The 56398-nt window shown below is 60.9% G+C and carries 58 protein-coding genes and 1 pseudogene (1 of these 59 cut by a window edge); 49 read left to right on the top strand and 10 right to left on the bottom strand.

From position 1 onward, the window contains the following. The 35 genes and pseudogenes from FBY02_RS13340 to FBY02_RS13170 all read left to right on the top strand — a co-directional run. Nucleotides 1-352: the final stretch of a sigma-54 dependent transcriptional regulator gene (locus FBY02_RS13340; RefSeq protein WP_047701651.1), read on the top strand. Its footprint begins 1124 nt before the window's first position; only the last 352 of its 1476 coding nucleotides appear in the window; the start codon falls outside the window, past its left edge; the stop codon is at nt 350-352. Nucleotides 353-541: 189 nt separating this feature from the next. Continuing rightward, nucleotides 542-1732, top strand: coding sequence for a PAS domain-containing sensor histidine kinase (locus FBY02_RS13335; RefSeq protein ID WP_178111894.1), 1191 nt, complete (start codon nt 542-544; stop codon nt 1730-1732). A 5-nt stretch (nt 1733-1737) separates the two neighbouring features. Then, nucleotides 1738-3117: a sigma-54 dependent transcriptional regulator gene (locus tag FBY02_RS13330; RefSeq protein ID WP_144928259.1), complete on the top strand. Its 1380-nt coding sequence runs from the start codon at nt 1738-1740 to the stop codon at nt 3115-3117. Between the two features lie 225 nt (nt 3118-3342). Next, entirely contained in the window at nt 3343-3669 is a 327-nt protein-coding gene (gene fliE, locus FBY02_RS13325; protein WP_041020343.1) for a flagellar hook-basal body complex protein FliE, read from the top strand. Nucleotides 3670-3684: 15 nt separating this feature from the next. After that, complete coding sequence (gene fliF / locus FBY02_RS13320; protein WP_144928257.1) at nt 3685-5469, top strand: flagellar basal-body MS-ring/collar protein FliF; 1785 nt, start codon at nt 3685-3687, stop codon at nt 5467-5469. Next, nucleotides 5462-6481, top strand: coding sequence for a flagellar motor switch protein FliG (fliG, locus tag FBY02_RS13315; RefSeq protein WP_053154943.1), 1020 nt, complete (start codon nt 5462-5464; stop codon nt 6479-6481). The genes fliF and fliG overlap by 8 nt, the downstream gene beginning before the upstream one ends. 7 nt (nt 6482-6488) lie before the next feature. Next, nucleotides 6489-7319 carry a flagellar assembly protein FliH gene (fliH, locus tag FBY02_RS13310; RefSeq protein ID WP_144928255.1) on the top strand — a complete coding sequence of 277 codons (831 nt, stop codon included), beginning with the start codon at nt 6489-6491 and terminating at the stop codon, nt 7317-7319. Next, a complete protein-coding gene (fliI, locus tag FBY02_RS13305) occupies nt 7309-8667 on the top strand; it encodes a flagellar protein export ATPase FliI (RefSeq protein WP_144928253.1) in 1359 nt (452 codons plus the stop codon). Before fliH ends, fliI begins: the two co-directional genes overlap by 11 nt. Nucleotides 8668-8673: 6 nt before the next feature. Continuing rightward, the gene (gene fliJ, locus FBY02_RS13300; protein ID WP_144928251.1) at nt 8674-9123 is read left to right on the top strand and encodes a flagellar export protein FliJ; all 450 of its coding nucleotides are present in this window, start codon (nt 8674-8676) and stop codon (nt 9121-9123) included. A 103-nt stretch (nt 9124-9226) separates the two neighbouring features. Further along, nucleotides 9227-9526: pseudogene (locus FBY02_RS13295) on the top strand (STAS domain-containing protein); the annotation flags it as partial. A gap of 96 nt (nt 9527-9622) precedes the next feature. Further along, on the top strand, nt 9623-11329 hold the full coding sequence (locus FBY02_RS13290; RefSeq protein WP_144928247.1) for a fused response regulator/phosphatase: 1707 nt from the start codon (nt 9623-9625) through the stop codon (nt 11327-11329). Nucleotides 11330-11360: 31 nt separating this feature from the next. Beyond that, nucleotides 11361-11705, top strand: coding sequence for an Hpt domain-containing protein (locus tag FBY02_RS13285; protein WP_144928245.1), 345 nt, complete (start codon nt 11361-11363; stop codon nt 11703-11705). Nucleotides 11706-11807: 102 nt separating this feature from the next. After that, complete coding sequence (locus tag FBY02_RS13280; RefSeq protein ID WP_144928243.1) at nt 11808-13190, top strand: flagellar hook-length control protein FliK; 1383 nt, start codon at nt 11808-11810, stop codon at nt 13188-13190. A 202-nt stretch (nt 13191-13392) separates the two neighbouring features. Next, entirely contained in the window at nt 13393-13896 is a 504-nt protein-coding gene (gene fliL / locus FBY02_RS13275; RefSeq protein ID WP_144928241.1) for a flagellar basal body-associated protein FliL, read from the top strand. Nucleotides 13897-13905: 9 nt separating this feature from the next. Beyond that, nucleotides 13906-14874 (top strand): flagellar motor switch protein FliM, encoded by a 969-nt coding sequence (fliM, locus tag FBY02_RS13270; protein WP_003184019.1) that lies wholly within the window; start codon nt 13906-13908, stop codon nt 14872-14874. A 73-nt stretch (nt 14875-14947) separates the two neighbouring features. Further along, nucleotides 14948-15406 (top strand): flagellar motor switch protein FliN, encoded by a 459-nt coding sequence (gene fliN, locus FBY02_RS13265; RefSeq protein ID WP_144928367.1) that lies wholly within the window; start codon nt 14948-14950, stop codon nt 15404-15406. A gap of 27 nt (nt 15407-15433) precedes the next feature. Continuing rightward, nucleotides 15434-15844 carry a flagellar biosynthetic protein FliO gene (gene fliO, locus FBY02_RS13260; RefSeq protein ID WP_144928369.1) on the top strand — a complete coding sequence of 137 codons (411 nt, stop codon included), beginning with the start codon at nt 15434-15436 and terminating at the stop codon, nt 15842-15844. Then, on the top strand, nt 15844-16593 hold the full coding sequence (gene fliP / locus FBY02_RS13255) for a flagellar type III secretion system pore protein FliP (RefSeq protein WP_144928239.1): 750 nt from the start codon (nt 15844-15846) through the stop codon (nt 16591-16593). Before fliO ends, fliP begins: the two co-directional genes overlap by 1 nt. Before the next feature lie 21 nt (nt 16594-16614). Continuing rightward, nucleotides 16615-16884, top strand: coding sequence for a flagellar biosynthesis protein FliQ (gene fliQ / locus FBY02_RS13250; RefSeq protein ID WP_144928237.1), 270 nt, complete (start codon nt 16615-16617; stop codon nt 16882-16884). A gap of 3 nt (nt 16885-16887) precedes the next feature. Further along, on the top strand, nt 16888-17670 hold the full coding sequence (gene fliR, locus FBY02_RS13245; RefSeq protein ID WP_144928235.1) for a flagellar biosynthetic protein FliR: 783 nt from the start codon (nt 16888-16890) through the stop codon (nt 17668-17670). Between the two features lie 3 nt (nt 17671-17673). Further along, the gene (flhB, locus tag FBY02_RS13240; protein ID WP_144928233.1) at nt 17674-18813 is read left to right on the top strand and encodes a flagellar biosynthesis protein FlhB; all 1140 of its coding nucleotides are present in this window, start codon (nt 17674-17676) and stop codon (nt 18811-18813) included. 247 nt (nt 18814-19060) lie between these two features. After that, a complete protein-coding gene (gene flhA / locus FBY02_RS13235; RefSeq protein ID WP_144928231.1) occupies nt 19061-21190 on the top strand; it encodes a flagellar biosynthesis protein FlhA in 2130 nt (709 codons plus the stop codon). A gap of 11 nt (nt 21191-21201) precedes the next feature. Continuing rightward, nucleotides 21202-22551, top strand: a complete 1350-nt coding sequence (gene flhF, locus FBY02_RS13230; RefSeq protein ID WP_144928229.1) for a flagellar biosynthesis protein FlhF — start codon at nt 21202-21204, stop codon at nt 22549-22551. 115 nt (nt 22552-22666) lie between these two features. Beyond that, nucleotides 22667-23497, top strand: a complete 831-nt coding sequence (gene fleN / locus FBY02_RS13225; protein WP_003184001.1) for a flagellar synthesis regulator FleN — start codon at nt 22667-22669, stop codon at nt 23495-23497. Next, nucleotides 23494-24237 (top strand): RNA polymerase sigma factor FliA, encoded by a 744-nt coding sequence (gene fliA / locus FBY02_RS13220; protein ID WP_144928227.1) that lies wholly within the window; start codon nt 23494-23496, stop codon nt 24235-24237. The genes fleN and fliA overlap by 4 nt, the downstream gene beginning before the upstream one ends. A gap of 114 nt (nt 24238-24351) precedes the next feature. Beyond that, nucleotides 24352-24723, top strand: coding sequence for a chemotaxis response regulator CheY (locus FBY02_RS13215; RefSeq protein WP_003183998.1), 372 nt, complete (start codon nt 24352-24354; stop codon nt 24721-24723). A gap of 18 nt (nt 24724-24741) precedes the next feature. Next, complete coding sequence (locus FBY02_RS13210; RefSeq protein ID WP_144928225.1) at nt 24742-25530, top strand: protein phosphatase CheZ; 789 nt, start codon at nt 24742-24744, stop codon at nt 25528-25530. A gap of 24 nt (nt 25531-25554) precedes the next feature. Then, nucleotides 25555-27828 carry a chemotaxis protein CheA gene (locus FBY02_RS13205; protein WP_144928223.1) on the top strand — a complete coding sequence of 758 codons (2274 nt, stop codon included), beginning with the start codon at nt 25555-25557 and terminating at the stop codon, nt 27826-27828. A gap of 48 nt (nt 27829-27876) precedes the next feature. Beyond that, on the top strand, nt 27877-29013 hold the full coding sequence (locus tag FBY02_RS13200; RefSeq protein WP_144928221.1) for a chemotaxis response regulator protein-glutamate methylesterase: 1137 nt from the start codon (nt 27877-27879) through the stop codon (nt 29011-29013). Beyond that, on the top strand, nt 29013-29753 hold the full coding sequence (locus tag FBY02_RS13195; RefSeq protein ID WP_144928219.1) for a flagellar motor protein: 741 nt from the start codon (nt 29013-29015) through the stop codon (nt 29751-29753). Before FBY02_RS13200 ends, FBY02_RS13195 begins: the two co-directional genes overlap by 1 nt. Before the next feature lie 15 nt (nt 29754-29768). Beyond that, nucleotides 29769-30653 (top strand): flagellar motor protein MotD, encoded by an 885-nt coding sequence (gene motD / locus FBY02_RS13190; protein WP_047701632.1) that lies wholly within the window; start codon nt 29769-29771, stop codon nt 30651-30653. A gap of 49 nt (nt 30654-30702) precedes the next feature. Next, on the top strand, nt 30703-31494 hold the full coding sequence (locus FBY02_RS13185; protein ID WP_144928217.1) for a ParA family protein: 792 nt from the start codon (nt 30703-30705) through the stop codon (nt 31492-31494). Nucleotides 31495-31574: 80 nt separating this feature from the next. Then, nucleotides 31575-32447 carry a CheW domain-containing protein gene (locus FBY02_RS13180; RefSeq protein WP_144928215.1) on the top strand — a complete coding sequence of 291 codons (873 nt, stop codon included), beginning with the start codon at nt 31575-31577 and terminating at the stop codon, nt 32445-32447. Nucleotides 32448-32517: 70 nt separating this feature from the next. Beyond that, nucleotides 32518-33003, top strand: a complete 486-nt coding sequence (locus tag FBY02_RS13175; RefSeq protein WP_024778681.1) for a chemotaxis protein CheW — start codon at nt 32518-32520, stop codon at nt 33001-33003. After that, complete coding sequence (locus FBY02_RS13170) at nt 33004-33399, top strand: DUF2802 domain-containing protein (RefSeq protein ID WP_144928213.1); 396 nt, start codon at nt 33004-33006, stop codon at nt 33397-33399. 60 nt (nt 33400-33459) lie between these two features. Here FBY02_RS13170 and FBY02_RS13165 read toward each other — a convergent pair whose 3' ends face one another. The 5 genes from FBY02_RS13165 to FBY02_RS13145 form a co-directional block, all read right to left on the bottom strand. Then, nucleotides 33460-34035 carry a DUF4276 family protein gene (locus FBY02_RS13165; RefSeq protein ID WP_144928211.1) on the bottom strand — a complete coding sequence of 192 codons (576 nt, stop codon included), beginning with the start codon at nt 34033-34035 and terminating at the stop codon, nt 33460-33462. Beyond that, complete coding sequence (locus FBY02_RS13160; RefSeq protein WP_144928209.1) at nt 34029-35144, bottom strand: AAA family ATPase; 1116 nt, start codon at nt 35142-35144, stop codon at nt 34029-34031. The genes FBY02_RS13165 and FBY02_RS13160 overlap by 7 nt, the downstream gene beginning before the upstream one ends. Nucleotides 35145-35438: 294 nt before the next feature. Beyond that, entirely contained in the window at nt 35439-35729 is a 291-nt protein-coding gene (locus FBY02_RS13155; RefSeq protein ID WP_144928207.1) for a fructose-bisphosphate aldolase, read from the bottom strand. A gap of 543 nt (nt 35730-36272) precedes the next feature. Then, entirely contained in the window at nt 36273-36602 is a 330-nt protein-coding gene (locus tag FBY02_RS13150) for an EscU/YscU/HrcU family type III secretion system export apparatus switch protein (RefSeq protein WP_144928205.1), read from the bottom strand. Continuing rightward, nucleotides 36599-38170, bottom strand: coding sequence for a flagellar hook-length control protein FliK (locus tag FBY02_RS13145; RefSeq protein WP_144928203.1), 1572 nt, complete (start codon nt 38168-38170; stop codon nt 36599-36601). Before FBY02_RS13145 ends, FBY02_RS13150 begins: the two co-directional genes overlap by 4 nt. 198 nt (nt 38171-38368) lie before the next feature. Here FBY02_RS13145 and ccmA point away from each other — a divergent pair, with 198 nt between their 5' ends. From ccmA to FBY02_RS13085, 12 genes are all read left to right on the top strand, one after another. Beyond that, nucleotides 38369-39004, top strand: coding sequence for a cytochrome c biogenesis heme-transporting ATPase CcmA (gene ccmA / locus FBY02_RS13140; RefSeq protein WP_144928201.1), 636 nt, complete (start codon nt 38369-38371; stop codon nt 39002-39004). After that, nucleotides 39001-39669: a heme exporter protein CcmB gene (gene ccmB / locus FBY02_RS13135; protein WP_003183957.1), complete on the top strand. Its 669-nt coding sequence runs from the start codon at nt 39001-39003 to the stop codon at nt 39667-39669. The genes ccmA and ccmB overlap by 4 nt, the downstream gene beginning before the upstream one ends. Nucleotides 39670-39762: 93 nt before the next feature. Next, entirely contained in the window at nt 39763-40518 is a 756-nt protein-coding gene (locus FBY02_RS13130; protein ID WP_144928199.1) for a heme ABC transporter permease, read from the top strand. Continuing rightward, a complete protein-coding gene (gene ccmD / locus FBY02_RS13125) occupies nt 40515-40691 on the top strand; it encodes a heme exporter protein CcmD (RefSeq protein WP_042729135.1) in 177 nt (58 codons plus the stop codon). The genes FBY02_RS13130 and ccmD overlap by 4 nt, the downstream gene beginning before the upstream one ends. Next, nucleotides 40688-41143, top strand: a complete 456-nt coding sequence (ccmE, locus tag FBY02_RS13120; RefSeq protein ID WP_144928197.1) for a cytochrome c maturation protein CcmE — start codon at nt 40688-40690, stop codon at nt 41141-41143. Before ccmD ends, ccmE begins: the two co-directional genes overlap by 4 nt. Before the next feature lie 3 nt (nt 41144-41146). Further along, nucleotides 41147-43135, top strand: coding sequence for a heme lyase CcmF/NrfE family subunit (locus FBY02_RS13115; RefSeq protein WP_144928195.1), 1989 nt, complete (start codon nt 41147-41149; stop codon nt 43133-43135). After that, on the top strand, nt 43132-43668 hold the full coding sequence (locus FBY02_RS13110; protein ID WP_144928193.1) for a DsbE family thiol:disulfide interchange protein: 537 nt from the start codon (nt 43132-43134) through the stop codon (nt 43666-43668). Before FBY02_RS13115 ends, FBY02_RS13110 begins: the two co-directional genes overlap by 4 nt. Next, nucleotides 43665-44138 (top strand): cytochrome c-type biogenesis protein, encoded by a 474-nt coding sequence (locus FBY02_RS13105; protein ID WP_144928191.1) that lies wholly within the window; start codon nt 43665-43667, stop codon nt 44136-44138. Before FBY02_RS13110 ends, FBY02_RS13105 begins: the two co-directional genes overlap by 4 nt. Continuing rightward, nucleotides 44131-45333, top strand: a complete 1203-nt coding sequence (gene ccmI, locus FBY02_RS13100; protein ID WP_144928189.1) for a c-type cytochrome biogenesis protein CcmI — start codon at nt 44131-44133, stop codon at nt 45331-45333. The genes FBY02_RS13105 and ccmI overlap by 8 nt, the downstream gene beginning before the upstream one ends. Before the next feature lie 14 nt (nt 45334-45347). Beyond that, nucleotides 45348-45755 (top strand): hypothetical protein, encoded by a 408-nt coding sequence (locus tag FBY02_RS13095; protein WP_144928187.1) that lies wholly within the window; start codon nt 45348-45350, stop codon nt 45753-45755. A 137-nt stretch (nt 45756-45892) separates the two neighbouring features. Next, a complete protein-coding gene (gene speE, locus FBY02_RS13090) occupies nt 45893-46768 on the top strand; it encodes a polyamine aminopropyltransferase (RefSeq protein ID WP_144928185.1) in 876 nt (291 codons plus the stop codon). 300 nt (nt 46769-47068) lie between these two features. After that, on the top strand, nt 47069-49162 hold the full coding sequence (locus tag FBY02_RS13085) for an LTA synthase family protein (RefSeq protein WP_144928183.1): 2094 nt from the start codon (nt 47069-47071) through the stop codon (nt 49160-49162). 56 nt (nt 49163-49218) lie between these two features. On the opposite strand, the gene FBY02_RS13080 is transcribed toward FBY02_RS13085, so the two are convergent. Beyond that, nucleotides 49219-49371, bottom strand: a complete 153-nt coding sequence (locus tag FBY02_RS13080; protein WP_018606531.1) for a DUF3309 family protein — start codon at nt 49369-49371, stop codon at nt 49219-49221. Nucleotides 49372-49642: 271 nt separating this feature from the next. Here FBY02_RS13080 and FBY02_RS13075 point away from each other — a divergent pair, with 271 nt between their 5' ends. Both FBY02_RS13075 and csrA read left to right on the top strand, forming a co-directional pair. Continuing rightward, complete coding sequence (locus tag FBY02_RS13075) at nt 49643-50458, top strand: SDR family oxidoreductase (RefSeq protein ID WP_144928181.1); 816 nt, start codon at nt 49643-49645, stop codon at nt 50456-50458. 212 nt (nt 50459-50670) lie between these two features. Then, entirely contained in the window at nt 50671-50859 is a 189-nt protein-coding gene (gene csrA / locus FBY02_RS13070; protein WP_055128366.1) for a carbon storage regulator CsrA, read from the top strand. Here the strand turns inward: csrA and FBY02_RS13065 are convergent, their stop codons facing one another. The 4 genes from FBY02_RS13065 to FBY02_RS13050 all read right to left on the bottom strand — a co-directional run bounded on the left by FBY02_RS13065 (nt 50860) and on the right by FBY02_RS13050 (nt 56135). Further along, the gene (locus FBY02_RS13065) at nt 50860-51087 is read right to left on the bottom strand and encodes a YheU family protein (protein ID WP_024778700.1); all 228 of its coding nucleotides are present in this window, start codon (nt 51085-51087) and stop codon (nt 50860-50862) included. A 187-nt stretch (nt 51088-51274) separates the two neighbouring features. Continuing rightward, nucleotides 51275-52465 (bottom strand): osmoprotectant NAGGN system M42 family peptidase, encoded by a 1191-nt coding sequence (locus FBY02_RS13060; RefSeq protein WP_144928179.1) that lies wholly within the window; start codon nt 52463-52465, stop codon nt 51275-51277. 148 nt (nt 52466-52613) lie between these two features. Further along, a complete protein-coding gene (gene ngg / locus FBY02_RS13055) occupies nt 52614-54359 on the bottom strand; it encodes an N-acetylglutaminylglutamine synthetase (protein ID WP_047701610.1) in 1746 nt (581 codons plus the stop codon). Between the two features lie 3 nt (nt 54360-54362). Beyond that, on the bottom strand, nt 54363-56135 hold the full coding sequence (locus FBY02_RS13050) for an N-acetylglutaminylglutamine amidotransferase (RefSeq protein ID WP_144928177.1): 1773 nt from the start codon (nt 56133-56135) through the stop codon (nt 54363-54365). Between the last annotated feature and the right edge of the window lie 263 nt (nt 56136-56398).

Genomic DNA, 56398 nt, shown 5'->3' with positions numbered 1-56398 from the left:
GCACCCCTATGGTGTGATCGGTGTGGCTGAACTGCCGAAGAAATTCCGCTACGTCGACGACGAAGACGAGCAAATGGTCGATACCCTGCGTAGCGATCTGGAAGAGCGCGTGGCGATCAACGGCCACACACCGGACTTCACCAGCAGTGCCTTGCTGCCGCCGGAAGGCCTTGATCTCAAGGATTACCTGGGTGGCCTGGAGCAGGGTCTTATCCAGCAGGCCCTGGACGACGCCAACGGTATCGTGGCTCGCGCAGCGGAACGCCTGCGCATCCGTCGCACCACCCTGGTGGAGAAGATGCGCAAGTACGGTATGAGTCGTCGTGAAGGCGATGAACAGGCGGATGATTGACGCCTGTCTCATGACCGCCTGATTTTTTGTGGCGAGGGGATAAATTCCCTCGCCACAAAGTCCCCCGCGACAGCTCGATTCATGTTTACCACCTTCCGGCACGGCTATTGCTAAAGCTCTCTCAACAGATCGTTTAACTGACGGTCAGCAAAGCGAGAGAGTTCGATGAGCCAAGCCGCCCACGTCCAGATGTCTCCTGTCCCTGAGTCGGGGCTCATGCCGTCCGCCGAGAAGGCAAGTCGCCCTGGGCTCGAGCAGGCGTTTTCGCTGTTCAACCAGATGTCCAGCCAGTTGACCGATTCCTACAGCCTGCTCGAAGCCCGGGTCACTGAGCTCAAGGGCGAGCTGGCGGTGGTCAGCGCTCAGCGCATGCAGGAGTTGGCGGAAAAAGAGCGCTTGGCCAACCGGCTACAGAACCTGCTCGACCTGTTGCCTGGTGGCGTCATTGTCATCGACGCCCATGGTTTTGTTCGCGAAGCCAACCCGGCGGCCTGCGAGCTGCTCGGGTTGCCGCTCGAGGGCGAGCTGTGGCGACACGTCATTGCGCGTTGCTTCGCCCCCCGTGAGGACGACGGTCATGAAGTGTCTCTCAAGGACGGCAGGCGCCTGTCTATCTCGACGCGTTCGCTGGACGCCGAACCCGGCCAGTTGGTGCTGCTCAACGACCTGACTGAAACCCGTCACCTGCAAGACCAGTTGGCCCGCCATGAACGCCTGTCGTCCCTGGGACGCATGGTGGCATCCCTGGCTCACCAGATCCGCACGCCGCTGTCCGCCGCGTTGCTGTACGCCAGTCACTTGACCGAGCAACAGTTGCCAATGGAAACCCAGCAGCGTTTCGCCGGGCGTCTGAAAGAGCGCCTGCATGAGCTCGAGCATCAAGTGCGGGACATGCTGGTGTTCGCCCGTGGCGAGCTGCCATTGACTGACCGGGTCACCCCGAAAGCCCTGTTGCAATCCCTGCAGGCCGCGGCATTGACTCATGTGCAGGGTCTGCCAATCCGTTGGCAGTGCGACAGCCATGCCGGGGAAGTCCTCTGCAACCGCGACACCTTGGTGGGGGCGGTGTTGAACCTCATCGAGAATGCCATCCAGGCCAGTGGCGAAGATGTGCGACTGAAGGTTCACCTGTATAGCCGAGACAACACCTTGCGCCTGTGTGTCAGCGACAATGGCGGCGGGATCGAGCCGGCAGTGCTGGCGCGTCTCGGCGAGCCGTTCTTTACCACCAAGACTACCGGGACCGGGCTCGGCCTGACCGTGGTCAAGGCTGTGGCCCGCGCTCATCAGGGAGAATTGCAACTGCGTTCAAGGCTGGGTCGTGGCACCTGTGCAATGGTGTTCCTGCCGCTGTTTTCCGGCGCGCCGGAGGTGGAGTGAAGTCGATGGCGATCAAGGTGTTGCTGGTTGAGGATGACCGGGCCCTGCGCGAAGCGTTGGCCGATACACTGGTGTTGGCCGGGCACGATTACACGGCGGTCGGTTCGGCGGAGGATGCACTGCTGGCCGTGGGCCAGGAAACCTTCAGCCTGGTGGTCAGCGATGTGAACATGCCCGGCATGGACGGCCATCAATTGCTGGGGCTGTTGCGTGCGCGCCAACCGCAGTTGCCGGTCTTGCTGATGACGGCCCATGGGGCGGTCGAGCGAGCGGTGGACGCCATGCGCCAGGGCGCTGCGGATTACCTGGTCAAGCCGTTCGAGCCCAAGGCGCTGCTCGATCTGGTGGCCCGCCATGCACTGGGCGTTCCTGCGGTCGAGGGGGAGGGGCCGGTGGCGCTCGAACCGGCCAGCGCCCAATTGCTCGAATTGGCCGCACGGGTGGCGCGCAGCGATTCCACGGTGTTGATTTCCGGTGAATCGGGCACCGGCAAGGAAGTGCTGGCGCGCTACATCCACCAGCAATCCCGTCGCGCCAATGAACCGTTCATTGCCATTAACTGCGCGGCGATTCCCGACAACATGCTCGAGGCGACGCTGTTCGGTCACGAAAAAGGCTCGTTTACCGGTGCCATTGCGGCCCAGGCGGGTAAGTTCGAGCAGGCCGACGGCGGCACCATCCTGCTCGATGAAATTTCCGAAATGCCCTTGGGCCTGCAAGCCAAGTTGTTGCGGGTCTTGCAGGAACGGGAAGTGGAGCGGGTGGGCGGGCGCAAGCCCATCAGCCTGGATATTCGCGTGGTGGCGACCACCAACCGGGATCTGGCCGGCGAGGTGGCGGCAGGCCGTTTTCGCGAGGACCTTTACTACCGCCTGTCGGTATTCCCTCTCGCCTGGCGTCCATTACGTGAGCGCACTGCCGATATCCTGCCACTGGCCGAGCGTCTGCTGGCCCGGCACGTCAATAAAATGAAGCATGCAGCGGCAAGGCTGTCGCCCGAGGCGAAGGCCTGTCTGATTGCCTATCCCTGGCCCGGAAACGTGCGGGAGCTGGATAACGCCATTCAGCGTGCATTGATCCTGCAGCAGGGTGGTTTGATCCAGCCGGAGGACTTCTGCCTGGCGGGCCCCGTGGCCTGCGCGCCACTGCCGACGCTGGTGCCGGTCCCGCCGAGGGTCGAGGTGGAAAGCGAGTCGGCCGGCGGGCTGGAAGACGACCTGCGTCGACGCGAATTCCAGATGATCATCGACACCCTGCGCGCCGAGCGCGGCCGTCGCAAGGAGGCGGCCGAGCGCCTGGGTATCAGCCCGCGCACCCTGCGCTACAAGCTGGCACAGATGCGTGACGCGGGGATGGATGTCGAGGCGTATCTGTTCGCCAGTTGAGTTGTTTGAACCGGAAATCCTTGTGGGGCGGGCTTGTTCGCGAAAGCGGCCTGTCAGTCGATATTGCGTCGTCTGAACCCCCTCCTTCGCGAGCAAGCCCGCTCCCACAAGAATCCGTGTGTGCATTTGTTTAACGTCGCCATGGAGCTGGCACCCTTGTTGCTAACACCTGTGTACCCATCGAGTAAGCGTCAAAAAAACGCGGGCCGCCAGAGAGAATAGACCATGAGCCAAGGTATTGAATTTAATCGGTTGATGCTGGACATGCGGGCCATGCAGATGGACGCCATGTCGCAGCCAAAATCGGTCGCGGTCCCCCAGGTGGGCGGCAGCAGTTTTTCCGACATGCTTGGCCAGGCCGTCAATAAAGTGAACGATACCCAGCAGGCGTCGAACCAATTAGCCAGTGCCTTTGAAATTGGCAAAAGTGGTGTCGACCTGACCGACGTAATGATTTCTTCGCAGAAAGCCACTGTCTCGTTCCAGGCGCTGACCCAGGTTCGCAACAAACTGGTCCAGGCCTATCAAGACATCATGCAGATGCCGGTCTAAGGAAACTATTGAGTCATGGCAGAAGCAGCCGTAGATAACGTTCCGGCCAAGGCCACCCCACCAGACGGCAAACCGCCGCTGTTCGGGTTGTCATTCCTGGAAAATCTCTCCGAGATGACCATGTTGCGTCAGGTGGGCCTGTTGGTCGGCCTGGCTGCCAGCGTGGCGATTGGTTTCGCCGTGGTGCTGTGGTCCCAGCAGCCAGACTACCGTCCCCTCTACGGCAGCCTGGCGGGTATGGACGCCAAGCAGGTCATGGAAACCCTGGCTTCCGCCGACATTCCCTATACCGTCGAACCGAATTCCGGCGCCTTGCTGGTCAAGGCCGACGACGTGGCCCGTGCGCGGCTGAAGCTGGCCGCCGCCGGCGTGACGCCGACCGATGGCAACATCGGTTTCGAAATCCTCGACAAGGACCAGGGCCTGGGTACCAGCCAGTTCATGGAAGCGACCCGTTATCGTCGCGGCCTGGAAGGCGAGCTGGCACGTACCATCTCCAGCCTGAATAACGTCAAGGGCGCCCGTGTGCACCTGGCGATTCCGAAAAGCTCGGTGTTCGTGCGCGACGAGCGCAAGCCAAGCGCGTCGGTCCTGGTTGAACTGTATCCGGGCCGCGCCCTGGAGCCAGGCCAGGTCGTTGCCATCGTCAATCTGGTGGCGACCAGCGTCCCCGAGTTGAGCAAGTCCCAGATCACCGTGGTCGACCAGAAAGGCACCTTGCTGTCCGATCAGGCGGAAAATTCCGAATTGACCATGGCCGGCAAGCAGTTCGATTACAGCCGCCGCATGGAAGGCATGCTGACCCAGCGTGTGCACAACATCCTGCAACCGATCCTGGGCAACGACCGCTACAAGGCCGAAGTTTCGGCAGACGTGGATTTCAGCGCGGTCGAGTCGACCTCCGAGCAGTTCAACCCCGATCAACCGGCGTTGCGCAGTGAGCAATCGGTGAACGAGCAGCGCACCGCCAGCAACGGCCCGCAAGGCGTGCCCGGCGCCCTGAGCAATCAGCCGCCGTCGCCGGCCAGCGCGCCGCAAACCACCGGGGGCGCTGCGGGCACCGCCGGCATGGTACAGCCAGGCCAGCCGCTGGTGGACGCCAACGGCCAGCAGATCATGGACCCGGCCACCGGCCAACCGATGCTGGCGCCATACCCGGCCGACAAGCGTCAACAATCGACCAAGAACTTCGAACTCGACCGCTCCATCAGCCACACCAAGCAGCAGCAGGGCCGCTTGACGCGCCTGTCGGTTGCGGTGGTGGTGGATGATCAGGTCAAGGTCAACCCGGCCAATGGTGAAACCAGCCGTGCGCCATGGAGCGCCGACGAATTGGCGCGCTTCACTCGCCTGGTCCAGGATGCCGTGGGTTTCGACGCCAGCCGTGGCGACAGCGTCAGCGTGATCAACGTGCCGTTCTCCTCGGAGCGTGGTGAAGTCATCGCCGATATTCCGTTTTATTCGCAACCCTGGTTCTGGGATGTGGTCAAGCAGGTATTGGGCGTAGTGTTCATCCTGGTGCTGGTATTCGGTGTGCTGCGTCCGGTGCTCAACAACATTACCAATGGTGGCAAGAACAAGCAGTTGGCTGGCTTGGGCGATGTAGAGCTGGGCGGCCTGGGCGGCCTGGATGGCGAATTGGCTAACGATCGCGTCAGCCTCGGCGGGCCGCAGAGCATTCTGCTGCCAAGCCCGAGCGAAGGCTATGACGCTCAGTTGAACGCCATCAAGAGTCTGGTGGCAGAAGATCCGGGTCGTGTGGCCCAGGTCGTGAAAGAGTGGATCAACGCAGATGAGTGATAATCGAGCCGCTGTTGCCAAATTGTCCCGGGTAGACAAAGCCGCGATTCTGCTGCTGTCCCTGGGCTCGACCGACGCTGCCCAGGTGCTGCGCCACATGGGACCCAAGGAGGTCCAGCGTGTGGGCGTGGCCATGGCCCAGATGGGGAATGTGCACCGCGAACAGGTCGAACAGGTGATGAGCGAGTTCGTCGACATCGTTGGCGATCAGACCAGCCTGGGCGTGGGTTCCGATGATTACGTGCGCAAGATGCTTACGCAGGCCCTGGGCGAGGACAAGGCCAATGGCCTGATCGACCGGATCCTGTTAGGTGGCAATACCAGCGGCCTGGACAGCCTCAAGTGGATGGAGCCGCGGGCGGTAGCCGACGTGATCCGTTACGAACACCCGCAGATCCAGGCAATCGTAGTGGCTTACCTCGACCCGGACCAGGCCGGTGAAGTGCTGGGCAACTTCGACCACAAGGCGCGCTTGGACATCATCTTGCGAGTGTCTTCGCTCAACACCGTGCAGCCGGCGGCCCTCAAAGAATTGAACCAGATTCTCGAGAAGCAGTTCTCGGGCAACTCCAATGCCTCGCGCACCACCCTGGGTGGTATCAAGCGCGCGGCGGACATCATGAACTTCCTCGACAGTTCGATCGAAGGTCAACTCATGGATTCGATCCGTGAGTTCGACGAAGACCTGTCCGGTCAGATCGAAGACCTCATGTTCGTGTTCAACAACCTGGCCGATGTCGACGACCGTGGCATTCAAGCCCTGTTGCGCGAAGTGTCCTCCGACGTGCTGGTCCTGGCTCTCAAGGGCTCGGACGAAGGCGTCAAGGAAAAGATCTTCAAGAACATGTCCAAACGGGCGGCCGAACTGTTGCGCGACGACCTCGAGGCCAAGGGCCCGGTACGTGTCAGCGACGTGGAAACCGCGCAGAAGGAAATCCTCACCATCGCCCGCCGCATGGCCGAAGCCGGAGAGATCGTGCTCGGTGGCAAGGGCGGCGAAGAGATGATCTAAGGTCGTTATGTCTGCCAAGAGTGATGATTCACCCAGCGACCTGATCCGCGCCCGGGACGTCGGTGGTTTCGACGTCTGGTCGTTGCCCAGCTTCGATCCCCACGTGCCCGAGCCTGAGCCGGAACCGGTGGAAGAACTGCCGGAGATGGAAGAGGTGCCGCTGGAGGAAGTCCAGCCACTGACCCTCGAGGAAGTCGAGGGCATTCGTCAGGAAGCCTATAACGAAGGCTTTGCCATCGGCGAAAAGGAAGGCTTCCACAGCACCTCGCTCAAGGTTCGTCAGGAAGCCGACGTGGCGCTGACGGCCAAGCTGCGAGCGCTGGAGTCGCTGATGCTCAACCTGTTCGATCCCATCGCCGAGCAGGACACCCAGATTGAAAAGTCCCTCGTGGGGCTGGTGCAACACATCGCCAGGCAGGTTATCCAGCGTGAGCTGGCCATCGATTCGAGTCAGATCGAACACGTCATGCGCGAGGCCCTGAAGCTTTTGCCGTTGGGCGTGGGCAACGTGCGGCTGTACATCAATCCTCAGGATTTCGAGCTGGTCAAAGCCTTGCGCGAGCGCCATGAGGAAACCTGGCGCATCGTCGAAGACGAAGCCCTGTTGCCGGGCGGTTGCCGCGTGGAAACAGAGCACAGCCGCATTGATGCGACCGTCGAAACCCGCATCAGCCAGATCATGGCCAAGCTCTTCGACCAACTGCACGAACAGGCCCTTCACCCGGCCGCTGCCGACCTGAGCCTGGAGTTGCCGGACGAACCTCCGGCCGTTTCGCCCATCGACCCGGACGGTGCCGAGTTGATTGCTGCTGAGCCGGACGGCCGCGATGCGTCTTGAGCGCACCAGTTTCGGCAAGCGCCTGGGCAGCTACGCCGAGGCCACCGAGCTGGCCGGCCAGCCGATTCTCGAAGGGCGCCTGTTGCGCATGGTCGGCCTGACCCTCGAAGCCGAGGGCCTGCGCGCCGCCATGGGCAGTCGCTGCCTGGTGATCAACGACGACAGTTATCACCCGGTACAGGTCGAGGCCGAGGTCATGGGCTTCGCCGGCAGCAAGGTATTCCTGATGCCGGTGGGCAGTGTGGCCGGGATTGCCCCCGGCGCGCGGGTGGTCCCCCTGGCCGATACCGGTCGCTTGCCCATGGGCATGAGCATGCTCGGCCGAGTGCTGGACGGGGCCGGTCGGGCCTTGGACGGCAAGGGCGGGATGAAGGCCGAAGACTGGGTGCCGATGGATGGTCCGACCATCAACCCCCTCAAGCGCGACCCCATCAGCGTACCGCTGGATGTGGGCATTCGTTGCATCAACGGTTTGTTGACGGTCGGGCGCGGTCAGCGGCTGGGCCTGTTCGCCGGTACCGGTGTGGGCAAGAGTGTGCTGTTGGGCATGATGACCCGCTTCACCGAAGCCGACATCATTGTGGTGGGGCTGATTGGCGAACGGGGTCGTGAGGTGAAAGAGTTCATCGAGCACATCCTCGGTGAAGAAGGCCTCAAGCGTTCTGTCGTGGTGGCATCGCCAGCGGATGACGCACCCTTGATGCGCCTGCGGGCCGCCATGTATTGCACCCGCATTGCCGAATATTTCCGCGACAAGGGCAAGAATGTCCTGCTGCTGATGGATTCGCTGACCCGGTTTGCCCAGGCCCAGCGGGAAATCGCCCTGGCCATCGGTGAGCCGCCGGCAACCAAGGGCTATCCGCCTTCCGTGTTCGCCAAGCTGCCGAAGCTGGTGGAGCGCGCCGGCAACGCCGAGAAGGGAGGTGGTTCGATCACCGCGTTCTATACCGTGCTGTCCGAAGGCGACGACCAGCAGGACCCTATCGCCGACTCGGCGCGAGGCGTGCTCGACGGCCACATCGTGTTGTCCCGGCGCCTGGCTGAAGAAGGCCATTACCCGGCCATCGACATCGAGGCGTCCATCAGTCGGGTCATGCCATCGGTCATCAGTGCCGAGCACATGAAGCGTGCCCAGCAGTTCAAGCAATACTGGTCGCGCTACCAGCAAAGCCGCGACCTGATCAGCGTGGGCGCCTATGTGCCCGGTGGCGATCGTGAAACCGATACCGCGATCAATCTCTATCCGGCGATGGCCGTGTACCTGCGCCAAAGCCTGAACGACAACATCGGCATGGGCGCGAGCGAAGCGCACCTGCAAACCATCTTCGCCCCGGTCGCCGGCGGGTAATCGGCCATGGCCACGAGTCGCGCGGCGCGCCTGGCGCCGGTGGTGGACATGGCCGAAAAGGCCGAAAAAACCGCCGTCCAGCGGCTGGCCTATTTCCAGGGGCAGGTGGCCGTCGCTGAAAGCAAGTTGGCAGACCTCGAGAATTTCCGCCTCGAATACCAGGAACAATGGATCGCTCGCGGCAGCCATGGCGTCTCCGGCCAGTGGCTGTTGGGTTATCAAGGCTTCCTGGCGCAGTTGGGTACCGCCATCGACCAGCAGCGCCAAAGCCTGGTCTGGCATCAGAACAACCTGGAGAAGGCACGCCAGAGCTGGCAAGAAGCCTTTGCCCGGGTAGAGGGGCTGCGCAAGCTGGTGCAACGCTACATCGATGAGGCGAGGCAACTGGAAGACAAGCGCGAGCAGAAATTGTTGGATGAGTTATCCCAGCGCCTGCCACGCCAGGATTCGTATTGATCATGAAGTCGAGATTTTATCGGTTGGATGGGCCAAAACCTTGCTCAGTCCTTTACCAGATGCTAAACCTTGTACACGTATGTCCATGACAGGGAAGCCAACTATGTCAGTCGTTACCGAAGTATCCGATGATGGGAAGAAGCTGACGATTTCGATCAAGGGTCGATTCGATTTCGGACGGCATCAGGAGTTTCGCGAGTCCTACGAAAAGCTCAACCGCAAGCCTGAAACCTACGTCGTGGACCTGAAGGACACAACCTACCTCGACAGCTCCGCGCTGGGCATGCTGCTCTTGCTCCGTGATCATGCCGGCGGCGAAGACGCTGACGTGAATGTCACCAACTGCGGCGCGGATGTACGCAAGATTCTCGCGATATCCAATTTCGACAAGCTGTTCGATATCGACGGCCCGAAAGACGACAAGTCGGAGAAAGACAAACCGCAGCCAGGACATGCCCATCAGGACAAGGTCCATCCGCGCAAAGCCTGATCGACAGCCATGTTGTCCGAGTTGGAGTCGCTGACGGTCCTGATTGCCGAAGACAGTGCCGCTGACCGACTGCTGTTGTCGACGATTGTCCGCCGCCAGGGCCATCATGTGCTCACCGCCGCCGATGGTGCCGAGGCGGTCGAAATCTATACGGAGCAACGTCCGCACTTGGTGCTGATGGATGCCATGATGCCGGTCATGGATGGATTCGAGGCGGCGCAGAAGATCAAGCAACTGGCCGGCGACCAGTTGGTGCCGATCATTTTCCTCACGTCATTGACCGAAAGCGAAGGCCTGGCCCGTTGCCTGGAAGCCGGCGGTGACGATTTCCTGGCCAAACCCTACAACCAGGTGATTTTGGCCGCCAAGATCAAGGCCATGGACCGTCTGCGCCGGTTGCAGGCCACGGTCGTTGAACAGCGTGACCAGATTGCCCGGCACCACGATTACCTGCTCAACGAGCAGCGGGTCGCCAAGGCCGTGTTCGACAAGATTGCCCATTCCGGCTGCCTGAGCGCACCGAATATCCGCTACCTGCAATCGCCTTATGCCCTGTTCAACGGTGACCTGCTGCTGGCTGCGTTCAATCCGGCCGGCGACATGCACGTCCTGCTGGGGGATTTCACCGGGCACGGCCTGCCAGCGGCGGTCGGTGCGATGCCGCTGGCGGAAGTGTTCTATGGGATGACTGCCAAAGGCTACGGCCTGGCGCAGATCCTGCGGGAAATGAACGCCAAGCTCAAACGCATCCTGCCGGTGGACATGTTCTGTTGCGCGACGCTGCTCTGCCTGGGCTTCCAGCGCTGCACGGTGGAAATCTGGAATGGCGGCATGCCCGATGGGTACTTGCATGACAGTCTCACTGGCGTGCGCACGCCATTGCCGGCGCGGCACTTGCCATTGGGGGTGCTCACGCCTCAACTGTTCGATGACCGGACCGAAGTGCATCCCATGGCGGTGGGCGACCGGGTGTTCCTGCTGTCCGACGGCGTGATCGATACCAGCGATGCCGATGACCAACTGTTCGGTGTGGAGCGGCTGCAGCAGGTGTTTGCCGCCAACCGTGAACCCGATTGCCTTTTCGAAGATATCCAGCAGGCCCTGCGGGACTTTCGCGGCGAGGCACGCGACGATTTCAGCATGGTCGAAGTGCGGATGGTCGCGCCGACGCAACTCAATCCGCCGCCGCCGGTCTATTCCGACAGCGGCCAATCCAGTCCGCTGGACTGGTCGGTGAGTTTCGAGTTTCGGGCGCAGACGCTCAAGCGCTTCAACCCGATGCCGTACTTGTTGCAGTTGCTGCTTGAAGTGCATGGGCTCAGAGCTCAGAGCGGCGCGCTTTACAGCGTTCTTTCAGAGCTCTATTCCAATGCCCTGGAGCATGGGGTGTTGGGGCTCGACTCGAGCATCAAGCGCGACGCGTCGGGTTTTGCGCACTATTACATGGAGCGCAGCACTCGTCTGGATGAACTGGACGCTGGTCACATCCGGGTACATTTGCATGTCACGCCCCACGGCGACGGAGGTCGCCTGGTGATCGAGGTTGAAGACAGTGGTGAGGGCTTCGATGTAGCCCGTGTGTTGGCTCGGCCGCTGGACAGCGACCGGTTGTCGGGACGAGGTGTCAGTCTGGTGCGTCAGTTGAGCCATCAGGCGTGTTGGTCAGACGATGGTCGTAGTGTCCGCGTGGAGTTTTTCTGGGAGGCTCTGGCATAATCCGCGCGACTCTTGATCAGGGAGCGAACAAGTGAACGAGATTCATCTGGACCGCGACGTGCTCAGCACGTTGAAGGAAGTCATGGAGGAAGGGTATCTGGAACTGCTGGATACGTTTCTCAACGACTCCGAGGCACGCTTGCGTGTGCTGCATGAAGCCCGCGACGCCGAAAAGCTGAGCGCCACCGCCCACAGTTTCAAGGGCAGCAGCAGCAACATGGGTGCCATCCGCCTGGCCGAACTGTGTGGTGAGCTGGAGCAGCGTGCCAAACAGCCTTCCTTGGGCGGCATCGAGAAGCTGGTCAGCGAAATCGACAGCGAATTTGCCCATGTCCGAAATCTTTACCGGGAAGAGCGCGAAGGCTTCCACTGCTGAGTGATGACCTGCCACCCATCACCACTGTCTGGGCGTTGGCCCGTCCCTTGCATTGTCCAGTCTCGACTGTACCTATGATTTCAGTGCAGCGGAGACCTTTTTATGCCCGTTACGCCCAATACACTGCTTCAGGCCTCAGCCCAGGCCAAGCCGCAGGCCGCCGTCAATCCGCCGGCAGCGGCTCCGGACCTCGGCAATAGAGCCTCCAGCTTCGCCCAGGTCTTCGCCCAGCAAGCCCCCGTCAAATCCTCGTCGGCCCCTGAGCCTGCGATGAAGCCGGTGCGCGACAAGACCCCCGACAGCAGCGTCAAAAAGGACACCGGCGATGAAACGGCTGCCGCCCCGGAACCGACCGTTGCCGATAGCGGCAAACCCTTGCCCGCCGACAAACCGGTCAAGGCCGATGACACGGCAGACAAGGACGCCGATGCCGACAGCAAAACCGAGACCGAGACTCCGGTAGCGAACGCGACCCCTGCCGATCCTGTCATCGACCCGATGTTGCCGTCGGATGTGGCTATACCTGTGGTTCAAGCCGACGTAGTACCCGCGCCCGTGGTGGACGCCTCGACTGTGCCGCAAGTAGCGGCTGCCGTGGCGACCCCGGTCGTTCCGTTGGTCCCGGCAGCCCCGGCAGTCCCGGCCGCGCCGGAAGATCCAAAATTCGATCCCGAGGCCGATCCGCTTGACGCTTTGCCGGCGTTGCGCTTGGCGATGGAGCAGGGCGGCCACGTTTCCGCGACCAGCCAATCCAAGACCGCCGCCCCGGCTCCACTCAACGGTGAGCCGACCTCGGCCCAGACGTTTGCCGCTGGCATGGCCAGCATGCTCACCGTGCAAGCGGACCAGAACAGTACCGGTCCTGGCAGCCAAGGCGGGGAAAAGGCGTTCAGTGGGCTGATCGGCGAGGGCCTCAAGGACCTGGGCGCGGCTTCCAGTGACACCCGCGTGGATGATTTCGCCAACCGCCTGGCGGCGTTGACCCAGGCCGCTACGCCCAAGACCGCCAATGCGGTGCCGGTCAACCAGCCCATCGCCATGAATCAGAGTGGCTGGACCGAAGAAGTGGTCAACCGGGTGATGTACCTGTCGAGCGCCAATCTCAAGGCTGCCGATATCCAGTTGCAGCCCGCCGAGCTTGGTCGTCTGGACATCCGGGTGAACATGGTGCCGGATCAACAGACCCAAGTGACCTTCATGAGTGCCCATTCCGGCGTTCGCGAAGCCCTCGAAGGCCAGTTGCATCGCCTGCGGGACAGTTTCGCCCAGCAGGGCATGGGCCAGGTCGATGTCAACGTGTCCGATCAGTCCCGTGGTTCTCAGAACCCGGATCAGCAGGCGCAGCAGCAGGCCCAGGCCGGTCGCATGTCATCCTCCGGCGGGCGAGTGGATTCGACGGATGAGCACCTGCCGGCCAACGTCGCTGAGGTGGCGGCTGCTACCACCAGCGTCATCGGTACCAGCGCGGTCGATTACTACGCCTGACCGGTGAGGTAACCCCTTGTGGGAGCGGGCTTGCTCGCGAAGACGGTGTGTCAGTTGATGACAATGTCATCTGGCACACTGCCTTTGCGAGCAAGCCCGCTCCCACAGTTGTTTTCGGATGTCGCAAATTGCTTCTGGCATAACACTTGCTCCTGCCTTGCCATGCAACCGTAAACCCCCCGATTAGTGACGGATTATTGGCATGGCGAAGAGCGAAGCAGCAGCTGTAAAAGACCCCGCAACCAAAGGCAAACTCAAGATGATCATCCTGATCGTCGTGGGTTTGCTCCTGGCGATCGGTGTGTCCGTGGGGGCAACCTGGTATTTCATGCACAGCGCTCAAAGCAAGCCTGCGCCGGTGGTCGAGGCCGCGCCGGTGGGCAAGCAGCCAGCGATCTTCGAATCCATGGCGCCTGCATTCGTCGCCAACTACACCCAGAATGGCCGTCAACGCTACATGCAGGTCAGCATCACCTTGTTGGGTCGCAACCAGGCTGACCTGGAAGCGCTGCGGGTGCACATGCCTCTGATCCGCAATAATCTGGTAATGCTGTTTTCCGGACAGAATTTCGACACCCTCGCCACTCCCGTTGGCCAAGAGATGCTCCGTCAGAAAGCCACGGCCAGCGTGCAGGAAGTGGCTCAGAAAGAGCTCGGCAAAGTGGTGATCGAACAGTTGCTCTTCACTAACTTCGTATTGCAGTAGGAACCCGCCATGGCCGTGCAGGACCTGTTGTCCCAGGACGAAATCGACGCGCTGTTGCATGGTGTCGACGATGGCCTGGTGCAGACCGAAAACGCTGCTGAACCGGGCAGCGTCAAAAGCTACGACCTGACCAGCCAGGATCGCATCGTTCGCGGACGCATGCCGACCCTGGAGATGATCAACGAACGTTTCGCCCGCTACACCCGCATCAGTATGTTCAACATGCTGCGTCGCTCCGCCGACGTAGCGGTCGGTGGCGTGCAGGTAATGAAGTTCGGGGAGTACGTGCACTCGTTGTATGTGCCCACCAGTCTCAATTTGGTGAAGATCAAACCGTTGCGCGGCACCGCGCTGTTCATCCTCGATGCCAAGCTGGTCTTCAAGTTGGTGGACAACTTCTTCGGCGGTGACGGTCGTCATGCCAAGATCGAGGGCCGTGAATTCACCCCGACCGAGCTGCGGGTCGTGCGCATGGTCCTGGAACAGGCCTTTGTCGACCTGAAGGAAGCCTGGCAGGCGATCATGGAAGTGAACTTCGAGTACATCAACTCGGAAGTGAACCCGGCCATGGCCAACATCGTCGGGCCGAGCGAAGCTATCGTGGTATCGACCTTCCACATTGAGCTCGATGGTGGTGGCGGCGACCTGCACGTGACCATGCCGTACTCGATGATCGAGCCGGTACGCGAAATGCTCGACGCCGGTTTCCAGTCCGACCTCGACGATCAGGACGAGCGCTGGATCAATGCGTTGCGCCAGGACGTACTGGATGTCGACGTGCCGATCGGTGCGACGGTTGCCCGGCGTCAGTTGCGCCTGCGGGACATCCTGCACATGCAGCCGGGGGACATCATTCCTGTCGAAATGCCGGAGGACATGATCATGCGCGCCAATGGCGTACCGGCCTTCAAGGTCAAGATGGGCTCTCATAAAGGCAACCTGGCGTTGCAAGTGATTGAGCCGATCGAACGCCGCTGAGCAATGTCGAACCTTGAGTTTTGTAGCTGAATTTTTACGTTTTTAACTGATTTTTGCCCGCCGAGGACAAATGATGGCTAATGATATGAACAACCAGGACGACCAGTCGCTGGCTGATGAGTGGGCAGCAGCCCTGGAAGAAGCCGGTGAAACCGGACAAGCCGACATCGACGCCTTGCTGGCCGCGGACACCGGCGCCAATGCGTCCAATCGCTTGCAGATGGAAGAGTTTGGCAGCGTGCCGAAAAGCAACGAACAGGTGACGCTGGACGGGCCGAATCTGGACGTGATTCTCGATATTCCTGTATCGATCTCCATGGAAGTGGGGAGCACCGACATCAACATCCGCAACCTGCTGCAACTCAACCAGGGCTCGGTGATCGAGCTGGATCGCCTGGCGGGTGAGCCGCTGGACGTGCTGGTCAACGGCACCCTGATTGCCCATGGTGAAGTGGTGGTGGTCAACGAGAAGTTCGGCATTCGCCTGACGGATGTGATCAGCCCGAGCGAACGCATCAAGAAGCTGCGCTGAGTGAAAGGTCTTTTCGCTACCACCCTGATGCTGCCATTCAGCGTCATGGCGGCCGAATCCGCGAGCACCGCGGCCGCAGCGTCGACGGCTGGCAGTGGCATGGCCGGACAATTGGTACAGCTGGTGCTCGGTCTGCTGCTGGTGCTGGGGGTGATCTTCTTGCTGGCCTGGCTGCTGCGACGCGTGCAGCAAGCGGGGCCCACCGGCAAGGGCCAGGTCATCGACATCGTCGGTTCGCGCGCGCTCGGTCCGCGGGATCGGTTGGTGCTGGTGCAGGTCGGCAACGAGCAAATCCTGCTGGGCTTGAGTCCGGGATCCATCACTGCGTTGCATGTCCTCAAGGAGCCGGTGCAGGTGCCTGCCACCGACCAGGCTACCCCCGAATTTGCCCAGCGCCTCATGGAACTGCTGGGTAAAGACCAGAAGGATAAGAAGTAATGCCGCTGCGCATTTTGTTGGCGCTGGCCCTGATGCTGGCCGCGCCGTTGGCGCTCGCTGCCGATCCGTTGTCGATTCCGGCGATCACCCTCGGTACCAACGCCCAGGGGGCCCAGGAGTACTCGGTCAGCCTGCAGATCCTGCTGATCATGACTGCGCTGAGTTTCATCCCGGCGTTCGTCATGTTGATGACCAGTTTCACTCGGATCATCATCGTCTTTTCGATCCTGCGCCAGGCCCTGGGGTTGCAGCAGACGCCCTCGAACCAGATCCTCACGGGCATGGCACTGTTCCTGACCATGTTTATCATGGCGCCGGTGTTCGACCGGGTGAACCAGGATGCGCTGCAACCTTACCTGGCGGAAAAGATCACCGCCCAGGACGCCGTGGCCAAGGCTGAGGTGCCGATCAAGGATTTCATGCTGGCCCAGACCCGCAGCAGCGACCTGGAGTTGTTCATGCGCCTGTCCAAGCGCACCGACATCGCCAGTGCCGACCAGGCACCGTTGACCATTCTGGTACCGGCATTCGTGACCTCTGAACTGAAAACCGCGTTCCAGATTGGCTTCATGATTTTTATCCCGTTCCTGATCATCGACCTGGTGGTCGCCAGCATATTGATGGCGATGGGTATGATGATGCTGTCGCCGCTGATCATTTCCTTGCCGTTCAAGATCATGCTGTTCGTGCTGGTGGATGGCTGGGCCCTGATCATCGGTACCCTGGCAGGCAGTTTTGGCGGTGTTTAGACCTTTTGCAGGTAGGGCGATATGACTCCCGAAGTAGCGGTGGACCTGTTTCGCGAAGCGCTCTGGCTGACAACCGTGATGGTCGCCATCCTGGTGATTCCCAGTCTGCTGGTAGGCCTGCTGGTGGCGATGTTCCAGGCCGCGACCCAGATCAACGAACAGACCCTGAGCTTCCTGCCACGCCTGCTGGTCATGCTGGTGACGCTGATCATCGCCGGGCCCTGGCTGGTGCAAACCTTCATGGAATACATCCTGCGGTTGTACGGCAGTATTCCGCAGTTGATCGGCTGACGGATGTCGATGCTCGCGCTGACGGATACCCAGATCGGCTCCTGGGTGGCGGCTTTCGTCTTGCCGCTGTTTCGCGTCACTGCCGTATTGATGAGCATGCCTGTCTTCGGTACGACCCTGGTGCCCAGGCGTGTGCGCTTGTATTTCGCCCTGGCAATTACAGTGGTCATCGCGCCTGGGTTGCCACCGATGCCACCGGTTCATGCCCTGGACCTCAGTGCGCTGATGCTGGTGGCCGAACAGATCCTGATCGGGTCCTTGATGGGATTTTCGCTGCAGCTGTTTTTCCAGGCGTTCGTGGTGGCCGGGCAAATCATTTCGATCCAGATGGGCATGGCGTTCGCGTCCATGATCGACCCTACGAACGGCGTGAATACGGCGGTGATCGGTCAGTTCCTGACGATGCTGGTAACGCTGCTGTTTCTCGCCATGAACGGACATCTGGTGGTGTTCGAGGTGCTGACCGAGAGTTTTACGACGATGCCGGTGGGCAGTGCGCTGCTGGTCAACCATTTCTGGGAGGTTGCCGGCAAGCTCGGCTGGGTCCTGGGGGCCGCGATGGTATTGGTGTTGCCCGCGATCACGGCCTTGCTGGTGGTCAACATTGCATTTGGGGTGATGACCCGGGCGGCGCCGCAGCTGAACATTTTTTCCATCGGCTTTCCGCTGACCCTGGTGCTGGGTATGGTGATCTTCTGGGTCAGCCTGGGGGATATTCTCAATCAATATCAGCCGCTGGCCACCCAGGCCTTGCAGCTGCTACGCGACATGGCACAGGCGCGCTGAACCATGGCCGAGAGCGAGAGTGGCCAGGACAAGACAGAAGACCCCACGGACAAGCGTAGGCGCGAGTCCCGGGAAAAGGGTGAGATCGCGCGCTCCAAAGAACTCAATACCCTTGCGGTGATGCTGGCCGGCACTGGCGGGCTGCTGATCTATGGGGGCGGGTTGGCCCTGGATCTGCTGGAAATCATGCGCTTGAATTTCTCCCTGCCCCGTGAGGTGCTGCTCAGTCCGGGGGCTATGGCGCAGCACCTGTTGCACTCGGGCAAGATCGCGATCGTAGCGGTGCAGCCGATTCTGATCTTCTTGCTCCTGGCTGCTTTCATCGGCCCGATATCCCTGGGGGGATGGTTGTTCGCAGCCGGTAGCCTGGCCCCCAAGTTCAGTCGGATGAATCCGTTGGCAGGCCTCAAGCGCATGTTTTCCACCTCGGCCCTGATGGAGCTGCTCAAGGCCTTTGGGAAATTTTTGCTGGTTTTGTCCGTGGCTTTGACGGTGTTGCAGTCGGACATTGACGACGTGCTGCGCATCGCCCATGAGCCGCTGGAACAGGCCATTATCCATAGCGTGCAACTGGTGGGCTGGAGTGCCTTGTGGATGGCCTGCGGCCTGATTCTGATCGCCGCGATCGATGTACCGATCCAACTGTATCAGAGCAAGCAGAAGCTGATGATGACCAAGCAGGAGGTTCGCGACGAGTACAAGGAGCAGGAGGGCAAGCCGGAGGTCAAGCAGCGGATTCGCCAGTTGCAACATGAGGTGTCCCAGCGGCGGATGATGTCGGCGATCCCGACAGCCGACGTAGTCATCACCAACCCCACCCATTACGCGGTGGCGCTCAAGTACGACCCGGACAAAGGCAACGCTCCGGTGTTGCTGGCCAAGGGCAGCGATTTCCTGGCGTTGAAGATCCGGGAGATTGCCGTGGCCAATGAAGTGATGCTGCTGGAGTCGCCGGCCCTGGCGCGGTCGATCTATTATTCCACCGAGCTCGATCAGGAAATTCCTGGCGGGCTGTATCTGGCGGTGGCTCAGGTATTGGCCTATGTCTATCAGATCCGCCAGCACCGCGCCGGCAAAGGCAAGCGCCCCGATCCACTCAAGGACCTGCCGATCCCGCCGGATTTGCGTCGCGATCCAGAATAAGGTGTGCGCCAGGTCCTGTTACTGACAAACCCTGTGGGAGCGGGCTTGCTCGCGAAGGCGTCGTGTCAGTCATACATCTATCAACGGGTACACCGCTTTCGCGAGCAAGCCCGCTCCCACAGGATTCGTGTTCTGGCTTGAAGGCTTGTATTCCAAGGTCTGGCAAAAGTTGGAAGGCTTCTTGCAATACCCCGTCTGCGCCCGTTCCGGGCGTCAAAAGTTTGCTTCACAGGAACGGGGAATTTTGGTGGATCGCTCTCAGTTACTCAGCACTGCGCGCAGCAACGTCGTAGACCTCGGCCGGGGCAATCTGGGCGTCCCGCTGTTGCTGATGGTCATGCTCGCCATGATGATGCTGCCGGTACCGCCGTTCCTGCTGGACGTGTTCTTCACGTTCAACATCGCCTTGTCGATCGTAGTGCTGCTGGTGTGCGTGTATGCCCTGCGCCCGCTGGATTTCGCCGTGTTCCCGACCATCCTGCTGGTGGCCACGCTGTTGCGCCTGGCGCTGAACGTGGCGTCGACCCGCGTGGTCATGCTGCACGGCCAGGAAGGTCATGCCGCCGCCGGTAAGGTGATCCAGGCCTTCGGTGAGGTGGTGATCGGCGGTAACTACGTGGTTGGTATCGTGGTCTTCGCCATCTTGATGATCATCAACTTCGTGGTGGTCACCAAGGGTGCCGGGCGTATTTCCGAGGTGAGCGCGCGTTTCACCCTCGACGCGATGCCTGGCAAGCAAATGGCAATCGACGCGGATCTCAACGCCGGCCTGATCGATCAGAGCCAGGCCAAGCTCCGGCGTCTCGAAGTGGCCCAGGAGGCCGAGTTCTACGGCTCCATGGACGGTGCGAGCAAGTTCGTGCGCGGTGACGCCATCGCGGGCCTGTTGATCCTGTTCATCAACCTGATCGGCGGCATGGCCGTCGGTATCTTCCAACATCAGATGAGTTTCGGTGATGCAGGCAAGGTTTACGCCTTGCTGACCATCGGTGACGGTTTGGTGGCGCAATTGCCATCACTGTTGTTATCCACAGCTGCGGCGATCATGGTGACCCGTGCTTCGGGCTCCGAAGACATGGGCAAGCAGATCAGCCGGCAGATGTTCGCGTCGCCCAAGGCCCTGGCTGTGGCCGCCGGTCTGATGGCCGTGATGGGCCTGGTCCCGGGCATGCCACACATTTCCTTCCTGAGCATGGCCGCCGTGGCGGCAGGCGGCGCCTACCTGTTCTGGAAGAAGCAGAACGTGCAGAAAATCCAGGCATTGCAGGAGGTCAAGCGCCAGCAGGAACTGCTGCCATCGCCGGCCCGCGCCCTGGAGACCAAGGAGCTGGGCTGGGACGACGTGACCCCGATCGACATGATCGGGCTGGAAGTCGGCTATCGCCTGATCCCGCTGGTGGATCGCAACCAGGGCGGACAACTGCTGGCGCGGATCAAGGGGGTGCGCAAGAAGCTGTCCCAGGACCTGGGTTTCCTGATGCCCACCGTGCACATCCGCGATAACCTCGACCTGGCGCCCAGCGCCTATCGCTTGACGTTGATGGGGGTGATCCTGGCTGAAGCCGAGATCTATCCGGACCGCGAACTGGCGATCAATCCGGGTCAGGTCTATGGTTCGCTCAACGGCATTACCGCCAAGGACCCGGCTTTTGGCCTGGAGGCGGTGTGGATTGAAATCAGTCAGCGGGCCCAGGCCCAGTCCCTCGGTTACACCGTGGTGGACGCCAGTACGGTAGTCGCGACGCATTTGAACCAGATTTTGTACAAGCACTCCAGCGAATTGATCGGCCACGAAGAAGTCCAGCAATTGCTGCAGGTGTTGGCCAAAGGCTCACCAAAACTGGCCGAAGAGCTGGTGCCGGGTGTGGTTTCGTTGTCGCAGTTGCTCAAGATTTTGCAGGCGCTGCTGGCCGAACAGGTGCCGGTACGCGACATCCGCAGTATTGCCGAAGCCATCGCCAACAACGCTTCCAAGAGTCAAGATACCGCCGCCATGGTGGCCGCGGTTCGGGTCGGCGTATCCCGTGCAATCGTCCAAAGCATTGTAGGCACTGAGTCGGAGCTGCCTGTGATCACGCTGGAGCCAAGGTTGGAACAGATATTGCTCAATAGTCTTCAGAAGGCAGGGCAAGGCTCGGAAGAGGGCGTTCTGCTGGAGCCAAGCATGGCCGAGAAGCTGCAACGTTCGTTGATCGAGGCAGCCCAGCGGCAAGAGATGCAAGGCCAACCGGTGATCCTGCTGGTGGCGGGTCCGATTCGTGCGATGCTCTCGCGTTTCGGTCGCCTCGCGGTCCCGGGGCTGCATGTGCTGGCGTACCAGGAAATACCGGACAACAAGCAAGTGACCATTGTTGCGACAGTAGGGCCCAACGGCTGAGGTAGTGGGTTATGCAAGTGAAGCGTTTTTTCGCCGCCGATATGCGTCAGGCCATGAAACTGGTCCGTGACGAGCTGGGCGCCGAAGCAGCCATCATCGGCAACCGCCGGATCGCCGGTGGTGTCGAGCTGACGGCGGCTCTGGACTACAAGCTGTCTGCGCTCGCCCCGCGGGTTCCGAACATGGAGCTTGAGGATGAGCTGCGCAAGACCCAGTCGCGCATTGCCAGCGCCCAGGCCGAATTGAGTCTGCGCAGCAGCGAAGGCGAGGCGGCCCCGGGTACCAATCGTCAATTGTTTGCCGGTCAGCCGTTGACCGCAGGCCTGCCGCTGACCGCTGCCGAACCGTTGATCGAGCCGACCCCGGCCGAGCCGCGCCGTCCCGCGCCGGCGCCTGCCGCACCGGCTCCTGGTATCGATCCGCGTGCCCTGGACTCGATGCGTTTCGAACTCAACAGCCTGCGCGAACTGATGGAAGTCCAGCTCGGCTCCCTGGCCTGGAACCAACTGCAAGGCAGCCGTCCGGCCCAGGCCAACCTGTGGCGCCGCCTGCAACGCATTGGCCTGTCCGGCCCGTTGGCTCGCGACCTGCTGGCGCTGATCAACGATATCCACGAGCCTCGCCAGGCCTGGCGCATGCTGCTGGCGCATCTGGCGCGAATGATTGCCACGCCGGAAGTCGAGCCGCTGGAAGAGGGTGGGGTGATCGCCATGGTCGGCCCGGCCGGCATGGGCAAGACCACGACCCTGGCCAAACTCGCCGCCCGTTATGTACTCAAGTACGGTGCCCAGAGCATTGCCCTGGTGAGCATGGACAGCTTCCGTATCGGCGCCCAGGAGCAACTCAAGACCCTGGGCCGGATTCTCAACGTGTCGGTGACCCATGTGGATCCGGGTCAATCCCTGGCCCAGGCGCTGGAGCCACTGTTGCGCAAGCGCGTCGTGCTGATCGATACCGCAGGCCTGCAAGCCAGCGATCCAGCCCTGCGCATGCAGCTCGAAAGCCTGGCCGGACGCGGCATCAAGTCAAAAAATTATCTCGTGTTGGCAACCACCAGCCAGAAACAGGTTCTAACCGCCGCCTACCACAGCTACAAGCGCTGCGGACTGGCCGGTTGCATCCTGACCAAGCTGGACGAAACGGCAAGCCTGGGCGAGGTCTTGAGCCTGGCGATCGGTCACGATCTGCCGGTGGCGTACCTGACCGACGGGCCGCGGATCCCGGATGATTTGCATCTGCCGCGCCGCCACCAACTGGTCAGCCGTGCCGTGAGTGTGCAAATGCAGGACGAACCCAGCGAAGAAGCCATGGCTGATATGTTCGCTGATATCTACCACAGCCCGACCAAGCAGGTTGGCTGAGGTAATCATGAATACTTTTTGTACCTACATCGATGGTCTGCCAGGCAATGTTCCGTATGTGAACGCGCAGCCAGTAATGTGGCCTCCGTCTAAGTAAGACAGGTAAAGAACGAACATGGGCAGCATGCATCCCGTACAGGTGATCGCGGTGACCGGCGGCAAAGGTGGCGTCGGCAAGACTAACGTGTCAGTGAACTTGTCCCTGGCTCTGGCAGAGCTTGGCCGACGGGTCATGCTGCTGGACGCCGACCTGGGCCTGGCGAACGTCGATGTGCTGTTGGGACTCACACCCAAGCGCACGCTGGCGGACGTGATCGAGGGCCGCTGCGAGCTGCGTGACGTGCTGCTGCAGGGGCCGGGCGGGATTCGCATCGTGCCGGCCGCCTCCGGCACCCAGAGCATGGTTCATCTGACGCCGGCCCAGCACGCCGGCCTGATCCAGGCATTCAGCGACATCGGTGACAACCTCGACGTGCTGGTAATCGACACGGCGGCGGGCATCGGTGATTCGGTCGTCAGCTTCGTGCGCGCCGCCCAGGAAGTGCTGCTGGTGGTCTGTGACGAGCCTACCTCCATCACCGATGCCTACGCCCTGATCAAGCTCTTGAACCGCGACTACGGCATGAACCGCTTCCGCGTCCTGGCCAACATGGCCCAGAGCCCGCAGGAGGGGCGCAACCTGTTCGCCAAGTTGACCAAGGTCACCGATCGTTTCCTGGACGTTGCCCTGCAATACGTCGGTGCCGTGCCGTACGACGAGAGCGTACGCAAGGCGGTCCAGAAGCAACGTGCCGTCTATGAAGCCTTTCCCCGTTCCAAATGCGCGCTGGCATTCAAGGCAATCGCCCAGAAGGTCGATACCTGGCCGCTGCCGGCCAATCCGCGCGGGCATCTGGAATTTTTCGTCGAGCGTCTCGTGCAACAAACAGCAGGGCCCGTGTTATGACAGCCAGCGGTTACAACCACCTCTACAAGAAATCGGCACGGGACGCCCAATACGAGTTGATCGAGCGTTATGCGCCCTTGGTCAAGCGCATCGCCTATCACTTGTTGGCGCGGTTGCCGGCCAGTGTGCAGGTCGAGGACCTGATCCAGGCGGGCATGATCGGCCTGCTCGAAGTGGCGAACAAATACGACGCCAGCAAGGGCGCCAGTTTCGAGACCTACGCCGGCATCCGCATTCGCGGCGCGATGCTCGACGAAGTCCGCAAGGGCGACTGGGCACCCCGTTCGGTGCATCGCAATACCCGCATGGTCAGTGACGCCATTCGCGCTATTGAAGCGAAAACCGGACGAGACGCTAAAGATCACGAGGTTGCGGCCGAACTCCAGTTGAGTCTCGATGATTATTACGGGATTTTGAACGATACCTTGGGCAGCCGCCTGTTCAGTTTCGACGACCTGTTGCAGGACGGCGATCATGATGGGCTGCACGAGGACGGCGCGAGTACTCACATGGAGCCTGCGCGTGACCTGGAAGACGAACGTTTCCAGAGCGCGTTGGCCGATGCGATTGCCAATTTGCCGGAGCGTGAGCGACTGGTCTTGGCGCTGTACTACGACGAAGAGCTGAATCTCAAGGAAATCGGTGAGGTCCTGGGGGTCAGCGAATCGCGGGTCAGTCAGTTACACAGCCAGTGCGCCGCCCGTTTGCGGGGGCGTTTGGGGGAGTGGCGAGCGCGCTGACAGTCGGTTCGGGTGCCCCGGACCGTCGTCGGATGCTGTACCGGATTGATTGAAATGGCGCGTTCAGGTGCTGTACGCGTTTAAGTCTGCTTGGAGGTCGAATTGGACAAGAACATGAAAATCCTCATCGTTGATGACTTTTCAACGATGCGGCGGATCATAAAAAACCTGTTGCGTGACCTTGGGTTCACCAACACGGTCGAGGCCGACGATGGCACCACTGCCATCCCGGTTCTCAATAGCGGGAGCATCGACTTTCTGGTGACTGACTGGAACATGCCCGGCATGACCGGTATCGACTTGCTGCGCCATGTGCGCGCCGATGAAAAACTCAAGCACCTTCCTGTGTTGATGGTCACCGCCGAAGCCAAGCGCGAGCAGATCATCGAAGCGGCCCAAGCCGGTGTGAACGGCTATGTGGTCAAACCCTTCACGGCCCAGGCGTTGAAAGAAAAGATCGAAAAGATCTTCGAACGCATCGGTTAACGGCGCCACGGGGGAGCTATGGAGAATAATGAAGCTTCAATGGGCGATTTCGAATCGACCCTGAAAAAACATGCCCGCGAACTGGTCGACAGCCTTGAGAAAGGTCGTTTCGGCGATGCAGTCCAGATGATCCACGAGCTCAATCAGACCCGGGATCGTGGTCTGTACCAGGAAGTCGGCAAGCTCACCCGTGAATTGCACAGCGCGATCGTCAATTTCCAGATCGATCCGAACACCCCCCAGGCCGAGGAGGTCTCGCAGATCACCGACGCGACCGAGCGGCTGTCCTACGTGGTCAAGCTGACCGAGGCCGCCGCCAACCGCACCATGGACCTGGTGGAAAGCGCCACGCCGTTGGTCAATGGCCTTGGCGATGAAGCCCAGGCCTTGAGCGCCGACTGGGCCCGTTTCATGCGTCGTGAAGTCGGCGCAGAGGAATTCCGCGACCTGGCGCGTCGGGTCGACGGTTTTCTGACACGCAGCAGCGCCGATAACCGCGCGGTCGCGAGCAACCTCAACGACATTCTGCTGGCCCAGGACTACCAGGACCTGACCGGTCAGGTGATCAAGCGCGTCACCCAATTGGTCACCGAAGTCGAAGGCAATCTGCTCAAGCTGGTGTTGATGGCCAGCCAGGTCGACCGCTTTGCGGGCATTGAACACGACCGTGAAGCGATGCTTGCCGAAAAAGATCCACAAAAACATCTCTCTCAGGGTGAAGGTCCGCAAATTCATGCCGATAAAAGAGAAGACGTTATGTCCGGTCAGGACGATGTGGACGATTTGCTGTCCAGCCTTGGATTTTAGCCCTGTTTTAGGAGCACCCCATTAATGAGCTTCGGCGCCGATGAAGAGATCCTTCAGGATTTCCTGGTTGAGGCCGGCGAGATTCTAGAGCAACTGTCCGAGCAATTGGTCGAGCTGGAAAGCCGGCCGGATGATGCGGATCTGCTCAACGCAATCTTTCGCGGTTTCCACACTGTAAAAGGAGGCGCCGGCTTCCTTCAGCTCAACGAGCTGGTGGAGTGCTGCCATATTGCCGAGAACGTGTTCGACATCCTGCGCAAGGGTGAGCGTCGCGTGGATTCGGAATTGATGGACGTGGTGCTGGAAGCGCTGGACGCGGTCAACAGCATGTTCAGCGAGGTGCGTGATCGTTCGCCGATCACCGCTGCCACCCCTGAGTTGCTCGCTGCGCTGTCGCGCCTGGCCGAGCCGCAATCGGCTGACGAAGCTGCTCCGGTCGAGACCGCGGTTGAAGAACCCATTGTCGAGGAGCCGGCCGCCGAGGAATCGGGCGATATTACCGATAACGAATTCGAACAACTGCTGGACTCCCTGAGTGCCGTCAAGGCCGAAGCCCAGACTCAGACCCAGGCTCCGGTAGCGGCTGCGCCCGCTGATACCGGCGCGGCCAGCGATGAGATCACCGATGCAGAGTTCGAGTCGCTGCTCGATCAGTTGCACGGCAAAGGCCAGTTCGCTGTCGATGCGGTTGTCCCGCCGGCAGCCCCAGCCGCGCCGAAAGCCGCGGGCGACAGTTCCGACATCACCGACGATGAATTCGAAGCCTTGCTCGATCAGCTGCATGGCAAGGGGACTTTCGCCGTTGACGCCCTGGAGTCGGCCATTGCCTCTACGCCGGCTCCGAACAAGCCTGCCGCCGCAGCGGCCGGCAGCGACCTGATCACCGATCAGGAATTCGAATCGCTGCTCGACGATCTGCACGGCAAAGGCAAGTTCAGCGAAGTCGGCACGGCCTCTGCTGCGCCAACTGCCGCATCGGCCGCCAAGGCCGCGCCGAAAGCCGCCGCCAAGGCACCGGAACCCAAGGCCGAAACACCGGCCCCCGCACCCAAGCCTGCAGCGGCGGCCGCTGCGCCTGTCCGTGCTCCGGCCGCGACGTCTGCACCGGCGGAAAAACCGACCAGTGAAGCCGAAACCACCGTTCGGGTTGACACCGCGCGCCTGGATGAGATCATGAACATGGTTGGCGAGCTGGTGCTAGTGCGTAACCGCCTGGTGCGCCTGGGCCTCAACAGCCAGGACGAAGCCATGTCCAAGGCCGTGTCGAACCTCGACGTGGTCACGGCCGATCTGCAGACCGCGGTCATGAAGACCCGGATGCAGCCGATCAAGAAAGTTTTCGGGCGCTTCCCGCGCCTGGTACGTGACCTGGCTCGCCAGCTCAAGAAAGAAATCAATCTGGAACTGGTGGGTGAGGATACCGACCTCGACAAGAACCTCGTCGAGGCCCTGGCCGACCCGCTGGTCCACTTGGTGCGCAACGCGGTCGACCATGGCATTGAATCGCCGGAAGAGCGCGAAGCCGCGGGTAAGGTCCGCAGCGGCAAGGTGATCCTGGCCGCCGAGCAAGAGGGCGATCATATCCTGCTGTCGATCTCCGACGACGGCAAAGGCATGGACCCGGAAGTGTTGCGTGCCATCGCCGTCAAGCGCGGCGTGATGGACAAAGACGCTGCCGACCGCTTGAGCGATACCGAGTGCTACAACCTGATCTTCGCTCCCGGCTTCTCGACCAAGACCGAGATTTCCGACGTGTCGGGTCGTGGTGTGGGCATGGATGTGGTGAAAACCAAGATTTCCCAGCTCAATGGTTCGATCAACATCCACTCGGTCAAGGGCTCGGGCTCGAAGATCCTCATCAAGGTTCCGCTGACCCTGGCGATCATGCCAACGCTGATGGTGATGCTCGGCAACCAGGCGTTCGCGTTCCCGCTGGTCAACGTCAATGAGATCTTCCACCTCGACCTGTCGCGTACCAACGTGGTGGACGGCCAGGAAGTGGTGATCGTGCGGGACAAGGCGCTGCCGTTGTTCTACCTCAAGCGCTGGTTGGTCAGCTCCGCAGCGCATGTGGAGCAGGGCGAGGGCCACGTGGTGATCCTTTCGGTGGGCACCCAGCGGATCGGCTTCGTCGTCGACCAGCTCGTGGGCCAGGAAGAAGTGGTCATCAAGCCGCTGGGCAAAATGCTCCAAGGCACCCCGGGCATGTCCGGCGCCACCATCACCGGCGACGGCCGCATCGCGCTGATCCTCGATGTACCGAGCATGCTCAAGCGTTACGCCGCGCGGCGTATTTGATTCTGGAGGGGCGCGGCCCAGTGCCGCGCCTCGTCTAACGGAGTGTTTATGGTAGTTAAAGTCCTGGTGGTGGACGATTCGGGGTTCTTCCGCCGCCGCGTCTCGGAAATTCTCTCGGCGGACACGACGATTCAAGTCGTCGGTACCGCGACCAATGGCAAAGAGGCAATCGATCAGGCCCTGGCACTCAAGCCGGACGTGATTACCATGGACTACGAGATGCCAATGATGGACGGCATCACGGCCGTGCGGCATATCATGCAGCGCTGCCCGACTCCGGTATTGATGTTTTCCTCCCTGACCCACGAAGGCGCCCGTGTCACCCTCGACGCGCTGGACGCCGGGGCGGTGGATTTCCTGCCGAAGAACTTCGAGGACATCTCACGCAACCCCGACAAGGTCCGGCAGTTGCTGTGCGAGAAGGTCCACAGCATTTCCCGCAGCAACCGCCGCGTGAGTGCCTACACTCCAGCGGCTCCCGCGCCTGTGGCTGCACCGAGTCCTGCGCCGTCGTCGGGCAGCTTCAATCCGCCCCCGGTACGCAGTGCCCCGGCCCCTGCGCCTACACGCCCGGCCCCGGCCCCGGCCTCGGCGAGTAGCGCGTCGCCGGCACCCAAGCGCAAGGCCTACAAGCTGGTTGCCATCGGCACGTCCACCGGTGGTCCGGTGGCGCTGCAACGGGTCCTGACCCAGTTGCCGGCCAACTTCCCGGCCCCCATCGTGTTGATCCAGCATATGCCCGCTGCCTTCACCAAGGCGTTCGCCGAGCGCCTGGACAAGTTGTGCAATATCAGCGTCAAGGAAGCCGAGGACGGCGATGTCCTGCGGCCGGGCCTGGCGTTGCTGGCCCCGGGTGGCAAACAGATGATGGTCGACGGTCGCGGCGCGGTGAAAATCCTTCCAGGCGACGAGCGCCTGAACTACAAGCCTTGTGTGGACATTACCTTCGGTTCCGCAGCCAAATCCTACGGTGACAAAGTTCTGGCGGTGGTGTTGACCGGCATGGGCGCCGACGGTCGCGAAGGCGCGCGCCTGCTCAAGCAGGGCGGTAGTGCGATCTGGGCCCAAGACGAAGCCAGTTGCGTGATCTACGGCATGCCGATGGCGATTGTCAAAGCGGACCTGGCCGACGCGGTGTACGGGCTGGACGACATCGGTAAAAACCTGGTCGAGGCGTGCCTGTAATGGATGTCCTCAGTCTGATCGGTATCATCATGGCGTTCGTCGCCATCATTGGTGGCAACTATCTGGAGGGCGGTCATCTCGGCGCCCTGGCCAACGGCCCAGCCGCGTTGATCGTGCTCGGTGGCACCATCGGCGCCGCGCTGTTGCAGTCGCCCATGAGTGCGTTCAAGCGTGCCATACAGGTATTGGTCTGGATTCTGTTTCCGCCACGGGTCGACCTGGCCGGCGGTATCGATCGCGTCGTGAACTGGAGCCTGACCGCTCGCAAGGAAGGCCTGCTTGGCCTGGAAGGCGTGGCGGATGCCGAGCCGGACAACTACGCGCGAAAAGGTCTGCAATTGCTGGTGGACGGCGCCGAACCCGAAGCCATCCGCAGCATCCTGGAAGTGGATTTCTACACCCAGGAAAGCCGCGACATCGAAGCAGCCAAGGTTTTCGAAAGCATGGGTGGTTACGCACCTACCATCGGCATCATCGGTGCGGTGATGGGCCTGATCCATGTGATGGGCAACCTGGCCGACCCCTCGCAGCTGGGTAGCGGCATCGCCGTGGCGTTTGTCGCCACTATCTATGGCGTGGCCAGTGCCAACCTGGTGTTGTTGCCGATTGCCGCCAAACTCAAGTCCATTGCCTTGCGCCAGTCGCGTTATCGCGAAATGTTGCTGGAAGGAATCCTGTCGATCGCCGAAGGTGAAAACCCGCGCTCCATTGAACTGAAGCTCCAGGGCTTCATGGACTAATGGGAGTAATGGACCATGGCGCGTCGCAGGCATCATGAAGAGCACGTCAATCATGAACGTTGGCTGGTGTCCTACGCCGACTTCATCACATTGCTGTTCGCCTTTTTCGTGGTCATGTATTCGATCTCCTCGGTCAACGAGGGTAAATACAAGGTCATCTCCGAAGCGTTGATTGGTGTATTTACCGACTCGGACCGCGCCCTCAAGCCGATTCCCATTGGCGACGAGCGGCCCAAGACGACCACACCGGCCAAGCCGTTGGTCCGCGACGCCGAACAGGTCGATGCCGGCATTGCCGGTGGCAGCGATCCGTTGAAAAGCATCGCCGATGACATCAGCGCGGCATTCGGTGACCTGATCAGTTCCAACCAGATGACCGTGCGCGGCAACGAGCTGTGGGTAGAGATCGAACTCAACTCCAGCCTGTTGTTCGGCAGCGGCGACGCCATGCCCAGCGACATGGCGTTCAACATCATCGACAAGGTGGCAGCGATCCTGAAACCGTTCGACAACCCGATCCATGTGGAGGGGTTTACGGACGACCAGCCGATTCGCACCGCGCAGTACCCGACCAACTGGGAGCTGTCTTCGGCCCGCTCGGCGAGCATTGTCCGCATGCTTGCGATGCAGGGTGTGAACCCCGGACGCCTGGCGTCGGTGGGGTATGGCGAGTTCCAACCGGTGGCCAACAACGCCACCGTCGAAGGGCGGGCGAAAAATCGGCGCGTCGTACTGGTGGTGTCGCGCAACCTCGATGTACGCCGCAGCCTGACCGGTACCGGTACGGCCAACGCAAAGCCGGATGCGGCATTGAAGCGGGCTGGCACACAAACTGCACCGACCCCGGTCAAGACACCGGGAAGACAGAGCGCCGTCAATTCTCCGTCACCCGCTTTATAACCGAGCTATTTCTCGGTCGAGCCTGTTTCGGCCGGGAGGAACGATCCGAATGAGAGTCTGGGCAGTTGCCAATCAAAAAGGTGGGGTGGGTAAAACCACTTCTTCCATCGCTTTAGCCGGATTACTGGCCGAGGCGGGCAAGCGTGTGGTCCTCGTCGACCTGGACCCCCATGGCTCGATGACCAGCTATTTCGGCTACGATCCCGATAGCCTGGAGCACAGCAACTACGACTTGTTCCTGCATCGGGGCCATGTGCCTGAGGGTTTGCCGGGGCAATTGCTGCTGTCCACCAGCGACGAGCGGATTTCGCTGTTGCCGTCGAGCACCGCCCTGGCCACCCTGGAGCGGCAGTCGCCGGGGCAGGGCGGCTTGGGCCTGGTGATCGCCAAGAGTCTGGCGCAGCTGTGGCAGGATTTCGATTACGCAATCATCGACAGTCCGCCGCTGCTGGGCCTGTTGATGGTCAATGCCTTGGCGGCCAGTCAGCAACTGGTGATCCCGGTGCAGACCGAGCACCTGGCGGTCAAGGGGTTGGAGCGGATGGTCAACACCCTGGCGATGGTCAACCGCTCACGCAAACAGTCGCTGCCGTTCAACATCGTGCCGACCTTGTTCGACCGCCGTACCCAGGCGTCCATGGGAACCTTGCGCGTATTGCGGGACATGTACCCGGATGAAATCTGGCAGGGCTACATCCCGGTCGACACGCGTTTGCGCGATGCCAGCCGCGCCGGTGTGACCCCCTCCCAGTTCGATGGCAAGAGCCGTGGCGTTCTGGCCTACCGGGCCTTGCTCAAGCACCTGCTGGCCCAGCAACTTGTTCCCCAGCAGGTGGCCTGATTGAACGCTTCCAAACGCTCTGCAGGCTCAAGTCTGATGGCACTCATGCCGATAACGTTTATATGCGGTGCACTGTTTTCATGAACCGCCCGATCAAGACAACCTCGCGTCCGCAAATGGCCTTGCAGTCCTACCTGGATGGGCTGTTGCAGGAAGCGACCGAAGAATTGCCACCGGAGCCGAGCGTGCCCGAGGCGCTGCCCGCGTCCGTCGAAGCCGAAGGTGTGCTGGATGAGTTTCAGGCGGCCGTGCTCGAAGAGCAGGCCCGTGATGCTCGCAAGTCAGTGGTTGCCGCAGCGGTGGAAACACCGGCCGCCAGGCCACCGGTGAAAATCATGGAGGCGCCTGCGCCGGTGCTGGCTGCGGTTTCCACCGTTGCACCGTTGTTGCAGGGCCTGGTGACGCCGGTGGTGGAAGTCCATCTGCCACCGAGCAACACACCGCCGCCGGTAGAAACCGACGACCGCCCGGCCTGGGCTGCGGAGCCGTTCGAGTGTCTGTTGTTCGATGTGGCCGGGTTGACCCTGGCGGTGCCGCTGGTATGCCTGGGGTCGATTTACTCCCTGGCCGGGCACGAATTGACACCGTTGTTTGGCCAGCCGGATTGGTTTCTTGGGATCCTGCCGAGCCAGGCCGGCAACCTGAAGGTATTGGATACGGCGCGCTGGGTGATGCCGGACCGTTATCGCGATGATTTTCGCCAGGGCCTGCAGTACGTGATTTCGGTACAAGGTTACGAGTGGGGATTGGCGGTGCACCAGGTCAGCCGTTCCCTGCGCCTGGACCCGAGCGAGATCAAATGGCGCAGCCATCGAGGGCAACGGCCATGGCTGGCAGGTACGGTGATCGAGCATATGTGCGCCTTGCTGGACGTTTCCGAGCTGGCGGAGCTGATCGCCAGTGGCGGGGCAAAACACCTGGGCGGCACCAAGCCGGTCCAGAAACCGAAATAACACAGTCGGTGGCGCACAGCGTCACGGCGCAGAACACACCGCCACAGGCGGTTTTTCGAGGGGTCAGGGTATGAATGATAAGGCGTCGTCTCTCAAGGGTTCCGAAGATCCGATCCTGCAATGGGTCACCTTCAAACTCGATAACGAAACCTACGGCATCAACGTGATGCGCGTGCAGGAAGTGCTGCGCTATACCGAGATTGCCCCGGTACCGGGTGCGCCAAGCTACGTGCTGGGGATCATCAACCTGCGTGGCAACGTGGTTACGGTGATCGACACCCGCCAGCGTTTTGGCCTGAACTCCACCGAGGTCAATGACAACACCCGTATCGTGATCATCGAAGCCGACAAGCAAGTGGTCGGTATCCTGGTCGACAGCGTTGCCGAAGTGGTTTACTTGCGTCAGTCGGAAATCGAAACCGCGCCTAACGTCGGTAACGAAGAATCGGCCAAGTTCATCCAGGGCGTCTGCAACAAGAACAACGAGTTGCTGATCCTGGTCGAGCTGGAAAAAATGATGAGTGAAGAAGAGTGGTCGGAACTGGAGAGTATCTGATTGATTCTTGAGGTAGCAGTCATTGTCCTGTTTCTTTTCTGGGCAGGCACGCTGGCGATGTTCCTGGCGTACATACGCGAGCAGCGGCAGGTCGCCGCTCAACAGGCCCAGGGCGATGCGCTGCGCGATCAGCGCATCAGGGACCTGGCCAAGCGTGTCGACGATTACCAGAACGGTACCGTGCGCATGGGGGAAGCCATCCATGAGCTGCGCGCCGTGGTCGGCCCGTTACCGGACAAACTGGCTCAACTGGAACAGCGCGACCCCTCGAGCTTGTCCTTTGCCCAGGCTGCGCGGCTGGTGGGCATGGGCGCCAGTATCGACGAACTGACCCAGGCCTGTGGCTTGACCCAGGCCGAGGCGGAGTTGATGAGCAAGTTGCATAGAGGTGGCTAAGAGCCTTGAGCGGCAAGCTGCAAGCTGCAAGAGATTTCAGCCTTGCAGGTTGTCCTGTGCTTAGGCTTGTCCCTGCCTCGTGAAATAGCTGACAAGTTCCTTCGCACTTGGGCACTCTGGGTGCGAGGCTGCTTGACGAATGCTGAAGCCATAGTGCTTGACCATCTTCTTTGCAAACGCGGTCTTGTTGCCCGGACCGCGTTTGCCAAGCTCATTTGATATTTCTTTGAGGCGGTCCCAGGGCTTGTTCAGTGTCTGCTCGGGTTGAGGCTCATCGAAGTGATGGACGTCAAGCCATTTGCGTATTGCACTTGAGTCAGCCAGGAACCATCCTTCCAATGCTTTTACAGCGACAAATGTGATATCTATTCGATCGTTTGAGACGCGCGCTCTGACTACATCAACCGATTCTTCATCTTCGAGATCAGTAAGCACAACGATTCTGTCCACTGCTTGCTGATCCAGGCGCGTCAGATAGGCGTCGATGTTTTGCGGTAAAAGATTACCGCCTCCCTTGGCATTGACCACGGGATTGACCAGTTCAAAGTCGTTTTCCAGCAGAAGCGCTCTGAAGTCAGCGGATTCGATAACGATTTTTTCGCTGTCGCCTTCAACGATGAATCCAACTTTTACCATGGCAGGCCTCCATCAAAAAGATTGGCCAGCCAGGCGGTGTCCAGCGGGATATCTTTTTTATCGACCCTTGAGTCCGAAGCGCATTTGACCTTGGTCTTGCCATCCTCTTTATTCACGAGCCACAGTTCTACAAGGTCAAGATTCCGGACAACGGATTCGCTATGGGTGGTGATGAGAACTGGGTGCTCCACGGACGCATTTTCACGCATCAACTGGACCAGCTCACCGATAGCTTTCGGATGAATGCCTCGTTCCGGCTCCTCTATGATTGTGATGCCTGATTTGTCTGCACGGCTTAATACAGCGGTCATGATGCACAGGGCATAAATCGTACCGTCAGAAATCAGCCGTGCCGGGAACCGAGCTTTTGTTCCTTCTTCCTTGAAGGTGATCACCGTTGAGCCATCCAACCTTTGCTTCTCGGTAGAGACATTCTCCATTCCCGGAACTATCAACTCGATCCATTCCAGTACCTGGTCACGAAAGCGTTCGTTTTTCTCCAGAACTGACAACATGGTTGCCACGTTTCGACCGTGGCTATCGAGTGTCGTAGCGTCTGCTGTTGAGTTGTCAGGTTCCTTGGCTTCTAGCGGATCGATCCGGAATACTTGGATATTGGTGAGCATGCGATAAAGTGGCGAATGGCTGAGCAGCATGAGCGCAGTCATGTCCTGTGCATATTCAGGCAAGAGCTGCAGACCCTGGGCGTCACTTAAAGCAATCTGCGTTTCGTTGCTAGTCTTGCGGTCAATGACCTGTTTGCCGTTGACCTTCAAGCTTTCAAGTACTTGAGGTACCCGATCTATCCCGGATATTTTCAAGCTGTAGTCGAACAACTCTTCTTTGAGCTTTATCCTGAGTGCAAAGGAGATCGTCGTTCGTTTTTCCTTCCTATGCTTGAAGCAGTGAATCTGCTGGAATCCCCCAAAGTCACGTATTGCCTGGGCAGCTCCTCGCTTCACTACCGCACCCAGAAAGGCCAGCGCGTCAGTAATGTTGCTCTTACCCGCACCGTTCGAGCCGGCTAGAGCTGTAAAGGGCGGCACATCCCGCAGGACTATGTTTACCGCGCTCTTGAAGCCTTCGATCTCGAGGTATTCAATTTTCATCGCAAATCCTCAGCTCTCCTCGGTCACCAGCACAGAAATCCTTGAGATCAGGCGCTTGGAGTCATTTTTCGTAACGTATTCTACTCAATGGGCGCTGATTCTATAGACAAATTGGAAAGCCTGCTCCTGAGTGAAATTCGGTAGAGCTATTGGCTATTTTGCATTCAAGACAAAGACCAAGAACGTGGAGGCCTAAATCTTACTGAGCGTCTTTCAGAAGGCTTTCTATCGCTTCTAAATACGAACCAGAAAAGCAACAACCCGCCGAGACGGGTTGTATGTCTAGAACCGCAACTATCCCTCAGATGCCTCCATCCCCCGTACCTCAATTACCCGAAACACATCGCTCACATCCTGAACCAGAATCCGAGCAATGTTGGTGACTGTATTTACGTCGTTTTCGGCATAGTCGGGCAGGGTGGTGCAGGCCATGAGACTGAGATACTTGAGGACGGCTTCGAGACGTTCGTTCAGGCAGCTGTGGAGTTCAGTCAGTGGGGCATTGGCATCAATGAGAAGGATGGGATGTTCGGTGGCGAAGTGAGACATGGGGGTGAAGTGGTTGAGCGTGTGTTGAGTTGTCATGGTGTTAATCCTGATAAAAATTGGATTGCCACCGTTCTGCTGCGAAACAGGATGGGTGGCAGTTATGCGCGGGTTCGCAGACCGGAGGATTAACACCAAGACCCGGCAGACCCGAAGGTCTCCCACGCACAACCGCCATGAAACGATGCGCAACCGAAAGCCGGCCGTACATGGCGAACAAGGTATCAATCTTAAGGGCTGCGAAACCCTTCGCCAACTGATGTCGGCGACAGGCCAACTTTAGGCAGTGATTTTGGTAGCCGCAACCAGGCTGTAGGAAGCTCAGGTGGATATCCTGGCGAGTGGTTCCCCCGCGCTTCGTGATGCAAGCCCATTAAAAACCGGCTGTTGCGCTATGTCTGGGGGTACGGGTTAGCAGGGTTTGGGTTGTTTCTCGGCCCAGCGAGTGCTGACTCCTTCAACTTAGACAGTTATTTCCCACAGGATTTACAGACTTCAAAATCGGTCGCGTCGCTAGCCAGCGATCAGTTCGAGACTCTCTTCAATGAGTAGATTGTTCGTATTCAGCGTCGCCGCCGACAGTCAGTAATCCTCCCCGCGCGCCGTCACATCCTTCTCGACACTCGGCGCATGCGGGTCGAACCCCTCGGGGAATTTGCCCTTGAGTTTCCAGGCAAAGGCTATGATTTCGGCGATGGTGAGATACAACTCCTGCGGAATACTCTCCCCCAGTTCCAGCCGGGCCAGGAGCTTCACCAGCTCGGCATTTTCATAGATCGGCACTTCACTGTCTCGGGCGATCCGCAGGATTTCCTCGGCCAGGGCTTCGTCGCCCTTGGCGGTGAGGGTCGGGGCGTGGTGGCCGTCGTATTTGAGGGCGATGGCCTGGCGGGGTTCGGTGTGGGTTGTCATGCGGTTTCGTCCACCCAACGTTGTTCGAGTCGGGTCTTGGGGCCTTTGGGCGGGATGCCGACATGGCAGTCCAGGTCTGTAACGTTCACGCCGCAGGTCACCAGGCGCTCGCGCAGTGCCGCCAGGTTGCGTTCGATCAGGTTTGCCGTGTAGGGCCGTTCCGCCCACAACTGGCTGGACAGGCTGCCGCTGAGCAATTGCGCCTGGACCTGCAGCGGTCCCAGCGGCTCCAGGTCGAATGCCAGCTCGACCCGCCAGAGTTGCTGCTTGGCTTCGCGTTCTTCCCGACGCTCGTTGGGTTGTTCCCGAGGCGGGGTTTCCTCCCGTTGAAACTTGACCTGCAACGGCACGATGTCCTGCAGGTTGCGCATCGGGATTTCCAGTTGCCAGGTGCTCATCAAGCGACCGTCATCGGTCAGGCCGGTTTGCTCCAGGCTTGACAGCTGGTGACTTTGCAAGCGCGATACGGCGGCGGCGGCGAGGCGCAACAGGTGTTCCAGGTCGCCTTCATCGTCCTGGCCTTTCAGCAGGCGCGAGGGTAGGGGGAAACCGGTGGGCTGCGGCTTTGCGCTGACCTGGCCGAGGGTACCCAGGGCGTTGCGCACGAAGCTGGGCAAGGCCTGGGCCAGGGTGTTGGCGGCGATGACTGCGCCGAGATTGGTGGAAGCGGGCAGGGTCGTGGTCAGTTGGGCGATCAACTTCAGCAGGTCACCCTTGAGGTCCGCGGCTACGCTCGGAGGTTGTCCGGCCAGCAGCTTGCTTTCCAGAAATACACCGCTGGCAGCCAGGGCCTGGGCCAGGCCTTTGGGCGTGCTCAATTGCTGTACATCCGGCAGGTTGGCCAGCAGGCGCGTTACCGCGGCACGCAGCTCGACGCCGGTCTCGTCCGTGGCGGGTAGCGCCTGCAGGGCACTGATCAGGCTGTCCAACGATCCCTGGCGATTCACCTGGGTCACCAGTTGCTGGCTCACCGCCAATTGTTCCTGGCGGTTGCTCAGCGGAATGAATTTCAATGTCTGGGCATCCTGCACCTGGGCGCTCAACAGCGTGCCGATACGCAGCGGCTGGGGGCTGTCGATGTCCAGGGTGCTGCCGGCCTGGGCGGTGTTGAGCAGGCTCACCAGCGACCGATACACCGCCGGTTGCCCCGGCAATTGCGGCAACGCCTGGCTGGTAATCACCTTGCCTTGCAGCAGGGTGCCGACCGGCAGTTGCGCGGTGTCGATCCGGGTCAGGGTCGCAACGCTGGAAGCAACGGACTGTTGTACAGCGATCGCCAGGTTGCTGGCGGACGGCTGCGTCACCGCCAGGCTGGTGCCTTGTGGCAACGGCTGGGCGCTGGTGGCCTGCACCGTGGTCTGGCGACCACTTTCCAGGGTGACCTTGAGCAAGAGTTGGAAAGTCTGGTCTGCCTGCTTGAGCGACAGCACCTCGGCACTGGCCGTCTGGCCGGCAGCGATCAGGCCTTCGACCGGCGTCAGCAATTTGAGCAGCTCGCCACCAACCGCCGGCGTACGCGTCGTTGCCGTGGGCTGGGGCAGCGGCTGGATGTTCATGTCGCCTGTCATCTGCGGTCTTACCCTGGAACTAATTGAGAACGCCCCCTGGGGGCATGCCATGTATAATGCCGCCCGTCTTTCAGGGAGCGGCGAAAACCTTGCAATTGTTTGACGCAGCTCTGTGGAACAGGCCGTCAATGCATCTATGCTGCATCTCTTTAACGGCCGCTGCACCGCCGACTTAAACCGTATAAGGCCCGCGATCCCTTGACCAGTCCTCTCTTGCAAACTGTCGGCCTCGCCTGTGAGCGAGACTTGCGGCTGCTTTTCGAACACCTCGAATTGAGACTCTCGCCTGGCGATATGGTGCAGGTCAGTGGCCCCAACGGCAGTGGCAAGACCAGCCTGCTGCGGCTTCTGGCCGGGTTGATGCAGCCGACCGCAGGCAACGTGCTGCTCAATGGTCGGCCCCTGCAGGACCAGCGCAGCGAGCTGGCCCGCAACCTGCTCTGGATCGGGCACGCCGCCGGGATCAAGGATTTGCTGACCCCCGAGGAAAACCTCAGCTGGCTCTGTGCGCTGCATCGACCCGCCGGCCGCGAGGCGATCTGGCAAGCGTTGGCCACGGTGGGGCTGCGCGGCTTCGAAGACGTGCCTTGCCATACCTTGTCCGCCGGCCAGCAGCGTCGCGTGGCACTGGCCCGGTTGTACCTGGACAGCCCGCTGCTGTGGATTCTCGACGAACCGTTCACTGCCTTGGACAAGCAGGGCGTGGCACAACTCGAGGAGCATCTGGCCAGGCATTGCGAAGGCGGTGGCATGGTGCTGTTGACCACCCACCACACCCTGGCCCGGATGCCGTCCGGTTATCGCAATATTGATCTGGGGAACTGGGCCGTATGAGCGTGTTTGGCCTGTTGCTCGCCCGCGAGGCGCGCCTGCTGTTCCGTCGTCCGGCCGAACTGGCCAACCCGCTGGTGTTCTTCGCGATCGTCATCGCGTTGTTCCCCTTGGCGGTCGGACCGGAGACTCAATTGTTGCAAACCTTGTCGCCGGGGCTGGTCTGGGTGGCGGCGCTTTTGTCGGTCCTGCTCTCGCTGGACGGGCTTTTCCGCAGTGATTTCGAAGACGGTTCCCTGGAACAGTGGGTCCTTTCGTCGCACCCCCTGGCCCTTCTGGTTTTGGCCAAGGTACTGGCACACTGGGTTTTTTCCGGACTGGCGCTGGTATTGCTCTCGCCGCTGCTGGCGATGATGCTGGGGTTGCCTGCTGCGTGCATGCCGGTTCTGCTGGTCTCGTTGCTGCTGGGTACACCGGTGCTGAGCCTGCTCGGTGCGGTGGGGGCGGCGTTGACGGTGGGCTTGAAGCGCGGCGGCCTGTTGCTGGCGTTGCTGATCCTGCCGCTGTATATCCCGGTGTTGATCCTCGGCAGTGGCGCCTTGCAAGCTGCCTTGCAAGGCATGCCGGCGACCGGTTATCTGCTCTGGCTTGGGAGCCTGACCGCCCTGGCGATAACCCTGACACCCTTTGCAATAGCTGCTGGCCTGAAGATCAGCGTCGGCGAATAATAATGAGGCCTGGTCAAAAAACGACCACTTCCTGTGAAGTTAAGGCAGACCCGCGGCGTGTGACAGCGCGCCGCAACCGTGATGGAAACAGCAATGAACTGGACCTGGTTTCATAAGCTCGGCTCACCCAAATGGTTCTACGGCATCAGCGGCAAATTATTGCCCTGGCTGAGCATTGCCGCACTGCTGCTGATTGGCATCGGCGTGGTCTGGGGCCTGGCGTTCGCGCCGCCGGATTATCAGCAGGGCAACAGCTTCCGGATCATCTACATCCATGTGCCGACAGCGATGCTCGCCCAGTCGATCTACGTCATGCTGGCGGTATGCGGCGTGGTCGGCCTGGTCTGGAAGATGAAGCTGGCCGACGTTGCCCTGCAGTGCGCCGCGCCCGTCGGCGCCTGGATGACCGCCGTGGCGTTGGTCACCGGAGCCATCTGGGGCAAGCCGACCTGGGGCTCGTGGTGGGTCTGGGATGCCCGACTGACGTCGATGCTGATCCTGCTGTTCCTGTACTTCGGTCTTATTGCGCTGGGCAACGCCATCAGCAATCGTGAGAGTGCCGCCAAGGCCTGCTCGGTGCTGGCGATTGTCGGGGTGATCAACATCCCGATCATCAAGTACTCGGTGGAGTGGTGGAACACCCTGCACCAGGGCGCCACGTTCAAGCTGACCGAGAAACCGGCGATGCCCATGGAAATGTGGCTGCCGCTGTTGCTCACCGCGTTGGGTTTCTACTGTTTCTTCGGCGCGGTGCTGTTGCTGCGCATGCGCCTGGAAGTGCTCAAGCGCGAAGCCCGGGCGAGTTGGGTGAAGGCCGAAGTACAGAACAGCCTGGAGGCCGCTCGATGAGTTTCGCTTCATTCGGCGATTTCCTCGCCATGGGCCATCATGGCCTGTATGTCTGGTCGGCCTATGGCATCTGCCTGGCGGTGCTGGCCCTCAATGTGGCGGTGCCGATCCTGGCCCGCAAGCGGTATCTGCAACAAGAGGCGCGTCGTCTGCGCCGGGAGAATGGTCAGTGAATCCGCTGCGTAAAAAACGTCTCGTCATCATCCTGGCGATCCTGGTGGGGGTCGGTGCCGCGGTCGGCCTGGCCCTGAGTGCTCTGCGGGAGAACCTCAACCTGTTCTACACCCCGACCCAGATCGCCAACGGCGAAGCGCCCCTAGCCAAGCGTATTCGCGCCGGCGGCATGGTGGAGAAGGGCTCGCTGGTCCGTTCCGGGGATTCGCTGGACGTGAAGTTCAACGTCACCGACTTCAACAAGACCGTGACCATCACCTATCGCGGCATCCTCCCGGACCTGTTCCGTGAAGGACAGGGCATCGTCGCCCTGGGCAAGCTCAACGCCGACGGCGTGGTGGTGGCCGACGAAGTGCTGGCCAAGCACGACGAAAAATACATGCCGCCGGAGGTGACCAAGGCTCTTAAAGACAGTGGTCAGTCGGCACCCGCTCCCGTGAAGGAGGGCTGATTGATGAGCACTGGCATTTTTATTCCCGAGTTGGGCCACCTGGCGATGATCCTGGCCCTGTGCCTGGCCCTGGTGCAGGCCGTGGTGCCGCTGCTCGGTGCCTGGCGCGGCGACCGCCTGTGGATGAGCCTGGCCCAGCCGGCGGCGTGGGGTCAGTTCGCCTTCATGGTGTTCGCCTTCGGTTGCCTGACCTACGCCTTCATGACCGACGATTTTTCCGTGGCCTACGTCGCGAGTAACTCCAACAGCGCCTTGCCCTGGTATTACAAGTTCAGTGCGGTGTGGGGCGCCCATGAAGGTTCGCTGCTGCTCTGGGCCTTGATTCTCGCCGGCTGGACTTTCGCCGTCTCGGTGTTCTCCCGGCAGTTACCCCAGGTGATGCTCGCCCGGGTGCTGGCGGTCATGGGCATGATCAGCACTGGCTTCCTGCTGTTTCTGATCGTCACGTCCAACCCGTTCGCGCGGATCCTGCCGCAGATGCCGATGGACGGCCGCGACCTCAATCCGTTGCTACAGGATATCGGCCTGATCGTTCACCCGCCGATGCTCTACATGGGCTACGTCGGCTTTTCCGTGGCGTTTGCCTTTGCCATCGCCGCGTTGCTGGGTGGTCGCCTCGATGCCGCGTGGGCACGCTGGTCGCGCCCATGGACCATCGTCGCCTGGGCCTTCCTCGGCATCGGCATCACCCTCGGTTCTTGGTGGGCCTACTACGAGCTGGGCTGGGGCGGCTGGTGGTTCTGGGATCCGGTGGAAAACGCCTCGTTCATGCCTTGGCTGGTGGGCACGGCACTGATTCACTCCCTGGCGGTCACGGAAAAGCGTGGCGTGTTCAAGAGCTGGACCGTGCTGCTGGCGATCGCCGCGTTTTCCCTGAGCCTGTTGGGGACCTTCCTGGTGCGTTCCGGCGTGCTGACGTCGGTGCATGCTTTCGCCTCGGACCCCGAGCGCGGCGTGTTCATCCTGATGTTCCTGCTGTTCGTGGTCGGCGGTTCGCTGACGTTGTTCGCCTTGCGGGCACCCGTGGTCAAGAGCCAGGTCGGCTTCAACCTCTGGTCTCGAGAGACGCTGCTGTTGGGCAACAACCTGGTGCTGGTGGTGGCCGCATCGATGATCCTGCTGGGAACGTTGTATCCGCTGGTGCTCGATGCGCTCTCCGGCGCCAAGCTGTCGGTCGGGCCGCCGTACTTCAATGCGCTGTTCATTCCGCTGATGGCAATCCTGATGGTGGTGATGGCGGTCGGTGTGCTGGTGCGCTGGAAAGACACTCCGGTCAAGTGGCTGCTGGGTATGCTGACGCCGGTGCTGCTGGGCACTGCCGGCCTGGCCGTGGTGGCCGGAATCGCTTATGGCGATTTCAACTGGGCCGTGCTGGCGACCTTCGTGCTGGCCGCCTGGGTATTGCTCGCCGGTGTACGGGACATCTTCGACAAGACCCGCCATAAAGGCCTGGTCAAGGGCTTGGCAACCCTGACCCGCAGCTACTGGGGCATGCAGGTTGCTCACCTGGGCATCGCCGTCTGCGCCCTGGGTGTGGTGTTGTCCACTCAGAACAGCGCCGAACGCGACCTGCGCCTGGCACCGGGGGAGGTCATGGAACTGGCCGGTTACCAATTCATGTTCGAAGGCGCCAAACATTTCGAAGGTCCGAACTTCACGTCCGATAAAGGCACGGTGCGGGTTATCCGTGACGGCCAGGAAGTGGCGGTACTGCATCCCGAGAAACGCCTGTACACCGTGCAGAACTCGGTGATGACCGAGGCCGGCATCGACGCCGGTTTCACCCGCGACCTCTATGTGGCCCTGGGTGAGTCCCTGGGCGACGGCGCCTGGGCGGTGCGGGTGCACGTCAAGCCGTTCGTGCGTTGGATCTGGTTCGGCGGTCTGCTCACCGGGCTGGGTGGGGCATTGGCGGCGCTGGATCGGCGTTATCGGGTCAAGGTGAAAACCCGGGTGCGCGAAGCCCTGGGCGTGACGGGAGCCACTGCATGAAACGTTGGTTAATGGTATTGCCGCTGGCGCTGTTCATAGTGGTGGCAATCTTTCTGTATCGGGGGCTTTTCCTGGACCCCTCCGCATTGCCTTCGGCGATGATCGGCAAACCGTTTCCGGAATTCACCCTGCCTTCGGTGCAGGGCGACAAGACCCTGACCCGCGCTGATCTGCTGGGTAAGCCGGCACTGGTCAACGTGTGGGGCACCTGGTGCATTTCCTGCCGGGTCGAGCACCCGGTGCTGAACAAGCTGGCCGAGAAAGGCGTGGCGATCTACGGCATCAATTACAAGGATGTCAACGTCGATGCCTTGAAGTGGCTCGCCGAGTTCCACAACCCATATCAACTGGACATTCGTGATGAAGAGGGCTCCCTGGGCCTGAACCTTGGGGTCTATGGGGCTCCGGAAACCTTCTTCATCGACGCCAAGGGCATCATCCGTGACAAGTTCGTCGGGGTAATCGACGAGCAGGTCTGGCGGGAGAAACTGGCTGGCAAATACCAGGCACTGGTGGACGAGGCCAAGCCATGAAGCGTTGGTTAGCCGCCGTCATCCTGGGGTTGAGTCTCGCTGGTGTTGCCCATGCCGCCATCGACACCTACGAATTCGCCAACGAAGGCGAGCGCGAGCGGTTTCGCGAGCTGACCAAGGAGCTGCGCTGCCCCAAGTGCCAGAACCAGGACATCGCCGACTCCAATGCCCCGATTGCCGCTGACCTGCGCAAGGAAATCTTCCGCATGCTTGGCGAGGGCAAGGACAACCAGCAGATCATCGACTTCATGGTGGATCGCTACGGTGAGTTCGTGCGTTACAACCCGGCCCTGACCTCCAAGACCGCACTGCTCTGGTTTGGCCCCGCCGGGTTGTTGCTCGGCGGCTTCGTCGTCATCGCGCTGCTCGTGCGCCGCCGCCGGGTGCAGCGCACCGCCGCCCCGGACACGCTTTCCGTCGAAGAGCGCCAGCGCCTCGACCAACTGTTGGATAACACCAAGCATGATTGATTTCTGGCTCGCCGCAGGTCTGCTTCTCCTGATTGCCCTGAGTTTTCTGTTGATCCCCGTGCTGCGGGTTCGTCGTGCCCAGCGGGAAGAGGACCGCACCGCGCTCAACGTGGCGCTGTACCAGGAGCGTGTCGCCGAGTTGCAGGCCGAGCAGGCGGAGGGCGTGCTCAACGCCGCGCAACTGGACACGGGCCGTGCCGAAGCCGCCCGGGAACTGCTCGCCGATACCGAGGGTGCCGAGGCGCCGCGCGAATCCCGCATGGGCAAGCCGCTGCCGTTGCTCGCCGCTGTGCTGGTGCCGGTGCTGGGTCTGGGCCTGTACCTGCATTTCGGCGCGAGCGACAAAGTCGAACTGACCCGCGAATTCGCCCAGGCGCCGCAATCGATGGAAGAAATGACCCAGCGCCTGGAAAGGGCGGTGGCGGCACAACCGAATTCCGCCGAGGGCTTGTATTTCCTCGGGCGTACCTACATGGCCCAGGATCGGCCGGCGGATGCGGCGAAGATCTTCGAGCGCACCGTGGCGTTGGCGGGGCGGCAGCCCGAGCTGCTGGGGCAGTGGGCCCAGGCGCAGTATTTTACCGACGGCAAGAAATGGTCGGACAAGGTCCAGGCCTTGACCGACGAGGCCCTGAAACTCGATCCCAAGGAAGTCACCAGCCTGGGCCTGTTGGGCATCGCCGCGTTTGAAGGCGAGCGCTATCAGGACGCAATCGACTTCTGGGGGCGCCTGCTGGCGCAACTGCCGGAGGGCGACAAATCCCGCGAGGCGCTGCAAGGCGGCATTGCCCGTGCCACCGAGAAGCTGCAAGCCAGTGGCGGCAAGGTGGCTCAGGTTCCGACGGTCAAGGCCGGCGCACTGCTCAAGGTACGTGTCGACCTGGCGCCGGCCCTCAAGGCCAAGGTGCAGCCTGGCGACAGCGTATTCATCTTTGCCCGTGCCGTTTCCGGTCCGCCGGCGCCGCTGGCGGCCAAGCGCCTGACCGTCGCCGACCTGCCCGTCAGCGTCGAGCTGGGGGACGCGGATGCAATGATGCCGCAACTGAAACTGTCGAACTTCCCTGAAGTCCAACTGGTGGCGCGTATCTCCCGGGCCGGGCAACCGACTTCCGGTGAATGGATCGGCCGCAGCCAACCCCTGGCCAGCAGTACCACGACGCCGCAACAACTGACCATCGACAGCCCGGACCAATGACAGGAATTTACTCCATGACCGCCATCGCTCGTATCACTCTGTTGACGCTCGTCCTGGGCCTGAGCGCTTGTGCGGTCCATCGTCCGCCGGAGCCCACGACGCCGCTGCCACCGATTCCGCCTTCGACGCCGACCACCAAACCGGTGCCGTCCACCGCCCCGGGCAAACCGGCCACCCCGAACAAGCCGGCCAAGCCGCTGCCGCGCACTTCCGCCAGTTTCGCCCCACCGCCTGGGGGCAACAGCCACTGGGACGCTAAGCTTGGGGTCTATGTGCTGGATAACCAGCCCAACACCTTCTACCGCCAACGCACCTACTATCGCTGGAACAACGGCTGGAGCCGCTCTGTCAGCCCGAACGGGCCGTGGGAAGACACCACCATCGAAGGCGTGCCGGGTGGACTGGGGCGCCAGTTCCACTGACGAGCGATGCTGATCCTGTGGCCAGGGAGCAAGTTCCCTCGCCACAGGATCTTTGTCTGGCCAGGCGTTCAAGGTTCGACCTGTCATCCCCATCGTCGTAGAATGCGCGCCTTTGTGAGCTATCGGAGCACCTGACCATGACGACCACCCCGACCGGCGACTACCTGGAAACCCTCTACGAAGGCTACGGCCAACGTTTCTGGATGGACAAGCTGCTCCACGAAGTGCGTACCGAGCACCAGCACCTGGTGATCTTCGAGAACCCGCGCATGGGGCGGGTGATGGCGCTCGATGGCGTGATCCAGACCACCGAAGCCGATGAGTTCATCTACCACGAGATGCTCACCCATGTGCCCATACTGGCTCATGGCAAGGCCAAGCGGGTGCTGATCATCGGTGGCGGTGATGGCGGCATGTTGCGTGAGGTGACCAAACACATGGGTGTCGAGCACATCACCATGGTGGAAATCGACGGCACCGTGGTGGACATGTGCAAGGAATTCCTGCCCAACCACTCCAAGGGCGCCTATGACGACCCGCGACTGAACCTGGTGATCGATGATGGCATGCGCTTCGTCTCCACCACTCAAGAGAAGTTCGACGTCATTATTTCCGACTCCACCGACCCGATCGGCCCGGGTGAAGTGCTGTTCTCGGAAAACTTCTACCAGGCTTGCCATCGCTGCCTGAACGACGGCGGCATCCTGGTGACCCAGAACGGCACGCCGTTCATGCAGTTGGGCGAAGTGCAGACCACCGCCGGCCGCCTGCGAGGCCTGTTTGCCGACTGGCACTTCTACCAGGCAGCCGTGCCGACCTACATCGGTGGCGCCATGACTTTCGCCTGGGGCTCGACCGACAGCGCTTACCGCAAGCTCTCCCGTGAAACCCTGCATGAGCGGTTCATTGGCAGCGGCATTGTCACCCGCTACTACAACCCTGAGATTCACCTCGGTGCGTTTGCCATGCCCCAGTACGTGTTGCAGGCGATAAACAAGCCGAGTAACGACTGATCGGTGAGCCTGCGGGGCTTTTTGTGGCAAGGGGATAAATCCCCTCGTCACAATAGGGGCGGCTTGTTATTGAGGTTGGTTCGGGCATTTTGTGTTTCCAGATATTCATTGAACGAAATTTTCACAAAATCTTGCGGACAATCCCTCGCGCCTTTATTGCCGTCGGTTATTTAATGGCAATGCCTTAGCCGTTCGTGCAACATCTGCGCTCTTGCGCAAACCCCGGGCCAGGCTTTGGCCAATGGCGGGTGCGCCTTTGTACTTTTTGTCACTCCAACTCCAATAGGGTCCTCAAACGACATGGCAATCCCGGATGCCCTGAGTCAGCAGCGAAGCACGCATCGCCTGCTGCAACCGACCGTCAAATCGCACCTGGCCTACACATTGCTCTGCGCCCTGGTGATGATGGTGATGTTCAGCCTGCTGCGCGTGGCGCTGTTGGTCTATAACCGCCAAATGATCCTCGACACCCCGGCCACGACCTTCGTCGAAGCCTTCGCCAATGGCTTGCGTTTTGACCTGCGCCTGGTGGTTTACCTCTGCGTTCCGCTGCTACTGGCGCTGTTCAGCGCTCGCGCCATGGCGGCCCGAGGTTTCTTTCGTTTCTGGCTGACCGTCACCTCCAGCATCGCGCTGTTCCTGGGCCTGATGGAGATGGACTTCTACCGTGAGTTCCACCAGCGCCTCAACGGCCTGGTCTTCCAGTATGTGAAGGAAGACCCGAAAACCGTGATGAGCATGCTCTGGTATGGATTCCCGGTGGTGCGCTACCTGCTGGCCTGGGCCGGCGGCACCATCATCCTGAGCCTGGCGTTCAAGGGCGCGGACCGTGCAACCCGCCCGCGCGGGCCGTTCAGCGGCGGCAGCATCGGCACCCGCCAGATCGCCCCATGGTACGGCCGGGTGGCGGTGTTCATCGTTTGCCTGCTGGTGGCTGTGGTCGCGGCCCGTGGCACCTTGCGTCAAGGTCCGCCGCTGCGTTGGGGCGATGTCTATACCACCGATTCGAACTTCGCCAACCAGTTGGGCCTCAACGGCACGCTGTCGCTGGTGGCGGCGGCCAAGAGCCGCATGTCCGAAGACCGTGACAACATCTGGAAAGCCACCCTCGAACAGCCACTGGCCCAGCAGACTGTGCGTGACATGCTGGTGTTGCCCGACGACAAGTTGGTGGATACCGCCACTGCTGCGGTGCGTCGCGACTACACGCCGCCAGCCGACAAGACGCTGCCGATCAAGAACGTGGTCGTGATTCTCATGGAAAGCATGGCCGGTCACTCGGTAGGCGCCCTGGGCGCACCGGGCAACATCACGCCTTACCTGGACAAGCTGTCCAAGGAAGGCCTGCTGTTCGACCGTTTCTTCTCCAACGGCACCCACACTCACCAAGGCATGTTCGCCACCATGGCGTGCTTCCCGAACCTGCCCGGTTTCGAATACCTGATGCAGACGCCGGAAGGCAGCCACAAGCTGTCGGGCCTGCCGCAACTGCTCAGTGCTCGTGACTACGACGACGTATATGTCTACAACGGTGATTTTGCCTGGGACAACCAGTCGGGTTTCTTCAGCAGCCAGGGCATGACCAACTTCATCGGGCGTAACGACTTCGTCAACCCGGTGTTTTCCGATCCGACCTGGGGCGTGTCCGACCAGGACATGTTCGACCGTGGCCTGATCGAGCTCAAGGCGCGGGAAAACGGCAAGCCGTTCTATGCCTTGCTGCAAACCCTGTCCAACCACACGCCGTATGCACTGCCGACGCCGCTGCCGGTGGAGCGGGTCACCGACCGTGGCAGCCTGAACGAACACCTGACCGCCATGCGCTATTCGGACTGGGCGCTGGGCCAGTTCTTCGAGAAGGCACGCAAGGAGCCTTATTTCAAGGAAACGCTGTTCGTCGTGGTGGGCGACCACGGTTTCGGCAACGAACGCCAGATCACCGAGATGGATCTGGGCCGCTTCAACGTGCCGATGTTGTTGATTGGTCCGGGTGTCCAGGAAAAATTCGGCCAGCGTAACCACACCGTGGGTACCCAGGTCGACATCGTCCCCACCATCATGGGGCGTATCGGCGGACAGGTACGCCACCAATGCTGGGGGCGTGACCTGTTGAACCTGCCACAGGGCGATACCGGTTTCGGTGTGATCAAGCCGTCGGGCAGTGATCAGACTACGGCAATAATCCAGGGCGATCGGATCCTGGTACTGCCAAAGGAGAAAGAAATGGGGCCGAAGATGTTCCGCTATGAACTGGGGGCCAACCCCCGTGCGGAAGCCATTCCGGATGCACCCGATAGCGTCCAGATGAAGCTCAAGCTCGAGTCTTTCCTGCAAACCGCTACCAAGAGCCTGCTGGATAACACCGCTGGCGTAGTGGATGGAAAACCGGACTGATGATCGGCAAATAAAAAAGAGGCCTTGAAAAAGGCCTCTTTTTTTTTGCCATTGATTTATATCTTGCCCAGTAACAGCAGTATCAACAGCACTACCAACACTACGCCGATGATGCCGGACGGGCCGTAACCCCAACTTCTGGAGTGCGGGAAGACCGGCAGGCCGCCGATCAGCAGGAGGATCAGGATAATGATGAGTATTGTGCCCATTGTTGATTTCCTTATTGGTCAGTTTTGGAGTGATACAACTTTCAACTGCCAGCACGCTGCATTAAATCCGGGCGGCTTAATAAGTCCGACCGTAACGTCCTGTAAAAGATTCAAAGTTTTTTCAGTGACTGAATGGCTCGCTACAGAAGCATTCCTTCAATCAAAACCCTTTGTGGTTTGCCCCCGCCATTCAGCAATCTGATGGAGCGTGGGTCCCGCTGGCTCCTTCGCTACACTCGGCCCATCTCTCCCGGAACAAAGGCTGTTTCCTATGCAAAATCGCATGATGATCACCGGTGCCGGCTCGGGCCTGGGCCGCGAAATCGCGCTGCGCTGGGCCCGCGAAGGCTGGCGCCTGGCCTTGTCGGATGTCAGTGAGCCAGGCCTCCAGGAAACCCTCAGGCTGGTGCGCGACGCCGGCGGCGACGGCTTTGTCCAGCGCTGCGATGTACGTGACTACAGTCAGTTGACGGCGTTTGCCCAGGCTTGCGAAGAGAAGCTCGGCGGCATCGACATCATCGTCAACAACGCTGGCGTGGCTTCGGGCGGGTTCTTCAGTGAATTGTCCTTGGAGGACTGGGACTGGCAGATTGCGATCAACCTGATGGGGGTGGTCAAGGGGTGCAAAGCGTTCCTGCCGTTGCTGGAGAAGAGCCGCGGCAAGATCATCAACATCGCTTCCATGGCGGCGCTGATGCAGGGACCGGCCATGAGTAACTACAACGTGGCCAAGGCTGGCGTGGTGGCGTTGTCGGAAAGCCTGCTGGTCGAACTGGCGCAGCAGGAAATCGGTGTGCACGTGGTTTGTCCGTCGTTTTTCCAGACCAACCTGCTGGACTCCTTCCGTGGTCCGACCCCGGCCATGAAGGTCCAGGTAGGCAAGTTGCTGGAAAGCTCGCCCATCACTGCCGCCGACATCGCTGACTACATCTTCCAGCAGGTCGCCCAGGGTGAGTTCATGATCCTGCCTCACGAACAGGGGCGCATGGCCTGGGCGATGAAGCAGAAGAACCCGCAGATGCTGTACGACGAAATGACCGTCATGGCCGACAAGATGCGCGCCAAAGCCAGGCAGAACCCAACTTGACCTTCAAAGGCGGTGTCCTCAGGATGGAGCCATCCTGCTGGACATCGCTGCTCGGGTTTTGAAAGTGTCGCGGTCCGACCTGATTTTGCAGGAAGTTTCCTTCAGTTACCGGAATCTTGTTTGTAGGGGGTTACTGAATTCTCGCCCGTGTCTTGTGAACAGGAAACAGGCCGGGCATGGTCAAGGTCCAGACCTTCTTAAGGACAAGAACCATGCTCGTACTCAGCCGTGCCGTGGGTGAACTGATTTCCATCGGTGATGATATTTCCGTTCGTGTGCTGTCGGTCAGCGGCACCACCGTGCGGTTTGGCGTGGAAGCGCCGCGTCACATCGATGTTCATCGTTTCGAGATATACGAAAAGATCCAGAGAAAGAAGAACCAGGTCGCCCGCAAGGCGTGATCAGTCAAACAGGTGCTTGGGCACGTCGTGCTTGAGCATCAATTGGCACTGCTCGCTCTCCGGATCGAAAACGATCATTGCCTGGCCCTTGGTCAACGCCTGCCTTACGCGTAGCACGCGGGTTTCCAGGGGCGTGTCGTCGCCGTTGTCGGTGCCGTCGCGGGTCACGAAGTCCTCGATCAGGCGAGTGAGCGTGTCGACTTCGAGTTGGTCGTGGGGGATCAGCATGGGGTACCTCGGCTGGATGATGTCGCAAATGCTACGGCTTATGGGCTTTGGCGGCTAGCCTAGGATTTGCGACGCCTGTTCCGGCCTCATCGCGAGCAGGCTCGCTCCCACAGAGGGTGTGGTGCAGCGCCATTTGTGGGAGCGAGCCTGCTCGCGATGCAATCTTGCGGGCGATGAAAATCCTCTGTCAGTTATTCGAACGCTGCCCCACCAGGCTATCCACCGAAGGCACCCGGGTATCGCTTTCCATCTGTGTGTCGTGTTCAATCTGGTGGCTGAAGCGGTCCAGCGAACCCTGGGCCGGTTGCGCGTCGCTGGCGAACACCGGCGGGCTGAGGATGTAGGCACCGAGCAGCCGGCTGAGGGCGGCCAGGCTGTCGATATGGGTGCGTTCGTAGCCATGGGTGGCATCGCAGCCGAAGGCGAGCAAGGCGGTGCGGATGTCGTGGCCGGCAGTGATGGCCGAGTGGGCGTCGCTGAAGTAGTAGCGGAACAGGTCGCGGCGTGCCGGCAGTTCGTTCTCCTTGGCCAGTTTCAACAGGTGTCGTGACAGGTGATAGTCATAGGGCCCGCCGGAGTCCTGCATCGCCACGCTCACGGCGTGTTCGCTGGAGTGCTGGCCGGGTGCGACCGGGGCGATGTCGATGCCGACGAATTCGCTGACATCCCAGGGCAGCGCGGCGGCCGCGCCACTGCCGGTTTCCTCGGTGATGGTGAACAATGGATGGCAGTCGATCAGCAGCTCCTCGCCGCTGTCGACAATCGCCTTGAGCGCCGCCAGCAGGGCCGCGACCCCGGCCTTGTCGTCCAGGTGACGGGCGCTGATGTGACCGCTCTCGGTGAATTCAGGCAGGGGATCGAAGGCGACGTAATCACCGATGCCCACCCCCAGGGTTTCGCAATCGGCACGGGTGGCGCAGTAGGCGTCCAGGCGCAATTCGATGTGATCCCAACTGATAGGCATTTCATCCACGGCGGTGTTGAAGGCGTGCCCGGACGCCATCAAGGGCAACACGCTGCCGCGGATCACGCCGGTGTCGGTGAACAGGCTGACCCGGCTGCCTTCGGCAAACCGGCTGGACCAGCAGCCTACCGGTGCCAGCGTCAGGCGACCATTGTCCTTGATGGCCCGCACGGTGGCACCGATGGTGTCCAAGTGGGCCGACACGGCCCGGTCAGGGCTGTTCTTGCGACCCTTGAGGGTAGCGCGGATCGTACCGCGGCGGGTCATTTCGAAAGGAATACCCAACTCTTCGAGACGTTCGACGACATAGCGCACGATGGTGTCGGTGAAGCCGGTCGGGCTGGGGATCGCGAGCATTTCCAGCAGGACTTTCTGCAGATATTCGAGATTCGGTTCGGGGATTTTGCTGATCATGGAAACTCCTGAACGGTTGAGTATCCGATCGTTCCCACGCTCTGCGTGGGAATGCAGCCGCTGACGTTCTGCGTCATCTGGACGCGGAGCGTCCCTTGAGGCATTCCCACGCGGAGCGTGGGAACGATCAGTCCACTACTGAGGGGTGTCAGACCACCCCCTGGCTATGGGGAAACAGCAGGTCCACAAAGCGTTCGGCGGTGGGTTGTGGTTCGTGGTTGGCCAGGCCGGCGCGTTCGTTGGCTTCGATGAACACGTACTCGGGTTGATCGGCAGCCGGCACCAGCAGGTCGAGGCCGACCATGGGGATGTCCAGGGCGCGTGCAGCACGCACCGCCGCATCGGCCAGGGTCGGATGCAGAGTGTCAGTGACGTCTTCCAGGATGCCGCCGGTGTGCAGGTTCGCTGTGCGTCGTACGAACAGATGCTCACCGGCCGGCAGCACGCTGTCGTAGTCATACCCTGCAGCACTCAGCGTGCGTTGGGTTTCGGCATCCATCGGAATCTTGCTTTCCCCTCCGGTGGCCGCCTGCCGTCGCCGGCTCTGGGCTTCGATCAAGGCTCCGATGGTGTGCTGGCCGTCGCCGATGACTTCCGCGGGGCGCCTGATCGCCGCGGCCACTACTTCAAAGTTGATCACCAGGATGCGCAGGTCGAGCCCTTCGTGAAAACTTTCCAGCAACACCCGACTATCGAACTGCCGGGCGGCTTCGATGGCGCTCTGCACTTCTTCGATGGTGCGCAGGTCCACCGCGACGCCCTGACCCTGTTCCCCGTCCAGGGGTTTGACCACCACCCGCTCATGTTCATCGAGAAACGCCAGGTTGTCGTCGGCATTGCCTGCCAACTGTTGCGCTGGCAGGTTCAGGCCGGCGTTCTTCAACACTTTGTGAGTCAGACTCTTGTTCTGGCACAACGTCATGCTGATGGCGCTGGTCAGATCGCTCAGGGACTCGCGGCAACGCACCCGGCGGCTGCCGTGGATCAGGGTGAACAAACCGCCCTCGGCGTCGTCCACTTGCACTTCGATGCCCCGGCGGTGTGCCTCCTCGACAATGATCCGTGCATAAGGGTTGAACTGTGCCTCGGGTCCGGGCCCAAGAAACAGCGGCTGGTTGATGCCGTTCTTGCGCTTGATGGCGAAGGTCGAGAGGTTGCGGAAACCAAGCTTGGCGTAGAGGTTCTTGGCCAGGCGATTGTCATGCAGGACCGACAGGTCGAGGTAGCTCAGGCCACGGCTCATGAAATGCTCGATGAGGTGACGTACCAGCACTTCTCCGACACCGGGCCGTGAACATTGTGGGTCCACCGCCAGGCACCAGAGGCTGCTGCCATTTTCCGGATCGTTGAAGGCTTTCTGATGGTTGAGACCCATGACACTGCCGATGACTGCGCCGCTGTCATCGTCTTCGGCCAGCCAATAGACCGGCCCGCCCTGATGGCGCGGCGTCAGGCGCTGGGGATCGACCGGCAGCATGCCGCGGGCCTGGTAAAGCTGGTTGATGGCTTGCCAATCGGCGTCGTTCTGGGCCCGGCGAATCCGGAATCCGCGAAACACCCGCGTGGCTTGCCGATAATCACTGAACCACAGGCGCAGCGTGTCGGAAGGGTCAAGGAACAATTGCGCCGGTTCCAGCCCCAGCACCTGCTGGGGGGCTGCTACATACAGGGCAATATCACGTTCGCCGGGTTGTTCATTGAGCAGTTCCTGGCCCAGGGTCGCCGGGTCCGGGAAGGTATGGCCGATCAGCAATCGGCCCCAACCGCAATGCACCGCGATAGGAGCGGCACCCAATTCGCTGCCGTCCACCGCCAGGCGCGCCTGCAAGCGTTCATAGGAAGGCGCCTGGCCGCGCAGCAGCCGTTGATTGTGAAGCGTCGTGTGGGGTTTCATCGATCAGATTCCTTGCTCGCTGAGCCACAGGTTCAGCGCCGCCAGTTGCCACAGCCGGGAGCCGCGCAGCGGGGTAAGCTGGCCGTTGGGGTCGGTGAGCAGGCGGTCGAGCATGGCCGGGTTGAACAGGCCGCGATCCTGGCTCGGGTCCAGCAGCAGTTCGCGGACCCAGGCCAGGGTGTTGCCTTCCAGGTGCTTGAGGCCCGGCACCGGGAAATAGCCTTTCTTGCGATCGATTACTTCGCCGGGGATCACCCGCCGGGCGGCTTCCTTGAGGACTTGCTTGCCGCCATCGGGCAATTTGAATTTCGCCGGGACCCGGGCCGAGAGTTCCACCAGCCGGTAATCCAGGAACGGCGTGCGTGCTTCCAGGCCCCAGGCCATGGTCATGTTGTCGACACGCTTGACCGGGTCGTCCACCAGCATCACCGTGCTGTCCAGGCGCAAGGCTTTATCCACCGCCGCATCGGCGCCCGGCTGAGCAAAATGCGCTTTGACGAAATCACCGGCGGCATCGTTGGCCGTCAGCCATTTCGGTTGCACCGTGGCGGCGTATTCCTCATAGCTGCGGTCGAAGAACGCGGCGCGATAGGCCGCGTAGGGATCGCTGGCGCCGTCCACCTGTGGATACCAGTGGTAACCGGCGAACAGTTCGTCGGCCCCCTGGCCGCTTTGCACCACTTTGCAATGCTTGGCGACTTCCCTCGACAGCAGGTAAAAAGCGATGCAGTCATGGCTGACCATGGGCTCGCTCATGGCGCGGAAGGCCGCCGGCAGTTGCTCGATGATTTCTTTTTCATCGATGCGTAGTTGGTGATGGCGGGTGCCGTAGTGCTTGGCGATCAGGTCCGAATACTGGAACTCGTCACCGCGTTCGCCACCAGCATCCTGGAAACCGATGGAGAACGTGGACAGGTCTTCCACGCCGACTTCACGCAGCAAGCCCACCAGCATGCTCGAATCCACGCCACCGGAAAGCAGCACCCCTACGTCCACGGCGGCCCGCTGGCGAATGGCGACGGCTTCTCGGGTGCTGTCGAGCACGCGGTCGATCCAGTCTTCCAGGTTCAGGTCCTGCTCATCGGGCCGCGGGCCGTAGGGCAAGGTCCACCAGGTTTTCTGCTCGATGCTGCCATCGGCTTCCACCCGCATCCATGTGGCTGGCGGCAATTTTTCAATGCCGGCCAGCAGGGTACGGGGCGCCGGGACCACGGCATGGAAATTCAGGTAGTGATTAAGGGCGACCGGGTCGAGCATCGGGCTGATATCGCCGCCCTTGAGCAGTGCCGGCAGCGCCGAGGCAAAGCGCAGGCGCTGGCCGGTGCGGGAGAGATACAGAGGCTTGACGCCGAGACGGTCGCGGGCAATGAACAGGCGTTTGGCATCGCGCTCCCAGATGGCGAAGGCAAACATACCGTTGAGCTTGGGCAACAGCGCTTCGCCCCAGGCGTGATAGCCCTTGAGCAACACTTCGGTGTCGCCACCGGAACAAAAGGCGTAGCCCAACGCTTCCAGTTCGGCGCGCAATTCGGGGTAGTTGTAAATCGCGCCATTGAAGGCCAGGGACAGGCCCAGTTGATTGTCGATCATCGGCTGGGCCGAGGCATCGGACAAGTCCATGATTTTCAGGCGCCGGTGGCCCAGGGCAATTGGGCCCTGGCTATGGAAACCCCACGCGTCGGGGCCGCGAGGGGCCAGGTGATGGGTCATTCGCTCTACGGCCGCAAGGTCCGCAGGTTGTTGATCGAAACGTAACTCTCCAGCTAATCCGCACATAAGTCCTTACCGGTTTTTCCGTTGGGGAGGAGTCAAACGGTACACGCCGAAATGGCGGGTACCCTGGAACTGACCGGTGGGATTGCCGTGAGTTTTAGATCGATGCGTTATAAGTCGACGGGTGGGAACGGCTTGGCTAGGGATTGCGCGGTACTTTGTGGGAGCGGGCTTGCTCTGCGATTAAACTGATGGTGAGAGCGGTGAGTGGCAAGCTGAATGCCCGGAGTGCTTAAAGCACGTGTGGGAGCCCATGCTGCCACTCA

It is taken from the genome of Pseudomonas sp. SJZ078 (assembly GCF_007828255.1).
Lineage (GTDB): Bacteria > Pseudomonadota > Gammaproteobacteria > Pseudomonadales > Pseudomonadaceae > Aquipseudomonas.
This window is presented reverse-complemented; position numbering and strand designations above follow the sequence as displayed.

Coding starts and splice junctions, on each gene's coding strand:
- fliL (WP_144928241.1), top strand. CDS start 13,393: ATGGCGAAGAGCGAAGCAGCAGCTGTAAAAGACCCCGCAACCAAAGGC.
- ccmB (WP_003183957.1), top strand. CDS start 39,001: ATGAGCGTGTTTGGCCTGTTGCTCGCCCGCGAGGCGCGCCTGCTGTTC.
- FBY02_RS13185 (WP_144928217.1), top strand. CDS start 30,703: ATGAGAGTCTGGGCAGTTGCCAATCAAAAAGGTGGGGTGGGTAAAACC.
- FBY02_RS13165 (WP_144928211.1), bottom strand. CDS start 34,035: ATGGTAAAAGTTGGATTCATCGTTGAAGGCGACAGCGAAAAAATCGTT.
- FBY02_RS13180 (WP_144928215.1), top strand. CDS start 31,575: ATGAACCGCCCGATCAAGACAACCTCGCGTCCGCAAATGGCCTTGCAG.
- csrA (WP_055128366.1), top strand. CDS start 50,671: ATGCTCGTACTCAGCCGTGCCGTGGGTGAACTGATTTCCATCGGTGAT.
- FBY02_RS13205 (WP_144928223.1), top strand. CDS start 25,555: ATGAGCTTCGGCGCCGATGAAGAGATCCTTCAGGATTTCCTGGTTGAG.
- FBY02_RS13050 (WP_144928177.1), bottom strand. CDS start 56,135: ATGTGCGGATTAGCTGGAGAGTTACGTTTCGATCAACAACCTGCGGAC.
- FBY02_RS13075 (WP_144928181.1), top strand. CDS start 49,643: ATGCAAAATCGCATGATGATCACCGGTGCCGGCTCGGGCCTGGGCCGC.
- fliM (WP_003184019.1), top strand. CDS start 13,906: ATGGCCGTGCAGGACCTGTTGTCCCAGGACGAAATCGACGCGCTGTTG.
- ccmD (WP_042729135.1), top strand. CDS start 40,515: ATGAGTTTCGCTTCATTCGGCGATTTCCTCGCCATGGGCCATCATGGC.
- FBY02_RS13160 (WP_144928209.1), bottom strand. CDS start 35,144: ATGAAAATTGAATACCTCGAGATCGAAGGCTTCAAGAGCGCGGTAAAC.
- FBY02_RS13150 (WP_144928205.1), bottom strand. CDS start 36,602: ATGACAACCCACACCGAACCCCGCCAGGCCATCGCCCTCAAATACGAC.
- fliI (WP_144928253.1), top strand. CDS start 7,309: ATGCGTCTTGAGCGCACCAGTTTCGGCAAGCGCCTGGGCAGCTACGCC.
- FBY02_RS13195 (WP_144928219.1), top strand. CDS start 29,013: ATGGATGTCCTCAGTCTGATCGGTATCATCATGGCGTTCGTCGCCATC.
- FBY02_RS13330 (WP_144928259.1), top strand. CDS start 1,738: ATGGCGATCAAGGTGTTGCTGGTTGAGGATGACCGGGCCCTGCGCGAA.
- ccmI (WP_144928189.1), top strand. CDS start 44,131: ATGATTGATTTCTGGCTCGCCGCAGGTCTGCTTCTCCTGATTGCCCTG.
- fliJ (WP_144928251.1), top strand. CDS start 8,674: ATGGCCACGAGTCGCGCGGCGCGCCTGGCGCCGGTGGTGGACATGGCC.
- FBY02_RS13130 (WP_144928199.1), top strand. CDS start 39,763: ATGAACTGGACCTGGTTTCATAAGCTCGGCTCACCCAAATGGTTCTAC.
- FBY02_RS13060 (WP_144928179.1), bottom strand. CDS start 52,465: ATGATCAGCAAAATCCCCGAACCGAATCTCGAATATCTGCAGAAAGTC.
- FBY02_RS13210 (WP_144928225.1), top strand. CDS start 24,742: ATGGAGAATAATGAAGCTTCAATGGGCGATTTCGAATCGACCCTGAAA.
- fliP (WP_144928239.1), top strand. CDS start 15,844: ATGCCGCTGCGCATTTTGTTGGCGCTGGCCCTGATGCTGGCCGCGCCG.
- FBY02_RS13085 (WP_144928183.1), top strand. CDS start 47,069: ATGGCAATCCCGGATGCCCTGAGTCAGCAGCGAAGCACGCATCGCCTG.
- fliA (WP_144928227.1), top strand. CDS start 23,494: ATGACAGCCAGCGGTTACAACCACCTCTACAAGAAATCGGCACGGGAC.
- FBY02_RS13110 (WP_144928193.1), top strand. CDS start 43,132: ATGAAACGTTGGTTAATGGTATTGCCGCTGGCGCTGTTCATAGTGGTG.
- FBY02_RS13175 (WP_024778681.1), top strand. CDS start 32,518: ATGAATGATAAGGCGTCGTCTCTCAAGGGTTCCGAAGATCCGATCCTG.
- FBY02_RS13215 (WP_003183998.1), top strand. CDS start 24,352: ATGAAAATCCTCATCGTTGATGACTTTTCAACGATGCGGCGGATCATA.
- FBY02_RS13280 (WP_144928243.1), top strand. CDS start 11,808: ATGCCCGTTACGCCCAATACACTGCTTCAGGCCTCAGCCCAGGCCAAG.
- fliF (WP_144928257.1), top strand. CDS start 3,685: ATGGCAGAAGCAGCCGTAGATAACGTTCCGGCCAAGGCCACCCCACCA.
- fliN (WP_144928367.1), top strand. CDS start 14,948: ATGGCTAATGATATGAACAACCAGGACGACCAGTCGCTGGCTGATGAG.
- FBY02_RS13145 (WP_144928203.1), bottom strand. CDS start 38,170: ATGACAGGCGACATGAACATCCAGCCGCTGCCCCAGCCCACGGCAACG.
- FBY02_RS13335 (WP_178111894.1), top strand. CDS start 542: ATGTCTCCTGTCCCTGAGTCGGGGCTCATGCCGTCCGCCGAGAAGGCA.
- fliR (WP_144928235.1), top strand. CDS start 16,888: ATGTCGATGCTCGCGCTGACGGATACCCAGATCGGCTCCTGGGTGGCG.
- fliE (WP_041020343.1), top strand. CDS start 3,343: ATGAGCCAAGGTATTGAATTTAATCGGTTGATGCTGGACATGCGGGCC.
- FBY02_RS13200 (WP_144928221.1), top strand. CDS start 27,877: ATGGTAGTTAAAGTCCTGGTGGTGGACGATTCGGGGTTCTTCCGCCGC.
- fliQ (WP_144928237.1), top strand. CDS start 16,615: ATGACTCCCGAAGTAGCGGTGGACCTGTTTCGCGAAGCGCTCTGGCTG.
- fliG (WP_053154943.1), top strand. CDS start 5,462: ATGAGTGATAATCGAGCCGCTGTTGCCAAATTGTCCCGGGTAGACAAA.
- fliH (WP_144928255.1), top strand. CDS start 6,489: ATGTCTGCCAAGAGTGATGATTCACCCAGCGACCTGATCCGCGCCCGG.
- FBY02_RS13080 (WP_018606531.1), bottom strand. CDS start 49,371: ATGGGCACAATACTCATCATTATCCTGATCCTCCTGCTGATCGGCGGC.
- FBY02_RS13155 (WP_144928207.1), bottom strand. CDS start 35,729: ATGACAACTCAACACACGCTCAACCACTTCACCCCCATGTCTCACTTC.
- ngg (WP_047701610.1), bottom strand. CDS start 54,359: ATGAAACCCCACACGACGCTTCACAATCAACGGCTGCTGCGCGGCCAG.
- flhB (WP_144928233.1), top strand. CDS start 17,674: ATGGCCGAGAGCGAGAGTGGCCAGGACAAGACAGAAGACCCCACGGAC.
- FBY02_RS13105 (WP_144928191.1), top strand. CDS start 43,665: ATGAAGCGTTGGTTAGCCGCCGTCATCCTGGGGTTGAGTCTCGCTGGT.
- motD (WP_047701632.1), top strand. CDS start 29,769: ATGGCGCGTCGCAGGCATCATGAAGAGCACGTCAATCATGAACGTTGG.
- FBY02_RS13115 (WP_144928195.1), top strand. CDS start 41,147: ATGAGCACTGGCATTTTTATTCCCGAGTTGGGCCACCTGGCGATGATC.
- fliO (WP_144928369.1), top strand. CDS start 15,434: ATGCTGCCATTCAGCGTCATGGCGGCCGAATCCGCGAGCACCGCGGCC.
- FBY02_RS13290 (WP_144928247.1), top strand. CDS start 9,623: ATGTTGTCCGAGTTGGAGTCGCTGACGGTCCTGATTGCCGAAGACAGT.
- speE (WP_144928185.1), top strand. CDS start 45,893: ATGACGACCACCCCGACCGGCGACTACCTGGAAACCCTCTACGAAGGC.
- FBY02_RS13095 (WP_144928187.1), top strand. CDS start 45,348: ATGACCGCCATCGCTCGTATCACTCTGTTGACGCTCGTCCTGGGCCTG.
- flhF (WP_144928229.1), top strand. CDS start 21,202: ATGCAAGTGAAGCGTTTTTTCGCCGCCGATATGCGTCAGGCCATGAAA.
- FBY02_RS13065 (WP_024778700.1), bottom strand. CDS start 51,087: ATGCTGATCCCCCACGACCAACTCGAAGTCGACACGCTCACTCGCCTG.
- fleN (WP_003184001.1), top strand. CDS start 22,667: ATGGGCAGCATGCATCCCGTACAGGTGATCGCGGTGACCGGCGGCAAA.